This window comes from Actinomycetospora endophytica (assembly GCF_021026375.1).
Classification (GTDB): Bacteria; Actinomycetota; Actinomycetes; order Mycobacteriales; family Pseudonocardiaceae; genus Actinomycetospora; species Actinomycetospora endophytica.
The window spans coordinates 452944-509593 of the sequence record NZ_JAJNDB010000006.1 but is presented as its reverse complement, the minus strand read 5'-3'; the positions used below and the strand labels follow the sequence as shown (position 1 = coordinate 509593).

Here is a 56650-nt window from a genome sequence, read left to right as displayed (position 1 = left end):
GCCAACCCCCGGATCGCGGGTGTGCTCGGCGAGGAGCTCCTCGGCGCGTTCCTGGCCGTGCGGCGGGCCGACGCCGCCTGGGCCCAGGAGAAGGAGACCGAGGAGGTCCTCGCCGCCTGGCGGTGGAAGTACTGATGTGAGTGGATGTGGACGCTCCGACGACCACATCCACTCACATGCGGCGGAGCCGCTCCAGCTCGTCGTCGGACAGGGTCAGCGACACGGCCGGGAGGATCTCGGAGAGCTGGTCGAGCGTCCGGGCGCTCGCGATCGGGGCCGCCACCGTCGGTTGCGCGGCCAACCACGCCAGCGCGACCGCGGCCACCGGCACCCGGTGCGCCGCGGCGATCTCGTCGAGCACCCCGAGCAGCGCCACGCCACGCTCGTCGAGGTAGCCGCGGGCGCCCTCGGCGCGGGCGTTCGCCATCGTGCCGGTCGCCGCGCCGGTGTCGACGTCCCCGCCCTCGGGCCGGTACTTCCCCGTGAGGAAGCCCTTCGCGAGCCCGAAGTACGGGTAGCAGACCAGGCCCTCGCGGTCGACGAGCGCGGCCTGCTCGCCCTCGTACTCCCGCTCGACGAGGTTGTAGTGCGGCTGCACGGCCGCGAAGCGGGTGAGGTCGTGCTTGTCGGCGAGCTCCAGGGCGCTGGCCAGCCGGTCGGCCTCGAAGTTCGACGCCCCGACCGCGCGGACCTTCCCGGCCCGCACGAGCCCGTCGAACGCCTCGAGGTAGTCCTCCTGCGGGGTGTCCGGGTCGTCGCGGTGGGCGTAGTAGAGGTCGATGTGGTCGGTCTGCAGCCGGCGCAGCGAGTCGTCGCACGCCGCGCGGACGTTGTCGGGGCCGAGGCCCTTGCGCTCCGCCCACGACCCGACCTTCGTCGCGATCACCACGTCGTCGCGGCGGCCCCGCCGGGCCAGCCACCGGCCGATCACCGTCTCGGACTCGCCGCCGGAGAGCCCCTCGGCCCGCGCCATGTAGCTGTCCGCGGTGTCGATCATGCGTCCGCCGGCGTCGACGAACGCGTCGAGCAGCGCGAACGAGGTCGACTCGTCGGCGGTCCAGCCGAAGACGTTGCCGCCGAGGCAGAGGCCGGTGGGGAGCGTGGGGGAAGCGGTCATGCTCCACGCGTACCCGACGACGGCGGGGCAGACCCTGCATCTCGGTTGCGGATCTTGGTTACTGCAGCACACCCGTGGCAGCGTCCGCCGCAGTCGATCAGGAGCGGGGAGGCGGCGTGGAGTCCGATCTCGAGGATCTGCTCGCGGACATGGCGACGCTGGGGGAGGCGCCGACGCTGCTGGTCGCCTGCGGCTTCGACGGCGCGCTGTCCCCCGACGGCGACGACCGCGCCGTCCAGCAGTCGTCCGAGGCGCTCAACGTGCTCCTCGCGCTCCCCGGGACGACGGTGGCCGTGGTCTCCCGGCGCCCCGCCGAGGAGATCTCCGAGCTGATGTTCCTCTCCGGCGCCAAGGGCGGGCTGCGGATGTGCGGCCCGGGCGAGCTGCCGGAGCTGCGCCGCGAGATCGGCGGGGTCGCGCTGGTCATCGACGTCGACCCGGAGTCGCTCGCCGGGCTGGGTGCGGACGACGTCGGCGTGCTCGTCGACGACGACGAGGATCCCGAGGACGACGGCCGGCGCCGGGTGACCGACGCCGACGAGGTCATCGAGGTGCTCGAGGAGCTGGTGTCGGCCCGCCGGCACTGAGCCGCGCGTCAGCGCCCGAGCGCCTCCAGCACCGCCGCGTGCACCGCCGGGCGGGCGATGAGCAGGTCCGGGGAGTAGGGGTCGTCCTGCCCGTACGGCATCTCGGTGCCGTCGATCCGGGTGGCGCGCAGCCCCGCCGCCATCGCGACCGCCATCGGCGCGGCGTTGTCCCACTCGTACTGCCCGCCGGAGTGCAGGTAGACGTCGGCCTCGCCGCGCAGGACGGCGAGCGTCTTCACCCCGGCCGCCGAACGCTTCACCAGCCGGACCCGGAACGCCCGCTCGACCGCCAGCAGCTCCGACGGCGGGCGCGAGCGGCTCACCGTCACCGCGAGCTCGCCGCCGGGCCGGACCGGCGAGTCCGGGACCGGCTCGATCGTCGCGGAGTCCACGAGCGCGCCCATCCCGGGCACCGACACCGCCCCGGCCGCCAGCCGCCCGTCGACGACCAGCGCGACGTGCACGCCCCACTCGTCGGTGCCGCGCCCGAAGCCGCTGGACCCGTCGAGGGGGTCGACGATCCAGAGCCGGTGCGCCCCCCGTCGGGTCGCCGGGTCGAGCGAGCCCTCCTCGGAGAGCACCGCGTCGTCGGGACGACGGCGGGCGAGCTCGCGGGTCAGGTAGGCGTGCGCGTCGGCGTCCCCGGCGTACTCCCGGTCGCGGCCCGGCGGGGTCCGGTCCCGCAGGTCGAGCAGCAGCTCGCCGGTCGCAGCGGCGAGCTCCCGGGCGAGGGCGGCGTCCTCGGCCGTCGCGGGGCTGCCGGGGGTCAGGACGTCTGCGGCGCTCACCCCCCGATCTTGGCTCACGACGGCGAGGTCCGCTGGCAGGGTGACGCCGGTCCCGACGACGGGTCAGGGGGTCTCGGCCGCGACCAGGACGCGGGCCAGCTCGTCCAGCACCGCGGACCGGGCCTCGTCGTTCTCGGGGCCGGTGGCCGGCACCTGGTCGAGCAGCAACCGCGCCAGGCTGGCCAGGCTCACCACCTGCGCCGCGAACTCCTCGGGTCCCCCGAGCTCGCCGAGCAGCCCCCCGACGGCGTCGAGGTCTCCGGAGTCCATCGCACGGATGACGGCGACCGACCGCTCGTGGACGATCGCGGGGTCGGGACCGGGCAGCTCGTCGGCGTCGGGGTGCTGGGTCATGGCCGACAGCATCGCAGGCGAGCGCGACGCGCCGGGGGTGATACCCCGGAGCTAGCCGCCCGACCCGGACCGCAGGGCCATCAGCGCCCAGCCGGACAGCCCGGCGATCACCGCGCACACCGCCAGGAGCACGGCGAAGTACCAGGCCCCGGTGGCGATGTACATGACGAGCCAGATGATCCCGGCGACGACGTTGAAGCCCAGCCCGAACTGGTAGCGGCGGCGCTCCTCGGGTCGGACCCGCTCGTTCCGGGCGCCCGGTCCCAGGAAGTCGTCCACCCCGCCACGGTAGCGAGGATGACGACGTCGGCGGCGAGCCCGTGCCCTCTCCGACGACGAGCACATCTCGCCCGGGGCACGGAAGCGTGTCGTGCCGATCACCTGGTCGGTGCGTCCGGATGACGGACGCGCGACTGCTCCGGACGCTCAGAAATGTTCTTTGCGCGGCCACGAATTTCTCGATCTGTCCTGGTCGTCGTTTCTCGTCCGATCGGGAGCACCGCCGACCGTCCGCGTTCGTTCCATATTGGGCGTTGAGTGAAATCCACTGTCACTCGTATGGTGTTGCGCGCACCCCGGTCGGCCGAGCGATCTGACGCAGTGACAGCTGTCGTCCGGGATCGACGCCAACCGTGTGGGGGAGCGCGGAGTGACGACACCGTTACCGAGCGGCAGACGCAGTCCGTCGGTGCCCGACCGGGCCGCGATTGCGGTCGATCCCGGCCTCCGGTGGGACGGCGGCGACCGAATTCGTCCGGGTTAGAGTCTCGTTCTGAGAAAGCGATCGGATTTTCTCAGTGACGACCGCGTTCGACCGGTCGATTCTTCTGCGTGCGCCGAATAGCTCCCCGGTGCATCCCGTCGTGTCTTCTTCTCCTGCGAATCATCAGCGAGGTGCCGGGTTGTCCGACTCCGCCACGATCGACGCGTCCCGGGTCTCGTGGTCCGGTCTGGGGCGTTATCTTCCCCGCGGCAACATGCTCAGCGACGCGGAGTGGCGTCGTCGTCACCATTTCCTGTTGTGGGTGCTCGGCCTGCACATCCCGTTCCTCGCCGTCTTCGGGCTCGCGATGGGGTGGAGCGTGCTCGTCGTCGGTGCCATCGCCGGCTACCTGGCGCTGATCGTGCTCGCGGCGGCGCTCGTGAGGCGGCGGCACCCGGCGTCCTGGCTCGTGACGCTCGGTCTGACCTCGTGCTCGGTCGCGCTCGTCTGCCTGTCCCACGGGGCGATCGAGGCGCACTTCCACTTCTTCGTCATCGTCGGCTTCCTGGCGCTCTACCAGGACTGGTTCCCGTTCCTGTGGAACATCGCCTTCACCGTCGTCAGCCACGGGGTCGGGGCCGCCTTCGCCCCTGACCTGATCTTCGACCACCATGCCGGCCAGACCTATCCGTGGCTGTGGGCGCTCATCCACGGCGTCAGCGTCCTCGCGGCGTGCGTCGGCGTGCTCGTGTTCTGGCGGTTCTCCGAGGACGTCCAGATCCAGCGGACCGAGCTCACCCGCCGTCTCACCGAGGCCGAGCTCAACAAGAAGCAGTTCACGTCGGACCTGCTGCTCAACCTGGCCCGGCGGAACCAGAGCATGTTCGCGCGGCAGCTCGAGATCATCAACGACCTCGAGGACAAGGAGCGCGACCCGGACGTCCTGGGCGACCTGTTCCGTCTCGACCACCTCGCGACCCGGGTGCGGCGCAACGCCGAGAACCTGCTGGTGCTCTCCGGCGAGCAGCCGGCCCGGGTCTGGTCGGAACCGGTGCCCCTGCGCGACGTGGTGCGGGCGGCGATCGCCGAGACCGAGGATCTGGACCGGGTGGTGTTCTCCGTCGACGAGCACCTGGAGATCGTGGGGAGTGCGGTCGCCGACCTGACCCATCTCCTCGCCGAGCTCACCGAGAACGCGGTGCACTTCTCGCCGCCGACGAGCACCGTGACGATGCAGAGCCGCGCCTACGCGTGGGTCTCGGGCTCGCACCTGCTGGTCATCGAGGACACCGGGGTCGGGATGCCCGCCGAGGATCTCGCCGCGGCCAACGAGCTGCTCGCCGAGCCGCAGGACGTCGATCTCTCCGCGTCGCGGCGCCTGGGCTTCCACGTGGTGACGCGCCTGGCGCAGCGCCACGACGTCGAGGTGTCCCTGGCCCCGACGCCGGGATCCGGGGTCACCGCCGTGATCATCCTCCCGCCGGCCCTGTTCGCGTCCTCGATGACGCCGCCCCGGGGCTCGGTCCGACCGGCGCTGCTGAGCGGCGCGCAGTCGGAGAAGGTCAGTGCCCCGAGCGCCGAGACGTTCTCGGCGTCGCGGCTCGGGGAGCCCGCCGAGATGGCGCCGATCACCGTCGGCGTCAACGGACGGCACGGGTGGCCGGGCGCGCCGGACGTCGAGCACGCCGGGCGGCGGGAGGCCGGCCGGACGGCGACCCACGCCTCGGAGGACCGGCGCCTCGTCAGCGCGCCCGGCCTCGTCGGCGCCGGTCCCGTCAGCGCCCTCAGCCCGGTGCCCGCGACCCGGCGGACGGGCAAGGACCGGCACGACCCGGCGTCGGACCCCACCACCGGACCGGTGAGGACCAGTGGGCTGCCGACCCGGACTCCCGGTCGGACCGCGCTGATCCGGCCCAAGGTCGTGCCTCCACCGCCGCTCGGTGGGGATGGCACGACGGCGGCCCGGGACGGCGCGACCGCGGACGCTCCGGCTCCGCGCCGGTCGACCGAGGGCGGCGCCGGGGGACGGCCGACCCTGAAGCGGCGGGTGCCCCAGTCCCACCTCGCCTCCGAGCTCACGAGCCCGGGTGCCGCGCCCAGCGCGAGCGCGCCCCCTGCAGGGTCGAGGCCGGCCGGGCCCGGCCCGGACATGCCCGACACCGGGGCCCTCGACGCGCTCTCCCGGTACCAGGCGAGCCGGCAGCGGGCCCACGCCGAGATCGACGGCACCGACGGTCCGGACGGCGCCGGCAGCCCCGACCACCCCGGCGCCGGCCCCGACGGCGACCCCGCCGGCTCGGACCGCTCCGACCCGAAGGGACCGCAGGAGTGACGCACCCGCAACCGGAGCGCGGACGGCTCGACTGGCTGCTCGCCGACTTCGCGCAGTCGACCGCCGGGGTGATCCACGCCCTGGTCGTCTCGTCCGACGGCCTGCGCCTCGCGGCGTCCCCCGGCATCGACGAGACCCTCGGCGACCAGGTCTCGGCGGCGGTGTCGGGCCTGGTCAGCCTTGCGCGCGGCGCCGCGTCGCTGCTGGGTGCAGCGCCGGTCAACCAGACGATCCTCGAGATGGCCGGGGGCTACCTGTTCGCCACCTCGATCAGTGAGGGATCCGTGCTCGCGGTCCACACCCACCGCACCGTCGACATGGGACTCGTCGGGTACGAGATGACGATGGTGGCCTCGCGGGTCGGTCACGCGCTGACCCCCGGTGGTCGGCCCGACCGGGCCGCACCGACGCGATGACCGTGGACGAGAAGACCGACGGGCGCTCGGACGGCGGGCGGGTCGTTCCCAACTACGCGGTCACCCGGGGCCGCACCCGCTCGGCCGGGCCCGACCTGCCCATCGAGGCCCTGATGACCGCGACCGCGCACGGGCGCGCCGCGCTCGCCGGTCTCGCGCCGGAGTACCGCGCGATCGTCGAGGCCTCGTCCACGCCGCGATCGCTGGCCGAGATCGGGGCCGTCCTGGACGTCCCGGTCGGTGTGGCCCGGGTGCTCGTCAGCGACCTCGTCGAGTCCGAGTACCTCGCGGTCCACCTGCCCCTGGTCGACGCCGACGGCCGCCCCCGCCGAGAACTGTTGGAGAGACTCCTCGATGGACTGCGCGCCCGCTGAGCACGGGTCGGTCGCCCGGCCCGACCGTCAGCAGCTCGTGCCCCTGAAGATCCTGGTCGCCGGCGGCTTCGGCGTCGGCAAGACGACGTTGGTGCACGCCCTCTCGGAGATCCCGCCGCTGTCCACCGAGCAGGAGATGACGAGCCTGTCCGTGGGCGTCGACGACGCCGCGGTCGTGCCCGACAAGGTCACCACCACCGTCGCCATGGACTTCGGGCGGATCACCGTCGACGACGCGATGATCCTCTACCTGTTCGGGACTCCCGGTCAGTCGCGGTTCTGGTTCATGTGGGACGAGCTGGCCCGCGGTGCGGTCGGCGCCCTGGTCCTGGTCGACCTGCGTCGCGAGGACGACTGCTTCGCCGCGATCGACTACTTCGAGAACCGCGGCCTCCCGTTCGTCGTCGCCATCAACGACTTCCCGGGGTCCGGGGACTTCGACGACGAGACGGTGCGCGACGCGCTGGTGCTGCACCCGGACTGCCCGCTCGTCCGGCTCGACGCCCGCCGCGCCGACTCGGCGCTGGGCGGCCTGGTCGCGCTCGTCGAGCACGCCGTCGCGCGGAGCGCGGCGTGACCGGCATGACCGGCATGACCGGCACCGTCCGGACGCCCGGACGGACCGTCGAGCTGACGATCCGGGGCATGACCTGCGCCGCCTGTGCCGCGCGCATCGAGCGCAGGCTCAACCGCCTCGACGGCGTGTCGGCCACGGTCAACTTCGCCACCGAGACCGCGACCGTCGACCCGACCGACGAGACGGCGAGCGTCCCGGTCGACGACCTCGTCGCGACGGTGCGTCAGCTGGGCTACGAGGTCGCGCCCCCGGGCGGGGACACGCGGACGGAGAGCCCCGACCCCCCGGACGACGGCCGCTCCGCCACCATCGCCGGGCTCCGCCGTCGCTTCGTCGTCGCCCTGCTCGTCGGGGTGCCCGTGGCGCACGTCTCGATGGCACTGGCCGTCGAGCCGGCGCTGCGCTTCCCGGGCTGGCAGGCGCTGCTGCTCGTGCTCGCGCTCCCGGTGGCGCTGTGGGCGGCGTGGCCCTTCCACCGCGCCGCGGCGCGGGGCGTCCGGCACGGAACCGTCTCGATGGACACGCTCGTCTCGATCAGCGTCCTCGCCGCCACGGCGTGGTCCTGCTGGGCGCTGGCCCGGCCGGGCGGCCCGCCACCGGCGGGGCGGGGCTGGTGGCAGACGCTCGCCGACCCCGACGGTGCCGTCTACCTCGACGTCGCGATCCTGGTCACGCTGTTCCTGCTCTCCGGACGCCTGTTCGAGGCGACGGCCCGGCGCGACGCGGGCGCCGCGGTACGTCGGCTCCGGGGGCTGCGCCCGGGGCACGCCACGCTGCGGCGCGACGGGCGCGAGGAATCGGTGCCGATCGATGTCGTGCGGGTGCGGGACGTCCTGGTGGTCCGCCCCGGCGAGGCGCTCGCGGCCGACGGGACCGTCCTCGAGGGGTGCAGCTCGCTCGACACGAGCGTCCTGACCGGCGAGTCGGCGCCCGTCGAGATCGGCCCCGGTGACGCGGTCGCGGCCGGGGCGATCCTCGCCGGCGGGCGACTCGTCGTGCAGGTGACGCGGGCTGGTCGCGACACCCACCTCGCCGCGCTGACCGAGCTCGTCGACCGGGCCCAGCTCGCGAAGGCGGCGGCGCAGCGGCTCGCCGACCGGGTCTGCCGCGTCTTCGTGCCCGCGGTGCTCGTGCTGGCGGTGGTCACGGTCGTCGGCTGGCTCGCCGTCGGCGGCACCGTCGAGCACGCCGTCGCGGCAGGTCTGACGGTCCTCGTCATCGCCTGTCCCTGCGCGCTGGGCCTCGCGACCCCGATGGCCCTGATGGTGGCCACCGGGAGGGGCGCGGAGCAGGGGATCTTCCTCAAGGGCCACCGGGCTCTCGAGACCGCGGAGCAGGTCGACGTCGTCGTGCTCGACAAGACCGGCACCGTCACGGACGGCGCGATGGTGGCGGTGGACGCGGTCGCCGCCCCCGGCGTCGAGATCCTCGACGTGGTCCGCTGGGCGGGCGCGATCGAGACGTGCTCCGAGCACCTCCTCGCGGCGCCGCTCGCCGCGCTGGCCAGGGCGGCGGTCGGGGAGCTCCCCGCCGTGTCCGGCTTCCGGAGCCTGTCCGGCCTGGGCGCGGGGGCCGAGGTCGAGGGAACCACCGTCGTCGTCGGGTCGGCCCGGCTCATGACCGGGCTCGATCTCGACGTCGGGGTCGAGGTCGCCGACCGGGTCGCCGGCTGGGAGGCCGCCGGGAGCACGACGGTGCTGGTCGGCCGGGCCGGCACCGTGGTCGGGGCGTTCGCCCTCGCCGACGAGGTCGGCTCCGGTGCGGTGGCGGCGGTGAGCGCGCTGCACGCTCTCGGGCTCCGGACGGTGCTGCTCACCGGCGACCGCGAGATCGTGGCCCGGGCGGTGGCCGAGTGCGTCGGGATCGGGGAGGTGATCGCCGGGGCGACCCCGGCGGAGAAGGCGCGCGCGATCGAGCGGCTGCGCGCGGACGGGGCGTCGGTGGCGATGGTCGGCGACGGTGTGAACGACGCCGCGGCACTCTCCGCCGCCGACCTGGGGCTCGCGATGGGCTCGGGAACGGACGTCGCGGCGGCGGCCGCGGACATGATCCTCGTCCGCGACCGGCTCGACGTGGTTCCCGCGGCGATCGTGCTCGCCCGGGCGACCCGCCGCACCGTGCGCCGCAACCTCGCGTGGGCGTTCGCCTACAACCTCGCCGCGCTGCCGGTGGCCGCTCTCGGACTGCTCAACCCGCTGGTGGCGGGGGCGAGCATGGCGCTGTCGTCGGCGTTCGTCGTGTGGTCGAGCCTGCGGTTGCGCCGCGCCTGAGCAGCGCCTCCGTTGGTGGGGCCGGGGGAGAGGGTCCGACCCCGTCCGCCGTCAGTCCAGGTAGTCGCGCAGCACCTGCGAGCGCGACGGGTGGCGCAGCTTCGACATCGTCTTCGACTCGATCTGGCGGATGCGCTCACGCGTCACGCCGTAGACCTGGCCGATCTCGTCGAGGGTGCGCGGCTGGCCGTCGGTGAGCCCGAAGCGCAGGCGCACGACGCCGGCCTCGCGCTCGGAGAGCGTCGCGAGGACCGACTGCAGCTGGTCCTGCAGCAGCGTGAAGGACACCGCGTCGACCGCCACGACGGCCTCGCTGTCCTCGATGAAGTCACCGAGCTGCGAGTCGCCCTCGTCGCCGATGGTCTGATCGAGGCTGATGGGCTCCCGGGCGTACTGCTGGATCTCCAGCACCTTGTCCGGGGTGATGTCCATTTCCTTGGCCAGCTCCTCCGGGGTGGGCTCGCGGCCCAGGTCCTGGAGCAGCTCACGCTGTATGCGGCCGAGCTTGTTGATGACCTCGACCATGTGCACCGGGATGCGGATGGTGCGCGCCTGGTCGGCCATCGCGCGGGTGATGGCCTGGCGGATCCACCACGTCGCGTAGGTCGAGAACTTGTAGCCCTTCGTGTAGTCGAACTTCTCGACCGCACGGATCAGACCGAGGTTGCCCTCCTGGATGAGGTCCAGGAACGCCATGCCGCGCCCGGTGTAGCGCTTGGCCAGCGAGACGACGAGGCGGAGGTTCGCCTCGAGCAGGTGGGACTTGGCGCGCTCGCCGTCGCGGACGATCCAGCGCAGGTCGCGCCGCATCTGCGTCGCGAGCTCCTGCTGCGCCTCGGCGACCTTGCGCAGCCGCTCCGCCGCGTAGAGGCCGGCCTCGATCCGCTTGGCGAGCTCGACCTCCTCCTCGGCGTTGAGCAGCGCCACCTTGCCGATCTGCTTCAGGTAGGCGCGGACCGAGTCGGCCGAGGCGGTGAGCTCGGCGTCCTTGCGCGCCTGGCGCAGCGCCTCGGACTCCTCCTCGTCCCAGACGAAGTCGCCGGACTTCTTGTCCTCCTCGGTGGGCTCCTCGGTCTCGACGTCGGTCGCCTCGACGACCTCCGCCCCGAGGGCCTCGACCTCGTCGGTCAGGTCCTCGGCGGCCGGCGCGCCCTCCTCGAGCGCGGGCTCGCCCTCGGGACCGTCGAGCTCGACCTCACCCTCGCCGTCGGCGGGGGCGTCGCCCTTGGCCGCCTTCTTGGCGGGGGCCTTCTTCGTGGACTTCGCCGCGGCCGGGCCGGACTTGGCGGCCCGGGACTTGGTCCCGGACTTCGCGCGGGCCGGAGCGGCCGCGGGAGCGTCCGCGTCCTCGGTCACCACGGCGAGCGCTGAGGGCTGCTCTGCCGTGGCGGTGGTGGCGCTACGGCGTGAAGCGGAATCTGCGGCTGCCACGTACGACCTTTCGCGACGAACGACTGCGGGGCGGACACCGGGTCGACGGACCTGGGCCGAGCCATCACGACGGGGCGTGTCGGGACCGGCTGCGGACCCGGATCCGGCGGTGTGCCGCCCTGGGCTGACGACCATTGTAACGACGCCGGGTGACCGCCGCCCGTACCTCGTGTCGACCGGTCGTCGCGCCCCGTCCGTGAAGATCCGGACGCGGACGAATGGCGCCACGAACGTGCAGGTCAGGGGCTTGTGCCCTCCGCCGCGGCCATCGCCGCGCCCACGATCCCGGCCTGGTTCTGCAGCTGCGCGGTGACGATCGGTGTGCGTGCCTCGAGCAGCGGGAGCCACTTGTCCGGTTTCTTGCTCACCCCGCCGCCGAGGACGAACAGGTCGGGCCAGATCAGATCCTCGAGCACCTGCAGGTAGCGGGAGAAGCGCTTGGCCCACTTCCCCCAGCTCAGGTCCTCGCGCTCGCGGGCCGACGCCGAGGCGCGGGTCTCGGCGTCGTGCCCGTCGACCTGCAGGTGGCCGAACTCGGTGGAGGGCAGCAGCACCCCGTCGTCGAACACGGCACTGCCGATGCCGGTGCCGATGGTGAGCATGCACACCACCCCGCGGCGGTCCCGGCCGGCGCCGAAGCGCATCTCGGCCAGCCCGGCCGCGTCGGCGTCGTTGAGCACGTGCACCGGGACCCGTCCGAGGCGTTCACCGAAGAGCGTCAGCGCGTCGGTGCCGGGCCAGCTCGGGTCGATGTTCGCCGCGGTGTGGGCGATGCCGTCCTTGACCACCGACGGCAGCGTGATGCCGACCGGGCCGGTCCACTCGTGGGCCTCGACCACGGCCGCCACCGTGTCCGCCACGGCCTCCGGGGTCGCCGGGTGCGGTGTCTCGATCCGGACCCGTTCGGCGACCGTCGCCCCGGTCGTCGTGTCGACGATGTTCCCCTTGACCCCGGTACCCCCGACGTCCACCCCGAGCCGCCATGCGTCGTTCACTTCGGCCCCCTCTCGCGCTGGTCGGGAATCGTAGTCGCGTGTGGTCCGATGGAACCTGTGAACGATCAGGTGGATGGCCGGGAGCTGGAGAAGATCTCGGTGGAGGTGGCCCGGGAGGCGGCCGAGCTCGCCCTCGCGGTGCGCGACCGCGTGGTCGGCGCCCGCTCGGTGGCCGACCTGCCGACCAAGAGCTCGGCCACCGACGTCGTGACCGCGGGCGACGAGGAGTGCGAGGCCCTGGTCCGCGAGCGCCTCGGCGTCCTGCGCCCCGGGGACGTGGTGCTCGGTGAGGAGGGCGGCGCCGACGCCGAGCCCGAGCCCGGCCAGGTGCGCTGGATCGTCGACCCCATCGACGGGACCGTGAACTACGCCCACGGGCTGCCGTGGTTCGCCGTCTCGCTCGGTGTCGAGGTCGACGGCCGGCCGCTCGCCGGCGCCGTCGTCGAGCCGGTGTCCGGGCGGGTGTGGAGCGCGGCGGCCGGGTGCGGCGCCCAGCTCGACGGCCGGACCCTGCGGGCCTCCGCGCTCGAGCGTCCCGGCCTCGCCGTCGTCTCCACCGGGCTGGCCTACGACCCGGCCCGCCGCCGCCGCCAGGCCGCGCTGCTGGCGCGCATGGCGGGCGAGGTCGGCGACTTCCGGCGCCAGGGCTGCGCGTCGCTGGACCTGTGCTCGGTCGCCGCGGGCTGGGTCGACGGCTACTACGAGCACGGGCTGAACCACTGGGACTGGGCGGCGGGCGCCCTGATCGCCGAGGAGGCGGGCGCGGTGGTGCGCCGGCCGGGCGCGCCCGGGTCGGAGGACCCCGACGGTCTCGGCGCCGAGGCGGTCCTCGCTGCCGCCCCCGGGATCGCGGCCGGCCTGGCCGACCTGCTGCGCGCGCACGGAGTGGCGGAGGTGTAGGTGCGCTGACGCGCTCGTGAGCAGTAATCCGTGTCAGGGCACGGATCAGTGCTCACATGCGCGGAGCGCACCTATGAGGAGGAGCAGTCCACGTCACGCAGCGCGGAGAGCGCGGACGCGTCGGTGCCCGGCACGGGGCCGCCCGTGGAGCTGCCGCGGGTGAGGGCCTTGAGCGCCTCGGTCACGCCCTGGCTGGGGGTGATGTCCCGGAAGTCGCTGCCGAGCGCGAGATCGACCGAGGCGCCCTGGCGGTTGTCGTCGACGAGCTCGGCGCACGGCACCACCAGCGAGAGGGTGCGGGCGGCCGACGCGCCGTCCGGGCCGTAGCGGATCTGCCCGACGCACGAGAGGTCCTGGGCGGGGTAGAGCGGGTCGTTGTCGGGCTGGCCCGCCTCGGGCAGCCCGAGCTCGCCGAGCTCCACCGCCGCGAGCTGCGCCGAGCCGCGCTGCCCGGCGCCGTTGAGCACCCGCACCGAGGCGTTCGCGGGGGCCGCGGCCTGCGTCGAGTCGAGCGCGGAGCGCGACTCGACGGTCCCGCCGCCGGACGCGGGCGCGTTGCACGTCGTCACCGAGGTGGAGGTCGAGTTGACGAACACGACGATCCAGGTCAGGAGGCTGGCGACGGCGAGGACGAGCACCAGCAGGCCCATGGGCAGGAGGTGCCGGCGCCGGTACCCGCCGCCGGCCCGGAAGAGGGAGGCGGCCACGGGGCCCCACCCTAGAGGCGAGGGTGCGCCCGCTCGACGGCGCCGCACCGCGTCGGACACCCGGATCCGGTGCGGATCCGGGCCGGCCCCGGTCCCGGATCGACCGACGAGCCCGACATCACACCTTCGGCCCAACGGATCCATGGGGTAATGCGGTGGCCCGTGGTTTACCCTTCCGCCGCCTCGCGGCGCGGCAGGTGTCAGCACCCGACGTCGATGAGACCCGCGTCACTCGACGGCCCCGGCACAAACCGGTGCCGTCCCGCGTTGTGCAGCCGCACGACAACACCGCACGTACGAGGGTGGGACACACCAATGGCGACCGACTACGACGCCCCGCGCCGCAACGAGTCCGACGAGATCGGAGAGGACTCCCTCGAGGAGCTCAAGGCCCGGCGCAACGAGGCGCAGTCCGCGGCCGTCGACGTCGACGAGACCGACACCGCGGAGAGCTTCGAGCTCCCGGGCGCCGACCTGTCCGGTGAGGAACTGACCGTCCGGGTGCTCCCGAAGCAGGCCGACGAGTTCACCTGCGGGAGCTGCTTCCTGGTTCACCACCGCAGCCGGCTGGCGGAGACCCGCGGCAACGCGTTCATCTGCCGCGACTGCGCGGCCTGACCTCACCGTTCACGGGCCGGCGACCGGCACCGGGCACGGCAGACACCGCACGAACGACATCGCACGAACGACACCGCACGAACGACACGGAAGCACGACAACGACGGGCCCGGCCCGGGGACTCCCGGACCGGGCCTCTCGCGTGCCGGGGCCTGTCGCGTGCCGGGATGGAGCCTGCCGGCTGCCCCTAATGCTCGCCGCGGATCGCCGCGAGCAGCCGGTCGGGACGGCGGGTCGAGACCACCCAGTAGGGCGTGGGGTCGTCCGGGTCGGTGATCTCGAGCCGGACGGCCGGCGCGACCCACGGCCGGAGCAGGACGTGAGCCGCCGGGTCGAGCTGGGGGCCCAGCGCCATCCGCTTGTCCTCGCCGCGCACGACGTCCGTCCGCCCGATGAAGCGCGTGGGGATGTGGGCGGGGCCCGCCCAGAACTCGCGCTCGCCGTCGGGACCCGGCCCGACGCCGACGCGCATCCGCCCGAGCCACCAGAGCACGACGACCGCGAGCGGCATGACGATGACGTACGGGATCCAGAACGGGACGGCAGGCAGCCCCATGTTGGCCTCGACGCCGACGAGCGCCCCCGCGAACAGGCCCGGCGGCCACGCCCACCAGGGCAGGCCGAGACGCTCGAGCCCCGGTGGGGGAGCGGTCGCGGCCGGGGCCGTGGAGGGGCGGGAGCGCGTCACGGGTCCCAGGGTAGGCGGCACGACGCCGTGGCTCACCCGGGGCAAGGGCCCTGCTGACGTGGGCCGGGGCGGGTGGCCCCGCTCAGGTGCGGCGTGATGCCCGGGTAATCTCGCCCACCGTGCTGGAGGTCGACCTGGTCCGCCTGGACCCGGGGCTGCCCGTCCCCGAGCGGGTCCACCCCGACGACGCCGGACTCGATCTGTGCGCCCGCACGGACGTCGAGATCGCGCCGGGCGAGCGGGCCCTCGTCGGGACCGGGGTCGCCGTGGCGGTGCCCACCGGCTACGCCGCGTTCGTGTGCCCCCGGTCCGGGCTGGCCGCCCGCGAGGGCCTCGGCCTGCTCAACGCCCCCGGGACGATCGACGCCGGGTACCGCGGCGAGATCCAGGTCTGCCTGGTCAACCACGACCCTCGGCAGCCCGTCGTCCTGCGGCGCGGCGACCGCGTGGCCCAGCTGGTGATCCAGCGCGTGGAGCTCCCGACGGTGCGCGTCGTGGACGAGCTCCCGGCCTCCGGACGGGGCGCCGGGGGGTTCGGTTCCACCGGAGGATGGAGCCGGACGGGTGATCTCGGCCCGTTGATGTCACGAAATGGTCACGGGCAGGGTATTGAGGAGCCGGCACGCGCGGCCGATGGAGCCGCGGTGGACGATCACGGTCGCGTGCGGCCGGCGGCAGAGGAGCTCTGAGGTGGAGTGGTCGTGACCGATCCGGCACGCGGGAAGCACCGCAAGGGCCGCATCGCGCAGGTGTCGCCGTCGGCGGACCCGGCGGGACGCCAGCACCACCAGCACCGCGGCCCGTGGGACTCCGAGGACGCGCCGCGGGACGGCCGGCTGCGCCTGGACCTCGGGTCCGTGCAGCTGCCGGTGCCGCCGAACGCGAAGCTCGTCTGCGAGCCCGACCCGACCGGCCCGCTGCGCGCGGTGCACGCCATCCTCCCGGAGGGCCGCCTCACGGTGAGCGCGTTCGCCGCGCCGCGCACCGGCGGCCTGTGGACCGAGCTCATCGAGGAACTGGCCGGTCAGCTGCACGCCGAGGGCGCCACGATCCGGCGCGACCGTGGCGAGTGGGGCCGGGAGCTGGTGGCCCGCAACGGTGACGTGGTGGCGCGCGTGGTGGCCGTCGAGGGCCCGCGCTGGCTGCTGCGCGGCGTCGGGACCGGGCCGGCCGAGCACGCCCTCGCGCTGCACGGGATGCTGCGCGAGATGATCCGCGGCACCGTCGTCGCCCGCTCCGAGGACCCGCTGCCGGTCCGCTCGCTGCTGCCCCTCGAGGTGCCCGAGGACGTGCCCGAGATCTTCCGCGACACCCTCTTCCAGTCGCTGCCCACCCGCCCCCGTCAGATCACCTCACAGGACGGTCCCGTCATCCCGATGATGCTGCCGCAGCAGGGGGAATCCGGGACGTCACCCGGGCGTTCTTGACGGGTTAGGCTGAGTTCGGACCCGATGGCGGGTCCGACGGCACCGCGGCGGCCGCGATGTCACTCCAGAGGAGCGGACGATGGGCAAGAGCTCGGGTTTCGTGTCGCGCATGGTCCGCAAGCTCACCTCCGACGTGTCCGAGCTGGACGCCGACGACCTCTCCGCCGAGGCGGAGCGGTCCGGGTGTCATCTCGCGAGCGACTGCGCGGGCTCCGGTGAGGCGATCACGGTGAAGGGCCGGCTGCGCTCGGTCGAGATCTGTCCGCGGGACTCCGTCGCCACGTTGGAGGCGGAGCTCTTCGACGGGACCGACGGTGTCACCCTGGTGTGGATGGGCCGGCGGCGCATCCCCGGCATCGAGCCGGGTCGGACGCTGCGGGCCAGCGGTCGGGTCGCCGTCCGCGACGGCCGCAAGGTCATCTACAACCCGTACTACGAGCTCCAGCGAGCGCCCTGAGGGGAGCACCACCATCCGCCAGCCCGACTTCGGTCAGACCCGGCACCAGGCCGGGGGCGGGCGCCACGCGCGCCCGGACGAGCCGCCGACGGATGCGTTCTCGGCCTCCGACGAGACGAATCCGGCGGGTGCGCGGGCGGTGGGACGACCGGTCGCCCCGCGCCGCGCGCGCCCCGACCCCCCGACGGCGCCGGTGGCCGGCCGGGCCGGCACCGCGCCGGTCCGGGACGGGCGGGTCGGTCGTCACGGGTCAGACGGCGGCAGCGGTGCCGAGGACGAGGCCGACGGGTCCGCCGAGGCCGCCGAGGAGCGGGCCCCGACGCTGCTCGAGCAGATGGGCGGGGTCACCGGGGTGATCTCCTCGGCGGTCCCCGTCATCGTGTTCGTCGTCGTCCAGGCGATCTTCCACGCGCTCGTCGCGTCGATCATCGCGGCGGTGGTCTCGGCGGTCGCGGTGGCGGTCTACCGGCTGGTGCGCGGCGAGAAGCTGCAGCCGGCGTTCTCGGGCCTGTTCGGGGTCGCCGTGTGCGCGTTCATCGCGTGGCGCACCGGGCAGGCCAAGGGCTTCTTCCTGCTCGGGATCTGGACCAGCCTGCTCTACGGCGGGGTGTTCCTGATCTCGATGATCGTGCGCTGGCCGCTCGTCGGGACGCTGTGGCACCTGGTCAACGGCGACGGCCAGGGGTGGCGCCGCTCGGCCTACCTCCGCCGGGGCTACGACATCGCGACCCTCGCCTGGGTCGTCGTCTTCGGGGCCCGGTTCGTGGTGCAGCGCTGGCTCTACGACTCGGCGTACGCCGACACCTGGCTCGGCTGGGTCCGGCTCGCGATGGGCGTGCCGCTCGCGGTGCTCGCCGCCGCGGTGACCGTGTGGGCCATCCGACGGGCGACCGCGGAGGCGAAGGCCGAGGAGGAGGCCGCCCAGGGCGACGCCGCCCCGGCCTGACCGGCCCTCAGTTCCCCGACGCGGGTTCCTCCCGAGGGCAGGCGGCCCGGGCCGCGTCGAGCAGCTCCTTGAGGCCGGGGACGTCCGCCGCCGGCTCCGGCTTCTCGCCCCACACCCCCGAGCGGGACAGGGCGCGCCCGCAGTGCACGAACGACTCCTCGACGTCCACCACCAGCGCCAGCGGCGGTGGGTCCTCCCAGAGCCCGAGGACCTCGGGGTCGCGGACCACCCGGCCCCGCCCGTTGACCCGCAGCGCGTGGGGCACGCCGGGGACCAGGAAGAGCAGGCCCAGCCCCGGCGCGGTGACGACGTTGCGGAGGGTGTCGATCCGCCGGTTGCCGCTGCGCTCGGGCAGCGCGAGGCGCCGGCCGCCGTCGAGGACCCGCACGAAGCCCGCGGGGTCGCCGCGGGGCGAGACGTCGACCCCGCCCGCCGCGTCGCCGGAGCCCACGACGACGAGCGGCGCGGCCGCCAGGAACGTCGCCGCGACCTCGTCGACGTGGTCGGCGACCTTCTCGACGACGAGCGGATGCGGCTCGTCGACGACCTCCCGGAGCGCCGGCTCGTCGGCGAGGTGGTGCCCGCCGTCGACGTACCCGTCGTCGTCGGCCGCCGTGGTGGCCGTGACCAGGTCCGGGCGGACCCGGTGCCGCCCGATCGTGACCACGAGCGGCGTGCCGGACACCGGGTCCTCGACGACCCGGACCGGGGTGCCGAACACCGCCTCGACGGTCCGCTCGGTGACCACCTCGGCGGGGCTGCCGGTGGCGACCACGGCCCCGTCGCGCATCGCGATGAGGTGGTCGGCGTAGCGGGCCGCGAGGTCGAGGTCGTGCAGGACCACGGCGACGGTGGTGCCCTCGCCGAGGTTGCGGTCCACCAGCAGGTCGAGGACCTCCACGGCGTGGGCCATGTCGAGGTAGGTGGTGGGCTCGTCGAGCAGCAGCGTCGGGGTGTCCTGGGCGAGCACCATCGCGATCCACACCCGCTGGCGCTGGCCGCCGGAGAGCTCGTCGACGGACCGGTCGGCGAGCTCGAGCACCCCGGTGGCGGCCATGGCGCGGGCGATCGCGGTCTCGTCGGCCGCCGACCGGCCCCCGAACCAGCCCTGGTGCGGCGACCGGCCGCGTTCGACGAGGTCGGCGACGGTGATGCCCTCGGGCGCCACCGGGGTCTGCGGCAGCACCCCGAGCCGGCGCGCGAGGTCACGGCCGGACAGCTCGCGGACGTCGGAGCCGTCGAGCAGCACCCGCCCGGCCACCGGCCCGAGCAGTCGCCCGAGCCCTCGCAGCAGGGTGGACTTGCCGCAGGCGTTCGGCCCGACGACGGCGGTGATCCTCCCGGTCGGGATGGTGACCGAGAGGTCGTCGACGACCACGCGGTCGTCGTACCGGAGGGTCAGGTCCTCGGCGTTCAGGGTCATGGGGTCTCCTCTCAGCCGAACCGTCGTTGGGATCGCGCCAGCAGCCACAGCAGGTACGGGGCGCCGATCACGCCGGTCACCACGCCGACCGGCAGGGACACCGCGCCGAGCAGGTGACGGGCCACGAGGTCGGCGACGAGGACCAGGGCGGCCCCGGTCAGCGCCGCGTGCGGGAGCGAGCCCCGGCCGGGCCCGGCGAGGCGGGCCGCGACCGGTCCGCTGACCAGCGCCACGAACGAGACGGGGCCGGCCACGGCGACGGCGGCCGCCACGAGCAGCACCGCGAGGGCCAGGATCGTGGTGCGGGCGCGCTCGACCGGCAGCCCGAGCGCCGCGGCCGCGTCGTCGCCGAGCTCGAGGCGGGGCAGCGCGCGGGCCGCGACCAGCGCCGCGGGCACGAGGACGGCGCAGGCGACGAGCAGCGGCACCGTCGAGGTCCAGGTGACGGCGTTCAGGCTGCCGGTGAGCCACAGCAGGGTCTGCTGGGCGGTGGTCAGTGACGCCGAGGTCATCAGCCACGAGATCACCGCGAGCAGCGCCGACGAGACACCGACGCCGATGAGCACGAATCGGACGCCGTGCAGCCCCGCCCCGGCGCGGCCTCGGGAGAGGCTCACGATGAGCACGGTCGAGGCCACGGCGCCGAGCACCGCGGCGCCGGACACGACCGCGCCGGAAGCACCGAACAGGGCGATCGCGACGACCGCGCCCGTGCTCGCCCCGGCGCCGACCCCGACGATGTCCGGGCTGGCCAGGGGGTTGCGCAGCAGCCGCTGGAAGAGCGCGCCCGCGAGACCGAGCGCGGCGCCGACGGCGAGCCCGGCGAGCGCGCGCGGCAACCGGAGCCGGGTCACCACGAACTCGACGCGCGCGGGGCCGGCGCCGACCAGCGAGGACAGCAGGTCGCCGGGAGCGATCGGGTACTCGCCGAGGGAGACGGCGAGCAGGAACGCCAGGAGCGCGATGGCGGACAGCCCGGCCCCGGCGACGAGCCGCCGTCGTCGCGCCGCGGCCCGGACCTGGTGCAGGATCGCCGAACCCGCCGCCGTCGTCGTCGCCTCGTGCAGGGCGGGCTGGGCGGTCATCGGGCGAACCGCTTCCGCCGGACCAGCACGATGAACACCGGGGCGCCGACGATCGCGGCCACGATGCCCACCTGCACCTCGCGGGGTGCGGCGACGACGCGCCCGAGGACGTCCGCCGCCAGCAGCAGCGTCGGGGCGGCGAGCGCGGCCAGCGGCAGCAGCCGGCGGTGGTCCGGCCCCGCGAGCCCGCGCACCAGGTGCGGCACGGTGAGCCCGACGAAGGCGATGGGCCCGGCCGCGGCGGTCGCGGCGCCGGTGAGCACGACGAGGGCCAGGCCGCACACCGACCGGTCCCGCCCGACGCGGCGGCCGAAGGAGCGGGCCACGTCGTCGCCGAGGGCCAGCGCGTTGAGCGTCGGCCCGCACATCAGCGCCAGCGCCAGGCCCGCGGCGACGAACGGGGCCGCCTGGCCCGCGATGCCCAGGTCGCGACCGGCGAGCGATCCGACCTGCCAGAACCGGTAGTCCTCGAAGGCGTCCGGGTCGGTGAGCAGCATCGCGGTGGTGATCGACCCCAGGCCCGCGGTGAGTGCCGCTCCCGCGAGCGCGAGCGTGCCGGGGGAGCTCGCCGAGCGGCCGTTCCCGAGCCGTCCGACCCCGGCGACCCCCGCCACGACGAGCGCCGCCAGCGCCGCCCCCAGGAAGCCGAACCACACGTAGGCGGTGAGGGAGCGGAGGCCGAGCAGCCCGATCGCGAGCACGACCGCCAGTGCCGCGCCGGTGTTCAGCCCGAGAATCCCGGGCTCGGCGATCGGGTTGCGGGTCAGGCCCTGGGCGAGCACCCCGGCCGGGCCGAGCGCGAGTCCGGCGAGCAGCCCGATCACGGTGCGGGGCACCCGGACCTCGGTGACGACGAGGTGGTCGGGGTTCGTCGGGTCCGTCGCCACGAGGGCGTCCCAGACGATGGAGACCGGCAGGGCGCGCGGACCGATCGCGAGGCTGGCGACGACCGCCACCAGCAGCACCGCAGCGAGCACCAGGACCGGGCCGAGCACGGAACCGCGGCGCGCGGGGGCCGGCGCTGGTGGGGCGGTCGTCGTCGTGAGCGTCACGGCGCGCCCAGGCTGCCCGTCATGGCTTCGCCACCGCGGCCGAGATCGGGCCGACCATGCGGTCCAGCGCGTACATCTGGCCGGGCACCGAGGAGCTGGCGAACGCCAGGGACACGTTCTTGTCGTCGAGGACGATCCCGCGGCCGGCCGCGACCGAGGGCACCGTGCCCCACAGCGGGTCGCCGGTGACGTCGGCGGCGTTCCCGCTGATCGCCTGCATGATCGTCACCCGGGCGTCGAGCAGCCCCATCTGCTCGCGCGAGATCGGCACCGAGAAGCTCTGGCTGGGGATGCGCTCGATGGCCGGCGAGTTCACCAGCCCGAGGTCGCGCAGGAACTCCACGCGCCCGGTCCGGCCCACGTAGGCGGCGTACTCGCCGAGGGTGTTCTTGGCGCCCGAGACGACGGTGGCGCCGTTGAGCTGCGGGTTCCGGGCCCGGGCGGTCGCGAACCGGCCGTCCAGATCACCCTGCAGCCGGGCGGCCTCCTGCTGCTTGCCGAGGGCGGCGCCGACCATCCGGAGCTGGTCCTGCCACGACGTCAGGTAGTTCTCCCCGCCGGCGGGGATCTCCACGACCGGCACCCCGAGCTGGGCGAGCTGGTCGTGGCGCTCCTTCGAGCCGGACGAGCGGGTGTCGAGGATGAGGTCGGGCTGCAGCGCCGCCACCTGCTCGAGGTCGACCTCGAGGGTCCCGAGCTTCTGCGGTGGCGTCGTGTACCGCTGGGTGACCCACGGTCCGAGCCCGTCACCGCCGACCGCGAGCCAGTCCGACGCCCCGACCGCCTGCACGCCCAGCGCCAGCGCGGTCTCGGCGTCGCTCCAGCCGAGCGCCACGACCCGGGTCGGGTTCGCCGGGGCCGTCACGTTCCCGAACGCGGTCGAGATCGTCGCGCCGGTGCCGCCGGTGCCGCCGGTGCCGCCGGCCTGCTGGTCGGTCCCGCTGGAGCACCCGGCCAGGAGAGCCAGGGCGGAGAGCACGACGGCGAGCACGACCATGGGCCGCGGGCGCGATATCGACAACTCGACACCTTCCGGACGAAGCGTTTAAGGCTTGGCTAACCTAACGCTTCAACCGTCAAGGTGCTCGGGCGGGGCGGTGTGATGATCGTCGGCGTGGTCCGGGCGTCATCTCATGCGGCGTCGGTCCGGGTTGTGGGCAGTCCGGCGCCGCCGGGGATCGGTCTTTGCCGGGGTCGGTCCAGCGGGGTGGGGTGAACCAGGGGCGGCCGTCGATCATGCGTATTTCCCAGGCACCGTGGTGGACCAGGTGGTGGTGGTACCGGCAGAGCAGGACAAGATTGTCCGGCTCGGTGAGCCCGCCGTCGCTCCAGTGCTGGATGTGGTGAGGATGTGGTGGGCGTGGGTGCGGTTGGGCCGCCGGGTGCAGCCGGGGTGGGCGCAGCCGCGGTCGCGCATGGTCAGCAGACGGCGGAGGGCTTCGGTGACGACGTAGCTGGCGCGGCCGAGTTCGACGGGTTCGGAGCGCGTGCCGAGCACGACCGGGATGATGTTGCCGTCGCAGGCCAGTCGCCGGGCCGTGGCCGGGTCGAGGGCGCGTCCGGAGTCGAGCTGAGCGTGGCCGGTCTGCTCACGCAGCCACTCCAGCGGGATGGTCAGCGCGATCTGGGCGCGAGCCGGGATCGGCAGCACCGAACCTCGCCGTCCCGAGCGCAGCGGCAGTGTCGGCGCCGGCTCGAGCGGCGTGCTGTGGCCCGGCGGCTCGGCCGGCGCTCCGTGATCCGGCGGGTCGGGCGGCGCGTCGGAGTTCGGATCGGCAGCTTCTGACCGCGCGCCAGGATCCGACGGCTCCTCGGTGCCCGGCGGTTTCTCGGAGCCCGGCGGCTCGGTCGATCTCCGCGGCGCGGGGCTGGCGTCGTGCTCGGGCTCGGGCGGTTCCGGGGGTGGTGGTGTGAACAGCCGACGTGGACCGGGTGCAGGGTCGGGGACGGGGCGCAGCCAGCCGTGGCGGCGGGAGGCGTCGCTGTCCTCGTCGCGATGGTCGCGCCAGTCGAGGTCTCGGTAGGCGTCCTCGTCGACGGGGTCGTCACCGAACGGATCCGGGGCGGCGGGATCGTCGGCCGGGTCGGCGATGCCCTCGGGGCCGCGAGCCTGGCCGCACAGGTCGAGCAGGGCCTCGGCGCGGCGCTGGGCCAGGCTGCGCGGGTCGTCCGGCCCGGCCGGGGTCGAGAGCGCGTCGAGGGTCTCGAGCAGCAGCTCCACGTCGGCGACGCCGTGCACCCGGCCGGTGAAGGCGAGGGTGCCGTCGCGCCGGTGGGTGAGCAGCAGCTCGTCGACCGGCTCGGGGTCTTCCTCCGGCGCGGCTCCGTCCTGGTCCAGGGTCGCCAGCAGCTGGTCCACCACCCGCTGCAACCCCGAGGGCGACAGCGAGCGGGCTGCTTCGGCGAGCAGCTCCTCGGCCTCGGCCACCCGCTCCGGGGCGAGCCCGACGATGCGTTCGATCAGGCCGCGGGCCCGGACCAGCACTCGCAGGTGCTCCTCCCCGATCTCCCCGGCCGCCGCGATCGCCGCGGCCCGTGCCAGCCGCGCCGGCAGCGTCTGGCCGCTCAACGCGACCAGGGCCAGGGTGTGCTCGGCGTGCGCCACCAGGTGCTTGGCGTGGGCGGGATCGACCCGCCACAGCTCCTCGAGCAGCCGGCCCACCCCGCGATGGCCGGTGGCCTGCCAGGCCCCGGAACTCGGCGAGTTCCCCCACCGCGACCAACAGCCCATGCTCCGCCTCCCGGGCCGCGGTCATGGCCGCACGGGCCCGGGCGATCACCGCCTCGTCCGCGGCACTCGGAGAACTCATACCAGCAACGCTACAACCCCCTGACCAGCAACAACAGCCGCTGTTCGAACGTATGTTCGACAGCAAACGGATCAGTTGAGGCTGTCGCGTGGATCAACGTCGGCCCTGGCCGGTCACGCCTCGTCGTCGGGCATGCTCCAGGCTGGAGCGTGTCCCACGAGGCGACGTATCAGGCGCTCTTCCTGTAGAGCCGAGGCCCTCAGCTGAGCCGGACGGCGAAAGAACTGACACACCCGCCCCGGACCCGCCACGCTGCCGCCCGTGGACACGACACGCTGGCTGGAAGCGGTCGAACAGGACGGACGCGAACTCGGCCGCCTGTGCGCACGAGCCCCACTACGACAGTCCGCAGCTGCCCCGACTGGACCGGTGCCGACCTGCTCGCCCACGCCGCCGGCTTCTGCCGCACGCTCGACGGGCTCTTCGCCGGACAACGGGACGCGACCGCACCCGCCGTCGTCGTGACCCCCGACGAAGCCCTGACCACCTTCGACGACGACCTCGACCGTCTCCTCGCCCTGCTCGCCAGCACCGACCCGCGCCGACCCGTCCCCAACTGGTCGGCCCTGCCCGACGAGGCCGTCTACTGGGTCCGCCGCGCCGCCCACGAGTTCGCGATCCACCGCTGGGACGCCGCCACCACGCAGGACGACGACCCCGTCCCGGTCCCCGCCGACCTCGCCCGTGACGGCATCGCCGAGTTCTTCGAGGCCTTCGTCGCCACCGCGTTCGCGGCGGGCTACGCCGAACCCGCCGAGGCGACCCTCATCTTCGAGATCACCGACACCGGTGAGGTCAGCCGCCACGACCTGCCCCACCCCGGCCCCGAGACTCACGTCAGCGGCACGACCCCGGAGCTGTTCCTGGCGGTCTGGCGCCGTCGCGACCCGACGTCGTTCCACACCAGCGGCGACCGCACTCCACTGGAGACCTGGCCGCAGATCTGAGCCCTACCGCGTCGGGTCCGGCACCTCCTGCACGGCGTGCACCCGGGCGGTGTCGGCCGGCGTCCACCCGGGCGGCGGGACGATGTCCATCCAGGCGTCCAGGGACTCGGGGCCGTAGTTGTGGCCGTGCCCGAACGGGACGGTCTGCGCGCGGATCATGTCCATCGTGACCTGCCAGAACGTGACCAGCGGGTACCAGTCGACGTTCGGCAGGACGTCCTCGCCGCGAGGCTCGGCGAGCCAGTCGGGACGGGACCACAGCAGCTCCGGGCTCCACCAGACCACCGGGTCGCTGGCGTGCTGCAGGTAGACCACGCGCGGGTCAGGCCACGGCCCCGGCGGAGCAGACGTCAGGTGCGAGCTGACCGAGCCGCCGCCGAAGCGCACCGTCCGGCCGCCCTCGACAACGGGTCGGACCTCCGGGCTGCCCGCGTCGCGGCGCGCGACGAGGCCGTGCCAGAGCGGCGACGAGTTCGGCGGGCCGTTCCAGAGCGCACCGTCGGACCGGGCCCGCACGTCGTCGACGGAAGGGAACGCCGCCTGCGATCCCAGCGACCCGAGCGACTCCCCGAAGGCGACGACCTTCGGGCGCGGCTGCCCCGGGGGCAGTGCGTCGACGGCGGCGCGGACGGCGTCGAACATCGTCGTGCCCGCGTCGCGCACCCGGTCGCCGTCGAGCAGGAACGACAGCCCGCTGGGCAGCAGCGAGTACTGGCTGGTGACGAGCGCCGTGTTCCCACCCCAGGCGAGCTCCAGGGCGTTCATGGCCTCGGCGTCGGCGAACCCGGTCCCGGTGGTGGTGACGACGGCGATGACCGGCCGGGTGAACGCCCCGGTGCGCTGCAGTTCCCCGACCGCGAGCCGCGCCCGCTGTGCCGCGTCCTCCGAGGCGCCGAGCCCGACGTACACCCGGATCGGGTCGACGGCCGGATGTCCGCTCGCCCGCCCCAGATCGGTGGGCGACGGCGTGGAGGTGACGAAGGTGCGCCCGCCCCGACCGAGGCTGTCCCAGCTCACCAGCGACGCCGGCGACCCGGAGCGCAGCGGGTCGGATGGCTGCGTCGCCCCGCCGAAGACGCCCTCGTTCTGGACGGCGAACGCGCGGTCGAGCAGCGAGCGGACCGGGTTGAGCCCGCCGATCCCGGTCAGCGAGATCACGACCGCCGCCACGACGACGACCCCGACGACGCCGAGCAGGCGCCGCGGCCACCGGGGGAGCGCCCGCACGCCCCGCACGAGCAGGAGCAGCACGACGAGGACCCCGAGGGCCACCGGGGCGGCGAGCAGCCAGTCCGTGAGCTGCGGCGCGGGAATGCCGAGCAGTGCCGCCTGCTCGGTCTGCCACCGGAACCCGAGGTACCCCATGACCGCCCAGGCGATGAGGGCCACGACGACGAGCAGGGTCCACGCGGCCCCGTTCAGTCGCCGCCCGGTCCGCCGCGAGAGCGGGCGGATCAGCAGGCCGAGCAGCACCCCGATCAGGTAGCCCGCGGCGAGCATCACCCCGGAGATCAGGCCCTGGAAGAGTCCCGTGCGCGGGATCAGCCCCGGCGTGAGCGCGAGTGTGCCGAGAGCGGTGCCCACGAGCAGGCCGCCCGGGTGCAGCAGCGGACGGCGGCGGGGCGCCGGGGGAGGGGTCGGGTCGGGCAGGGTCGGTCGCAGCACCGGGGCCTCGGGCACGGCCAGAGTCTCGCGCGATCACCGCCGGCCCGCCCGCACGCCCTCTACACGGGCACGCCCTCGAGCACCTCCAGCACCGTCGCGACCACCGTCTCCGGGCTGTCCTCCTGCAGCAGGTGCCCGGCGTCGTCGACCACCCGCAGGTCCGCGCCCGGGATGCGTCCCGCCAGGTCGTACCCCTGCTCGACCGGGATCCACGCGTCCCGCGCGCCCCAGAGGATCGTCACCGGGCAGCGCATCTCGGCGAAGCGGTCCGCGATGGCGTCGGTGTAGCGGTCGTGCATCTGCGCGATCTGCCGGTAGAACGCCGGCTGCCCGGTCTCGCCGAGCCACGGGTCCAGGTAGCGGCGCATCTCGGTCTCGTCGAGGGTGCGGTGGACCCCGCCCGCGACGTAGGCCCGGACGACGGCCTCGTGGACGTAGGGCGGCATCCCGGCGTAGGCGTCCGCGTGCCCGCGCGCGGCCTGGATGAGCTGCGAGCCGGTCGGGCTCAGCGCGACCGGGTCGATCAGCGTCAGGGTGCGGTAGTCGCGACCGTCGAGCAGGTGGGTGCGCAGGGCGGTGGCGCCGCCGAAGTCGTGCGCGACGACGTCGGGCCGGTCCAGCCCCCAGTGGTCCAGCAGTGCCGCGAACAGCTCGTTCTGCACGCCGAGCGAGACGTCCTGACCCGCGTGCTTGTCCGAGGCGCCATAGCCCAGCAGGTCGAACGCGTACACCCGACGACGGCGGGCGAGGTGCGGCGCGATGCGTCGCCACACCACCGAGGAGAACGGCGTGCCGTGGACGAGGACGAGCGGTTCGCCCTTGCCGCAGGCACCCCAGCGCACCTCGTCGCCGCGGAAGGTGAAGGTCTCGGCGAGTTCCATGTCTAACCCCTTTCGCTTATATTAGGGTTAGCTAAAGCGAGGAAAGGTGTCAACCGTGGCGAGGGACTGGGGCGCGGCGGACTTCGTCGGTGGCCACGTGGCGCTCGATGTCACCAACACCGTCGGCGGGTTCCGGCGCGAGCGGGTCGAGCGGATCGCGACGTATGCCGACCTGCTGGCCTGGGCGCGGACGGCCGAGGTGGTCGACGACGAGGAGGCCGGCGCGTTGACGGCGCTCGCCGAGGTCTCTCCGGACAAGGCGGAGGCCGCGCTGCACGACGTCCGGAACTTCCGCGAGGCGCTGCACCGGTGGCTGGCGGCGGCCGTCAGCGAGACCGCGCCCGACGACCCCGACCGGGTGCGGGTGGCGCACGACGTGGCCGAGGCCTTCCGTGACGCCCGGCTCGCCCCGGACCCGACGAGCGGCCCGGCATGGCTGCTCACGGTCGACGACGTCGGGCTCGCGCTCCCCGCCCGGCGTCTCGCGCTGGCCACCGCCGCCCTGCTCGCGAGCGACGACCGACACCGGATCGGGCTCTGCGGCCGCTGCTCCTGGCTCTTCCTCGACCCCTCGCCGTCACGCCGCCGGCGGTGGTGCTCGATGGCGACCTGCGGGAACCGCGCGAAGGCCGCCCGCCATCACGCCCGGTCGTCAGGGTGAGTCGTCGGGGTGAGGCGAGTGACCGGGCCGGCCCCGCTCGACGGCGAACCGCTCCACCCACCGGCGCTGGCCACGCGTCTCGACCGCCCGCCGGTGGTGCACCGCCCGGACCCACGCCACGGCCTCGTCGGGCCCCAGACCGTCGAGCACGGCCAGACAGGCGAGCACCGTCCCGGACCGCCCGATCCCGCCGCCGCACGCGACCTCGACGTCCTCGCCCAGTTCGACGATCCGGTGATGGGTCCCGACGATCGCGTCGGCCGCCTCGGCCGGATGGCGCGGCACGCGGAAATCCGGCCAGACGAGCCAGCGGCGGGGCCAGGTCAGCTCGCCGTCATGACGCCGGGCCGAGCGCGCCGACCCCAGGTAGAGCCCGAACGCCGGAGAAGGCCCCGGCGGCAGTCCACCCCGCAGTCCCCGGCCCCGCACCAGCCCGCCGCCGGGAAGCGTGATCGCCCCCTCCAGCACGGCTCAGATCAGCTCCTGGCCGCCCTCGTCGTGCGTCGTCAGCACCGTGTGGATCTCGCGCTCCACGCCCTCGCCCGCGACGAAGAGCATCTCGTCGCCGCCCTCGAGCGGGTCGTCGGACTGCGGCACGATCACGCGGCCACCGCGCAGGATGGCGACGAGCGCGGCGTCCGCGGGCAGCGGCACCTCACGCACCGGCCGGCCCGCGAGCGGGGTGTCCGGCGGCAGCGTGACCTCGACGAGGTTGGCCTTGCCCTGGCGCAGCGTCAGCAGGCGGACCAGGTCGCCGACCGACACCGCCTCCTCGACCATCGCCGCGAGCATGCGCGGCGTCGACACCGCCACGTCGACACCCCAGGACTCGGTGAACAGCCACTCGTTGCGCGGGTCGTTCACCCGCGCCACCACGCGCCGGACCGCGAACTCGGTCTTCGCGAGCAGCGAGACGACGAGGTTGACCTTGTCGTCGCCGGTGGCGGCGATGACCACGTCGCAGTCCTGCACCTGGGCGTCCTCGAGCGAGGCCACCTCGCACGCGTCGGCGTGCACCCACTCGGCGGCGGGCACCGACTCCGGTTCCACCTCGGCGAGGTCGCGCTCGATGAGCATCACCTCGTGGGAGTTCTCGATGAGCTCGGCGGCGATGGATCGCCCCACGGCGCCCGCCCCGGCGATCGTCACGCGCATCCCGCTACCCCCGCTCCACCGGCGCCGTGAGCGCCGCCTGGGTGACCGTGGCCACCGTCCCGCTGACCGCCGCGGCGTAGACCACGTCGTCGGCCTGGATCACGGTGTCGGGCCGCGTCAGCACCCCGGTGCCGAACCGCACGATGAACGCGACGCGGCTGCCCGTGGCCTCCTCGAGTTCGGTGACCGGGCGTCCCGACCAGTCCTCGTGGAACGGCAGCTGCATGATCGCGACGGTGCCCGACGGGTCGCGCCAGGCGGTGGCGACGCCGTCGGGCAGCAGCATCCGCAGGAAGCGGTCGGTGGTCCACGGGACCGTGGCCACCGTCGGGATGCCGAGCCGCTCGTACACCGCGGCGCGCTTGGCGTCGTAGATCCGGGCCACGACCGTCTCGACGCCGAACGTCTCCCGCGCGACACGCGCGGAGATGATGTTGGAGTTGTCCCCGGACGAGACCGCCGCGAACGCCTGCGCGCGGTGGATGCCCGCCGACGTCAGGACCTCGCGGTCGAAGCCGACGCCGACGACCTCCTGGCCGTGGAAGTCGTTGCCGAGGCGCCGGAACGCCTGGGGGTCGCGATCGACCACGGCCACCTCGTGACCGAGCCGTTCCAGCGACAGGGCCAGGGCCGAGCCCACGCGGCCGCAGCCCATGACGACGATGTGCACGCGTCCTCCCGTCGCAACCGCGGTCCCCGACCGCCCCACGGTCGCCCGATCCCCGACCGACCGGGCTGGGCTCTCGTCCCTCGCCGCGCGCACGGTATCGGGTGCCCTCGGCCATCCGTGCGGCAACGGGTGGTGGCGCCGTGAAGCGGGGCCGCCGGGTCGACCCGAAGGGGGGACAGGGGTCCACGGCCGGTCGCCCTGCCCCCGTCCAGCCCGTTCGGCCTACGCTCTGCGCCGTGCCCAGGCTCGCGACCGCCGCGAAACGCCTCGTGCTCGGACTCCCGTTCCGCAGCGACGAGCTCTCGGGAACCTTGCTGCGCAAACGGATCGCGCTCCCGGTCTTCGCGTCCGATGCGCTCTCCTCGGTGGCGTACGCCCCGCAGGAGGTGCTGATCACCCTGTCGCTGGCGGGGCTCGGGGCCTACGTGTTCTCCCCGTGGATCGGGTTCGCGGTCGTCGTCGTGCTCGCGACGGTGGTGGTGAGCTACCGGCAGAACGTCCACGCCTACCCCTCGGGCGGCGGCGACTACGAGATCGCGACGGTGAACCTGGGTCGCCACGCCGGCCTGACCGTCGCGTCCGCGCTCCTCGTGGACTACACGCTCACCGTCGCGGTGTCGGTCTCCTCGGCGGCGGACAACCTCGGGGCGCTCATCCCGTTCGTCGGGACCCACAAGGTCCTGTTCTGCGTGGCGGCGATCGCGATCCTCACCGCGATCAACCTGCGCGGCGTGCGGGAGTCCGGGGCGGCCTTCGCGATCCCGGTCTACTGCTTCATCGCGAGCCTCGTCGCGATGATCGTCGTCGGGGTCGTGCGGATCGTGGTGAGCGGCGAGCCGCTGGTCGCGCCCAGCGCGAGCATCGGCATCGTCGGCGAGGACCACCAGCTCTCGCAGTTCGCGCTGATGTTCCTGGTCCTGCGCTCGTTCACGCAGGGCTGCGCGGCGCTGACCGGCGTCGAGGCGATCTCCAACGGCGTCCCGGCCTTCCGCAAGCCCAAGTCCCGCAACGCCGCGACGACGCTCGCGATGCTCGGCCTCATCGCGGTGGGCCTGTTCGGCGGCATGCTCGCCCTGGCCCGCGCGACCGGCGTGCACCTGGCGGAGGACCCGGACACCCAGCTGATCGGCGCTCCGCCGGGCTACAAGCAGGAGACGCTGATCGCCCAGCTGGCCCAGACGATCTTCGAGGGCTTCCCGCCCGGGTTCTGGGCCGTGACGATCTTCACAGCCCTGATCCTGGTGCTGGCCGCGAACACCGCCTTCAACGGCTTCCCGGTGCTCGGCTCCATCCTCGCCCAGGACCGCTACCTGCCCCGCCAGCTGCACACCCGCGGCGACCGGCTGGCGTTCTCGAACGGGATCCTGTTCCTGGCGTTCTTCGCCGTGGTGCTCGTCGTCGGGTTCGGCGCCGAGGTCACCTCGCTCATCCCGCTCTACACCGTCGGCGTGTTCGTGTCGTTCACCCTGAGCCAGACCGGGATGGTGCGGCACTGGAACCGGCTGCTGCGCACCGAGACCGGCGACGCCGAGCGGCGTCGCCTGCACCGCGTCCGCGTCGTGTCCGCCTTCGGTGCCGCCATGACCGGCGTCGTGCTGGTCGTGGTGCTCATCACCAAGTTCGCGGTGGGGGCGTGGATCGCGATCGTCGCGGGCGCGCTGGCGTTCGCGCTGATGCTCTCGATCCGCAAGCACTACGACCGCGTGGCCGAGGAGATCGCCGCCCCGGAGGGTGTCCTCGAGGGCGTGCTCCCGAGCCGCAACCACGCCATCGTGCTGGTCTCGACGGTGCACAAGCCGACGCTGCGGGCGGTCGCCTACGCCCGCGCGACCCGGCCCGACGTCCTCGAGGCGGTCACGGTCAACGTCGACGACGCCGACACCCGCAAGGTCGTCTCCGACTGGGAGGCCCGGCAGCTCCCCGTCCCGCTCAAGGTGCTGGAATCGCCCTACCGGGAGATCACCCGGCCGATCCTGCAGTACGTCAAGCGCATCCGGACCGACAACCCGCGCGACGTGGTGACGGTGTTCATCCCGGAGTACGTGCTCGGGCGCTGGTGGGAGCAGGTCCTGCACAACCAGAGCGCGCTGCGGCTCAAGGGCAGGCTGCTGTTCCAGAAGGGTGTGATGGTGGTCAGCGTGCCGTGGCAGCTCGAGTCGTCGGCGCGGCTCGCGGCCCGCAAGCCGCCGGGCGCTCCCGGCTCCGCGCGCCGCGGCTACGAGGCGCTCCCCCCCGGCGCGGGCGGGGCCCACCCCGGGAACGCGCCCTCGGCGACCGGCACCGCGACGCTGCCTGCCGACTCCTCCCGGACGACGGGCGCGACGACGGATCCCGCCGGCCCGGACGGGTCGGCCAGCCGGCCCGGCGCCGATGTCCGATGACGCGGGTACGGCGGGCGTCGTCGGCGCTGCCGGTGGCCCGGTGACCGCGGCGGAACGGGCCACCGACTCCTGGGTCGACCGGATGCTCGACGTCGAGGTCGGCGCGGTCGCCCACGGCGGGCACTGCGTGGCCCGCCACGAGGGCCGCGTGGTGTTCGTGCGGCACGCGCTGCCCGGCGAGCGGGTCCATGCGGTGGTCACCGAGGACAACGGCGGGTCGTTCTGCCGGGCCGACGCGGTGACGGTGCTGCGGGAGGCCCCCGGCCGGGTCGAGCCCGCGTGCCCGTGGGCCGGCCCGGGCGGCTGCGGCGGCTGCGACTTCCAGCACGCCGACCACGACACCCAGCGCGACCTCAAGGCCGCCGTCGTCGCCGAGCAGCTCTCGCACCTGGCCGGGATCGACCGCGAGATCACCTGCGAGGCGCTCCCGGGCGGCCCGCTGGGCTGGCGGACGCGGATGCGGATGGCGGTCACCGACGACGGCCGCCCCGGGCTGCGGGCCCACCGCAGCCACGAGGTGCTGCCGGTCGGCGACTGCCCGATCGCGGTCCCGGGGGCCCTCGCCCCGGTGCTCGCGCAGGACTGGACCCCGACCGCCGAGATCGAGGTGGTGCACGACGGGGCGGGGGAGACCCACGCCGCCGAGCTCCTCGAGGGCGAGCGGCACCCCGGGATCGGGTCCGGGACGGCGCACGAGCACGCCGCCGGCCGGGACTGGGAGCTGCCCGCCCCGGCGTTCTGGCAGGTCCACCCGGGCGCGGCGGACGCGGTGGTCGCGGCGACGCTGGACGGGGTCGGCGACCTGCGGCCCGGCGAGACGGTCTGGGATCTCTACGGCGGCGCCGGGCTGATCGCGGCGGCGCTCGCCGAGCGGGTCGGCCCCGACGGGCTCGTCGTGAACGTGGAGTCCGACCCCGACGCCACCGGTGCCGCCGGCCGCAACCTCGCCGACCTGCCGGCGTGCCGGATCGTCCGGGGACGGGTCGAGAAGGTGCTGGACTCGCTCGTGCGGGTCGGGGCGAGCGAAGCGACGGGGGACCGCGGCAGCCGGCCGCCGGACGTGATCGTCGCCGACCCGCCCCGCAAGGGCCTGGGGCGGACGCTGGCCGGGCGCATCGGGGGCCTCGGGGCGCGGCGGATCGTGCACGTCGCCTGCGACCCGGCGGCGCTGGCCCGCGACGTCGCCGCGCTCGCCGAGACCGGCTACCGGCTCGACGACCTGCGGGTCTTCGACGCGTTCCCGATGACCCACCACGTGGAGTGCGTCGCGACGCTGGTGAGGGAGCCCGACCCGCAGGAAGCCCGGTGAGCTGTCCGACTCCCCCGGACGGCGGGAGCCTGGTCTCGCTCGGCCTCGTCCCGGCCGGGCCGGTGAGCTTTTTGGACGGCGTCGGGCTGGTCGACCACCACTGCCACTCGGTGGTGGCCGCCGACCTGGACCGGCCGGGGTTCGAGGCGCTGCTCACCGAGGGCGCGGGGCCGGCGCCCGGGACCTCGGCGTTCGACTCGTCGCTCGGCTTCTCGGTGCGGCGCTGGTGCGCCCCGGTGCTCGGGCTGCCGCCGCACGCCGCCCCGGACGACTACGTGGCCCGCCGCGCCGAGATCGGGACCGGCCCGGCCTCCCGGGCGCTGATGCGCGCCGCCGGGACGGAGTCGCTGCTGGTCGACCACGGGTTCGCCGCGGAGAGCCTGCTCGGGCTGGACGACCTGCGGGACACGGCGGGCGTGCCGGTCGGCGAGGTGGTGCGCCTCGAGGCGGTGGCCCAGGACGTGGCCGACGCCGGGGTCGACGCCGCCGGCTACGGGGACGCGGTGGTCGCCGAGGTCGCGCGCCGCACCGCCCCGGGGGTCCGCCCGCTCGCCGTCGCGTGCAAGACGGTGCTGGCCTACCGCGCGGGCCTCGACGTCGACCCGCGGCGCCCCGAGCCCGCCGAAGTGGCCGCCGCGGCGGACGCCTGGCTGCCGCGCCGCGCGGCCGAGGGCGCCACCCTGCGGGACCCGGTGCTGCTGCGCCACGGCATCTGGACCGGCCTGGACACCGGGCTGCCGCTGCAGGTCCACACCGGGTTCGGCGACGTCGACGAGGACCTGCACCGCGCCGACCCCGCCCTGCTCACCGGCCTCGCGCGCCTCGTCGAGCCCCTCGGGGTGCCGCTGATGCTGCTGCACACCTACCCGTACCACCGGCAGGCGGCGTGGCTCGCGCAGGTGTTCTCGTGCGTGCACGTCGACGTCAGCCTCGCGGTGCCCCACGTCGGCCCCCGCTCCCGCGACGTGATCGCCGAGATGCTCGAGCTGGCGCCCTTTGCCAAGGTGCTCTACGCCTCGGACGCCTACGGTCTGCCCGAGCTGCACCTGCTGGGCGCGCTGCGGTTCCGGGCCGCGCTCGGCGGCCTGCTCGAGCGGGCGTGCGCGACCGACGAGATCTCTCCCGCCGACGCCGAACGGGTGGCAACCATGATCGCTCGCGAGAACGCCCGCCGGGTCTACGCACGGATGCCGGCGTGACCGACCCGACGGCGCCCGCCACACCCCCGGCCGTGGCGACGGCGCCCCCGGTCCCCGCGGCCCTGACCGCCGCGCTGGAGGCCGAGCTCCCCGCGGCGATCGAGCTCCGGCACGCCCTGCACCGCGAGCCGCGGCTCTCCGGTGACGAGGCCGACTCCCGGGACGCGGTCGCGGACGCGCTCGGGGCGAGCGGAGCGACGGGGGGTGCTGCCGGCTCCCGACTCGAGCCGGTCGCCGACACCGGCGGGATGCTGCGCCTCGGCGGCTCCGGACCCGCCGTCGCCGTCCGCGCCGAGCTGGACGCGCTGCCCGTCGTCGAACAGACCGGCCTCCCCTTCACCGCCACCGGTCCCGTGGCCCACGTCTGCGGCCACGACGTCCACGTGGCCGCGCTGGTGGCGCTGACCCGCGCCGTGGCCGCCACCGACCCCGCGCTGCTGCCCGCGCCGCTCCTGGCCGTCTTCCAGCCCCGCGAGGAGAAGGCGCCGAGCGGCGCGGCCGACGTCGCCGCCGCCACCGCGTTCCGCGCGCACGACCCCGCCGCGGTCCTCGGGGTGCACGTCCAGCCCGAGCTGCCCCGGGGGATCGTCTCGGTCCGCCCGGGCCCGGTGAACGCCTCGGCCGACGAGATCGACATCGTGGTGCACGGCCGCGCCGGGCACGGCGGCTACCCGCACCGCACCCGCGACCCGGTGCTCGCGCTCGCCCAGATCGTCGTGTCGATCCAGCAGGTGGTGTCCCGGCGGGTGAACCCGCTCGAGGCGGGCGTCGTCACCGTCGGACAGATGACGGCGGGCACCGCCCCGAACGTCGTCCCGGCCGAGGCCACCGCCCGCGGCACCGTGCGGGCCCTCGACGCCGACCGCGACGAGATCCTCGCCGCGGTCCGCGACGTCGTCGAGCACACCGCGGCCGCCCACGGCTGCACCGGCGAGATGCACGTGATCCCCAACGAGCCCGCCGTCGTGAACGACGACGGGCTGGCGGCCGCCGTCGCGGCGTTCCTCGGCAGGCGACGCCGGGGTGAACAGGCCCCGAACGCGACGGGTCTCACGCTCGACACCCTGTTCCGGTCCTGTGGCGCGGACGACTTCTCGCACTACGGCGACGGTCCCTCGGGCCTACCGTCCGCCATGCTCTTCGTCGGCACCGCCGATCCGGGCGCCGCGCCCGGCACGGCGCCCGGTCTGCACCACCCGGCGTTCTCGCCCGACGACGCGATGGTCGGCGAGGTCGCCCGTGCCCTGCTCGCCGCCGTCGTCGCCGCCGGCCACCACCTCGCCGTCCCACCTCGACCCCAGGAGTCCCGGTGACCGAGATCCGTCACTTCAGCAGTGCCTTCCTGCGCGACCCGCTGCACGTCGCGGCGCTCTTCCCCAGCTTCCCGCCGCTGTGCCGGCAGGCGATCGCCCCGCTGCCCGAGACCGGCGACCCGGTCGTCGTCGACCTCGGGGCGGGCACCGGCTCGGTGACCGACGAGGTCCAGAACCGGCTGCAGGGCCGCGGCCGCCACATCGCGATCGAGTTCGACGAGGGGATGGCCGCGGTGCTGCGCGAGCGTCACCCGGAGGTCGAGGTGATCTGCGACGACGCCGACGCGGCCGTGGAGAAGCTGTTGGCCGAGGGCGTCCGCGCGGACCTGTCGGTGTCCGGGCTGCCCTGGCTCGCCACCGCCCCGAAGGAGCGCTCGATCTTCCCGCTGCTCGCCCGGCTGGCGGCTCCCGGCGGCGCGGTGACCCAGCTCGCCCACGCCTGGATCCGCTTCTTCCCGACGGCCAAGCAGGTGCAGCGCAACCTGGAGGCCAACTTCGAGGAGGTGGTGGTCAGCCGCACGGTGTGGCTGAACGCCCCGCCCGCCGTCGTCTACGTGGCCCGCCGTCCCCGGACCGTGTAGTCGCCCGCCTCGTCATCGTCTGACTCGTCACCGGCGGGCGCAACGGGCCTGCAGGTCCCCGGGTACTCCGTAGACTGGCCGCGGCCCGCGCGCCGGGCCGATCCGGGACCCGTGAGAGATGAGGCGAGGAGCAGTGAGCCTGCTGCAGCGCGTCCACACCCCGGCCGACCTGCGGGCGCTCGCCGCCGGTGAGGTCGACTCCCTGGCCGCGGAGATCCGCGGTTTCCTGGTGGACAAGGTGTGCCGCACCGGGGGACACCTCGGGCCCAACCTCGGCGTCGTCGAGCTGACGCTCGCGCTGCACCGGGTCTTCGACTCCCCGCGCGACGCGCTGGTGTTCGACACCGGCCACCAGAGCTACGTCCACAAGATCGTCACGGGGCGCTCCGGCGCGTTCGACGGCCTGCGCCAGGGCGGCGGGCTCTCCGGCTACCCGAGCCGCACCGAGAGCGAGCACGACCACGTCGAGAACTCGCACGCCTCCACCGCGCTGTCCTGGGCCGACGGGCTGGCCAAGGCCGACGCGCTGCTCGGGCGGGACCGCTCGGTGGTCGCGGTCGTCGGCGACGGCGCCCTCACCGGCGGCATGTGCTGGGAGGCCCTGAACAACATCGCCGGCTCCGACCGGCCCGTGGTCATCGTCGTCAACGACAACGGCCGCTCCTACGCCCCGACCACCGGCGGGCTCTCCGAGCGGCTGTCGTCGCTGCGGCTCGCGCCGCGCTACGAGGAGGTCCTCGAGCAGGGCAAGCGCGCGCTGCAGAAGCTGCCGGTCGTCGGCGGGACGCTGTACTCGGCGATGCACGCCGCGAAGGCCGGGGTGAAGGACGCGTTCACCCCGCAGGCGCTGTTCTCCGACCTCGGCATCAAGTACGTCGGGCCGGTCGACGGGCACGACGTCGAGGCGCTGGAGACCGCGCTGACGGCCGCCCGGGACTTCGGCGCGCCGGTGATCGTGCACGCCGTCACCTACAAGGGACGCGGCTTCCCCTCGGCCGAGCAGGACCAGGCCGAGCAGATGCACTCGGTCGGCGTGCTGGACCCGGACACCGGGCTGCCGGTCGGGCCGAAGCCGCGCGAGTGGACGGCGGTGTTCACCGAGTCGATGCTCGAGATCGGCGGTGAGCGCCCGGACGTCGTCGCGATCACCGCCGCGATGCCGGGCCCGACCGGCCTGTCGGCGTTCGGCGAGGCCTACCCGGAGCGGCTGTTCGACGTCGGGATCGCCGAGGCACACGCCATGACCTCGGCGGCCGGCCTCGCGCACGGCGGCATGCACCCGGTGGTCGCGGTCTACTCCACGTTCCTCAACCGCGCGTTCGACCAGCTGCTGATGGACGTCGCGCTGCACCGCGAGCCGGTCACGGTGGTGCTGGACCGCGCCGGTGTGACGGGATCCGACGGCGCCAGCCACAACGGCATGTGGGACCTCTCGGTCATGGGCATCGTCCCCGGCCTGCGGGTCGCGGCCCCGCGCGACGCGGTCACCCTGCGCGAGGAGCTGCGGGAGGCGGTCGGGATCTCCGACGGGCCGACCGCCCTGCGCTGGTCCAAGGGCGCCGTGCCCGGTGAGGTGCCCGCGCTGCGCCGGCTGGGGCCGGGCCGGGTGAGCGCGACCGGCGGTCCGGGCGCGGTGGACGTGCTCGCCGAGCCGGGCCGGCTCTCCCGCGCCGCCCCGCGACCCACCGCCGTCGAGCGCCTCGACGAGCCCGAGACGCCGGACATCCCCGACGTGCTGCTCGTCGCCGTCGGTGCGTTCGGCCAGCTCGGCGTCGAGGCCGCCGACCGGCTCACCGCGCAGGGCATCGGGGTCACGGTGGTCGACCCGCGCTGGCTGCAGCCGGTGCCGGAGGTCCTCGACGAGCTCGCGGCCGCGCACCGGCTGGTCGTCACCGTCGAGGACGGCGGGCGCCACGGCGGGTTCGGGGCCGCGCTGGCCGACCACCTCGTCGAGGCCGGCATCGACGTCCCGGTGCGGCGCATCGCGCTCGACCAGCGGTTCCTGAACCACGACAGCCGCGGCGCGATCCTCACCGCGGCGGGTCTCACCGACCAGGACGTGGCCCGCCGGATCACCGAGTGGGTCTCCGGCCGGTCCGGCGAGTCGGTCGCGGCCATCCCGTCGCTGCCGCGGGTCGCGGGCGACGGGGGCCGCTGACGGCTCAGGCTTGGTCCGGCGCCGTTCCGGCGCCGGGCATCACGCCGACCAGCATCATCAGGGTGTCGGTGAGCTCGGCGATCGCCCGCTCCAGGCGCTGACCCTCGAGGCCCGCGAACCACACGGCCGACTGGCTCATCGACGCGTGCATGCACCGCAGCGCGGCGTCGACCCCGGTCACCGTGAAGTCGCCGGCGGCGACGCCCTCGTCGATGAGCTCGCGGAAGAGCCGGTCGTGGCGCTGGCGTAGCTCCTTGATCACCGCGCGCTGCTGCTCCGGCCAGTCCTGCGGGACCAGGAACATCCGCAGCCCCGCGGGGTAGTCGCGGACGGCGATGCTGATGTGCTCGCCGATCAGGCCCCGCAGCCGGTCGTGCACCGGGCCGTCCAGGCCGGCCAGCAGCTCCTCCAGACGCGCCGTCCACCGGTTCCCGAGCGTCTCGACGGCCGAGATCCCCAGCTGGTCCTTGCTCGGGAAGTAGTAGTAGAGCGATCCCTTGGTGACGTCGAGCCGCTCGGCCACGTCCTCGAGGCTGACGGCGTCGTAGCCGCGCTCGCCGAACAGCTCGGCCGCGGTCGTGAGGATCTCCTGGATGCGGCGGTCCCGCTTGCGCTGCACCCGGCTCACCGGGGCCTCGTCCGCCGCCTCGTCCACTCGTGTCGTCGCCACGCCGCACCTCCTCGCCGCCCAGGCTAGGGCACCTGTCTCTGACCCAGGGTACGAGAAACTACTTCAAGGTCATAACTTGACCTGAGAGTCAAAGTTTGTCACCGTCGTCAACGACAGCGATCCGAGCTGGAGGTTCTTTCCACCATGAGCGACTACGAGGACGTGTCCTACGAGGTCGAGGGCAGCACCGCGGTCATCACCATCGAGCGCCCGGAGCGCTACAACGCCTTCCGGGGACGGACCGTCGAGGAGCTGATCCGCGCCTTCCGCACCGCCTGGGCCGACCGTTCGGTGCAGGCCGTGGTGCTCACCGGTGCGGGCGAGAAGGCGTTCTGCACCGGCGGGGACGTCAAGCAGCGCGCCGAGACCGGCGACTACGGGCCGACCGAGAGCGGCATGTTCGAGATCGGCAACCTGCACAAGCTCATCCGCGACATCCCCAAGCCCGTGATCGCCGCGGTCAACGGCGTGGCGGTCGGCGGCGGCCACGTCCTGCACGTGCTCTGCGACCTGTCGATCGCGTCCGAGAACGCCCGCTTCGGCCAGGCCGGCCCCAAGGTCGGGTCGTTCGACGCCGGGTTCGGCTCGGCCTTCCTCGCCCGCGTCGTCGGCGAGAAGCGGGCCCGCGAGATGTGGTACCTCTGCCGGCTCTACGACGCCGGGACCGCCGAACGCTGGGGCCTGGTCAACGCGGTCGTGCCCGCCGCCGAGCTGCTCACCGAGGCCAAGGCGTGGGCCGCGGAGATCGGGCAGAAGAGCCCGACCGCGATCCGCTTCCTCAAGCAGTCGTTCAACGCCGACACCGACCACCAGGCCGGCCTGAGCAACCTGGCGATGTCCGCTCTCGACCTGTTCACCGCCTCACCCGAGGGGCTCGAGGGCGCCACGGCGTTCGCCGAGAAGCGCACGCCGGACTTCGCGTCCCACGTCGTCGGCCACTGACCCGCTGACCTGCTGACGGCTGGGAGGCCCGCGATGCACTTCGACCTGACCGACACCCAGCGCGAGTACCGCGATCTCGCCCGCGCCGTCGCGACCGAGCAGCTCCTGCCCGGCTACCGGGCGCGCGAGCACGCCGGCCGGATCGAGCCCGGGCTGCGGCGGGAGATCGGTCGGCGGGGTCTGATCGCCCCGGAGCTGCCGGTCGAGCTCGGCGGCCGTGGTCTCGACCGGCTGACCGCCGGCCTGATCACCGAGGAGATCGGGCGGGGCGACATCAACGTCGCCTACCTGCAGGTCGTGGGCTCCCTGGTCGGGCAGCTCCTCGCCGGCAACGCCCGGCCCGACGTCGCGCAGGAGTGGGTCCCGAGGATCTGCTCCGGCGACGGGATCGTGGGCATCGGCCTGACCGAGCCCCACGCCGGTTCCGACGCGGGCATGCCGCGGCTCACCGCGGTCCGCGACGGGGACTCCTACGTGCTCGACGGGGTCAAGTCGCTGTCGTTCGCGAACGACGCCGAGGCCGTCGTCGTGTTCGCGCGGACCGGGGACGACCCGGGCCGGGGCAGGGACATCAGCGCACTGCTGGCCCCGCTGGACCTGCCCGGCGTCACCCGCGAGCCGTACGCGGACATGGGGACCCGGGCCGTCGGTCGCGGCGCCGCGCACTTCGAGGGCGTCCGGGTGCCCGCCGAGTACCTCCTGGGCGAGGAGGGCCGCGGGTTCACCCAGGTCATGCACGGCTTCGACTTCAGTCGCGCCCTGATCGGGCTGCAGTGCCTCGGGGCCGCCCAGCAGACCGTCGACGAGACCTGGGCGTACGTGGGCGAGCGCCACGCCTTCGACCGGCCGCTGTCGGTGAACCAGGGCGTGTCCTTCCCGCTCGCCGAGGCCGACACCCTGCTGACCGCGGCGCGGCTGCTCTGCCGGGAGACGCTGTGGCTCAAGGACGCCGGGCTCCCGCACACCTCCCAGGCCGCGATGGCCAAATGGTGGGCGCCGAAGACCGCCCACGACGTCATCAACCAGTGCCTGCTGCTGCACGGCCAGTACGGCTACCGCACCGAGCTGCCGATCGAGCAGCGGATGCGCGACGTGCTCGGGCTGCAGATCGGCGACGGCACCGCCCAGATCATGAAGCTGGTGATCGCCCGCCGACGCCTCGGCCGCGAGCTCGCGCCCTGAGTCCGGCCGCCGCACGCCATCCACGAGACCACGAGAGAGGACACCCCATGGGAAAGCTCGCCGAGAAGATCGCGATCGTGACCGGCGCCGGCCAGGGCATCGGCCGGGGCATCGCCGAGAAGCTCGCCGCCGAGGGCGCCACCGTCGTCGTCACGGACGTCAACGAGGCGACCGCGAAGGAGACCGCCGACGCGCTCGGTGGGGGAGCGGTGGGCCTGCACGCCGACGTGACCTCCCGCGAGTCGGTCGACGCGATGGTGGCCCAGGTGCACCGGGACCACGGGCGCATCGACGTCCTGGTCAACAACGCCGGCTGGGACGTGGCCGGCCCGTTCGTCGACTCCGACCCCGCCGACTGGGACAAGGTCATCGCGATCAACCTGTACGGCGTCCTGAACACCTGCCGGGCCGTGCTGCCGCTGATGGCCGAGCGCGGTGCCGGGTCCGTGGTCAACCTCGGGTCCGACGCGGGCCGGGTGGGCTCCTCCGGCGAGGCCGTCTACTCCGCGGCCAAGGGCGGGGTCATCGCCTTCACCAAGACCATCGCGCGCGAGATGGCCCGCAAGCACGTCAACGCCAACTGCGTGTGCCCGGGGCCGACCGACACCGCCCTGTTCGCCTCGATGGGCGGGGACGACCCGAAGCTGCGGGAGTCGCTGACGAGGGCGATCCCGTTCCGCCGGCTGGCCGACCCGTCGGACCTGGCCAACGCCGTCGCCTTCCTCGCCTCGGACGAGGCCGCCTACATCACCGGCCAGACCGTCAGCGTCAGCGGCGGCCTCACCATGAGCTGACCCGGTACCGCGATGCGGACCGGTCGGCGGACAAGGACGTCGCCATGAGCTTCGAGACCACCCTCACCCCGGAACAGATCGAGCGGTTCACCGCCGAGGGCCACTGGACCGGGCAGGTCATCACCGACTTCCTCGACGAGGTCGCCGCCGCCCACCCCGACCGGACCGCCGCGATCGACGCGCGCGGCCGGATCAGCTACGGCGAGCTCAAGGCCCGCTCCGACCGGGCGGCCGCCGGGCTCCTCGAGCTCGGGGTCGGACCGGGCGACGTCGTGTCGTTCCAGCTGCCGAACTGGATCGAGTTCCTCGTCGTGCACTACGCGGTCACCCGGATCGGCGCGGTCAACAACCCGCTCATCCCCATCTACCGCGACCGCGAGGTCGGCTTCATGGTCGGCATGGCCGCGTCGAAGGTCCTGATCGTCCCGCAGTCCTTCCGGGGCCACGACTACCCGGCGATGGTCGGCCGGCTGCGCGGTGAGTGGCCGGCGCTCGAGCACCTGCTCGTCGTCGACGGTCCCTCCGACGGGACCCAGACCGGGTGGGACGACTTCATGGCCACCGACTGGGAGAGCCGCCGCCCCGCCGCCGAGCTCGCGGCGCTGCGCCCGGACCCGGACGACGTCACCCTGCTGATCTTCACGTCGGGGACCACGGGTGAGCCGAAGGGGGTCATGCACACCCACAACACCCTCGTCGCGGCCAACGCGCCGCTGTCCGCCCGGCTCGGGGTCGACGCCGGGGACGTCATCCACATGGCCTCGACGTTCGCGCACCTCACCGGCTTCCTCTACGGGGTCCGGCTCCCGGTGCAGGTCGGCGGCGCGACGGCGGTCTACCAGGACGTCTGGCGGCCCGAGGAGTTCGTGGAGCTCGTCGCGGCCCACCGCATCACCTACACCTCGGCCGCCACCCCGTTCCTCCACGACACCCTCGCGGCACCGAACCTGGCCGGGCACGACATGTCCTCGCTGGTCCGGTTCTGCTGCATGGGCGCCCCGATCCCACGCTCGATCGTGCGGGACGCCCGCACGAAGCTGCCGGACCTCGTGGTGCTCGGCGGATGGGGCCAGAGCGAGGACGCCCTGGTCACCCTCGGCATCCCCGGCGACCCCGAGGAGAAGATCGTCGAGCGCGACGGCTACCCGTGGCCGGGCATGCGCATCCGGGTCGTCGACCCGCTGGGCGACGAGCTCCCGGCCGGCGAACAGGGCCGGCTGCAGGTGGCGGGCCCGTTCCTGTTCGTCGGCTACCTCGAGCGCCTCGAGATGACCCGGGACGCGTTCGACGGCGAGTGGTTCGACACCGGCGACGTCGCCGAGATCGACGACGACGGCTACCTGAACATCACCGGCCGGACCAAGGACGTGATCATCCGCGGCGGCGAGAACCTCCCGGTCGCCTACGTCGAGGACGTCCTCTACCAGCACCCGGCCGTCGCGGCGGTGGCCCTCGTCGGGATCCCCGACCCGCGGCTGCAGGAGCGGGCCTGCGCCGTGATCGTGCCCGAGTCCGGCGCCCCGGTGACGGGCCTGGCCGACGTGCAGGCCTTCCTCGCCGGGCAGGGCGTCGCCAAGCAGTACTGGCCCGAGCGCGTCGAGATCGTCGACGAGCTGCCCCGTACCCCCAGCGGGAAGATCCAGAAGTTCGTGCTGCGCGAGCAGCTCTCCGAGGAGTCCGCATGAGCACCCCGACCCTCGCCGGTCCGACGCCTGCCACCGGCCTCGCCCACGACTACCTCGACATCGACAGCCTCCTCACCCCCGACGAGATCGCCCTGCGCGCCCGGGTCCGCGGGTTCGTCGACGAGCGCATCCGGCCGCACGTCGCCGAGTGGTTCGAGGCGGCGCACTTCCCGCGCGAGCTCGTCACCGAGATGGGCTCGCTCGGGCTGCTCGGGATGCACCTGCACGGGTATGGCTGCGCCGGCCGCAGCGCCGTCGACTACGGCCTGGCCGCTCTCGAGCTCGAGGCGGGCGACTCCGGGATCCGCACCTTCGTCAGCGTCCAGGGCTCGCTCGCGATGAGCGCGATCCACCGGTTCGGCAGCGACGAGCACAAGCAGCACTGGCTCCCCGGGATGGCCACGGGCGAGCTGATCGGCTGCTTCGGGCTCACCGAGCCCGGCGCCGGCAGCGACCCCGGCTCGATGACCACGCACGCGGTGCGGGACGGGGACGGGCCCCAGGCGGACTGGGTGCTCACCGGTGCCAAGCGCTGGATCGGGCTGGCCTCGATCGCCGACGTCGCCGTCATCTGGGCCCGGACCGCCCACGGCATCCGCGGGTTCGTCGTCCCCACCGACACCCCGGGCTTCTCCGCCACCCCCATCACCGCGAAGCTGTCCATGCGGACCTCCATCCAGTGCGACATCGCCCTGGACGGCGTGCGCCTGCCCGCCGACGCGGTGCTGCCCGACGTCACCGGCCTCACCGGCCCGTTCTCCTGTCTGAACGAAGCCCGCTACGGGATCCTGTGGGGAGCGCTCGGGGCCGCCCGCGACGCCTACGAGACCGCCCTGGCCTACGCGCTGGAGCGCCGGCAGTTCGCCGAGCCGATCGCGGCGTTCCAGCTCACCCAGCAGAAGCTGGTCGACATGGCCCTCGAGATCCAGAAGGGGCAGCTCGTGGCCCTGCAGACCGGGCGGCTCAAGGACGCCGGCCGGCTGCGCCCCGAGCAGATCTCGTTCGGCAAGCTCAACAACGTCCGCGAGGCCATCGCCGTCTGCCACCAGGCGCGCACCGTGCTCGGCGGCAACGGGATCACCGGGGAGTACTCGCCGCTGCGCCACGCCAACAACCTCGAGAGCGTGCGCACCTACGAGGGCACCGACGAGATCCACACCCTGATCATGGGCCGCGCGCTCACGGGCATCCCCTCGTTCCAGGCGCGCCGCTGAAACCCCCGGCCGATCGAGCAGATCCGCCCAGCTGATTCTCAGCGTCCCTTCAGCCCGGGGGTGGCATCGTGAGGGTGTGCGGATTCTGATCGTGGAGGACGAGCAGGCCCTGGCCGATGCGCTGGCGCGCGGCCTGCGTCGTGAGGGCATGGCGGTCGATGTCGCCTACGACGGTGACTCCGGCTCCGAGAAGGCCTCGGTGACCCGTTACGACGTCGTGGTCCTCGACCGCGACCTGCCGGGTCGCTCCGGGGACGACCTGTGCGCCGAGATGGCGGGCGGCGTCACCCGGGTCATCATGCTGACGGCGAGCGGCACGCTGCGCGACAAGGTCGCCGGCCTCGCGCTCGGCGCGGACGACTACCTCGCCAAGCCGTTCGACTTCCCGGAACTCGTCGCGCGCATCCGGGCCCTCGGCCGGCGCGCCACCCCGGCCACGCCGCCGGTGCTCGAGGCCGCGGGCGTCGTGCTCGACCCGTCGAAGCGCACCGTCGTGCGCGACGGCGGGGTCGTCGACCTGACCCGCAAGGAGTTCGGCGTCCTCGAGGTGCTGCTCGCCGCCGGCGGCGCGGTGGTCTCCTCGGAGGAGCTGCTCGAGCGGGTGTGGGACGAGAACGCCGACCCCTTCACGACGACCGTGCGGGTCACCGTCATGACCCTGCGCAAGAAGCTCGGCGAGCCCGGGATCATCGACACCGTCGTGGGGTCGGGCTACCGGGTGCGCACCGACACGCACGTCACGGTCTAGCCGGTCCGGCCCGGCCCCGGCACCCCGAGCATCTGCCGCGCCTCGGCGCTGCTCGCGGGTCGGCGGCCGAGGTCGGACAGCAGGGCGAGCGCGCCGTCGAGCAGCTCGGCGTTACCGGGCGTCCGGGTGCCGTCCGCGAAGTCCTCGAGCCCGACCCGCACGTGCCCGCCCCGCTCCAGGGCGAGCCGCGCCAGCCCGCACCCGACGACGTCGCCGCCCAGCACCGCCACCGACCACGGCAGCCCGCTGGGTTCCAGCAGCTCCAGGTACGCCTCGAGCGCGCGCTCGGTGGGCGGCAGCCCGAACTCCAGCGATCCGCCGAAGTAGAGCTTCACGAGCGCGCCCGGCGGCACCCGCCCGTGCCGGTGCAGCGTGAGCGCGGTGCGCAGGAAGCCGGGCTCGAAGATCGAGATGCTGGGTGCGGCCCGGTGCTCCGCCGAGCGCGCGAACATGTACTCGGTGTCGGTGTAGCTGTTCTGGTACGGCTCGGGCGCAGCGGCGTCGGGGACGGTCCCGTCGCTCGTGAGGCCCACGTTCACCGAGCCCGGGTCGACGAGCGACATCCCGCCGAGCCCGCGCCGGGCCAGTTCCTCTACGTGGGCCCACCGGCGCTCGACGGGGATCCCGCGGGCCCCGGCGGCCATCGTCGGGTAGAGCAGCGCGTCCGGGCGGGCGGCGACGACGGGCTCCCAGGCGGCGAGGTAGGGCTCGACCGCGTGCACCCCGTCGGCGGTGAACATGGGCTCGTCGTTGTGGTTGTGCACGATCGCGGCCCCGCCGTCGAGACAGGTCAGGGCGTCCCGGGTGATCTCCTCGGGTGTCCGGGGCACGTGCGGGTTCCGCTCGCGCCCGGTGGCACCGTTGAGGGCCACCTCGAGGATGACCGGGTCCGCGTCGACCGTCATGGGCCCGAGCATGCCGGACGCCCGCGATGATCACCCGATCGGCGGATGGGTGTCCGAGAACCGTGACCTGAGGATCTCCGGCTGCGTTAACGCCACGTATTCGGACGATCGCGCTCGGTAGGCGATCGCCCGGCGCTCCCCCCAGAGAGGAACCTCCCATGGCCATGATGAAGAAGGCCGTCCTGGCGGCCGCGCTGGTCAGCTCCGGCCTCGTCTCCACCACCGGCATGGCGCTCGCCGGCACCGAGCACGGCGGCGACGACGCGGGCTCCGGCGCCACGGTCCAGAAGGGCGTCGTGAACTCCAGCGACTTCGCCCCGAACACCACGGGCGACGCCTGTGGCAACGACGTCCCGGTCAACGTCCTGGGCGTGCAGGTGCCGGTGCAGGACAACGCCGCGGGCGTGCCGGTCGGCTCGAAGGCCGGCGAGGGCAACGGCGCCGCGAACGCCAAGAAGTGCTCGAACCCGATCCACGCGATCAACTGACGAGCGCGCCGCGCCTCCGGGCCCGGTCCTGCGCCTCCTGGGTGCGGGACCGGGCCCGAGGTGTCTGTCGGGCCGGTCGCCGTGGCGAACGGGCCCGAGGGAAGGGAACGACGATGGCCGGGCGCGACGAGATCACGGCGCTCTTCGCCCGGGCACTCGACGGCGACGAGCACGCCGAGCTCGAGCTCGGACGCCGCTGGCTCGACCACGGCGACACCACGGCCGAGCGCGCGGCCCACGCCCTCGCCGCGGCCGCCCTCGCCGAGCTGGAGCGCGACCCGGTCTATCGCGCCTGGACCGACGGCTGCCCGCTCTCCGGCCGGGTCGCCGCCTGGGCCCGCCGCGAGGCCGCACCCGTCCCGGCCACCGGGCTCACGCGGGGGCGGCGCCGGCCGACGTAGGCTCGCACACCGTGTTCCGTCGTGCCGACCGCGCGCCCGAGGGGGGCAGGAGCCCCGCCCCGGCGGAGGCCCGCGCCCCGGCCGGGACCCGCGCGCGGCGCCGGCGCGGTCCCGGGCTCCGGGTGCGCCTCACCCTGCTCGCGACCGGTCTCGTCGCGGCGGTCAGCGCCGTCCTGCTGTGGCTCGGCTGGATGCTCGTCGGCGAGGTGGCGGCCTCGCTGCCGACGCTGCCGCCGCAGACACCGGTGCTCGTCGACGGCGTCGCGGTGCCGGCCGGTGAGATCGCCGCCGCGCTCGGGCACAGCGCGCGGACCGAGGTCCTGCAGGTCGGCTCGGTCGCGTTCGCGCTGGTCGTGGCGGCGGCCGCGATGGTGTCCTGGGTCCTGACGGGCCACGTGCTGCGCCCGGTGCACGACGTCACCGCCACCGCCCGCCGGCTCTCCGCGGAGTCGCTCGACGAGCGCATCGACCTCGAGGGGCCCCGCGACGAGGTCGCCGAGCTGGCCGACACCTTCGACGAGATGCTCGACCGCCTCCAGGCCGCCTTCGACGCCCAGCAGCGCTTCGTCGCGAACGCCAGCCACGAGCTGCGGACCCCGCTGGCGGTCCTGCGCACCGAGATCGACGTGACCCTCTCCGACCCGGACGCCGACGTCGCCGAGCTGCGCCGGATGGCCGGGGTGCTGCGCGACGCCACCCGCCGGGCCGAGGGCCTCGTCGAGGGACTCCTGCTGCTCGCCCGCACCGAGGCCGCCGACCACCGCTCCGAGGACGGCGACGAGCCGGTGGACCTCGACCTCGCAGCCCGCGGGGCGCTGGACGCGGTCCGCGCCGAGGTGGAGGGGCGGCGGCTCCGCGTCGACGTCGGACACCCCGTGGACCGGGCCGACGGCGGGGAGAGCGGCGACGGCGCGGCGGCGGCGACCGCCGTCGTCGTCGGGGACGCGGCCCTGCTCGAGCGGGTCGTCGGGAACCTCGTCGAGAACGCGGTGCGGCACAACGTCGAGGGTGGCTGGCTCGCGGTGACCACCCGACGGGTCGCCGGCGGCGGCCACCCGAGGGTCGAGCTGGTCGTCGAGTCGTCGGGACCGGAGCTCGACCCGGCGCGGGTGCCCGACCTGTTCGAACCCTTCCGTCGCGGCGCCGACCGCGTCGGTTCGGGTTCCGGGCTCGGGCTGTCGATCGTGCGGGCGGTCGTGCGCTCGCACGGCGGCACGGTCGCCGCCGAGCCGGTGGCCGGCGGCGGGCTGTCGGTCCGGGTGCTGCTGCCCGCCGCGCCGGAGGATCAGGTGTCGGGGTCGCTGAACACCGGGGTGACGGTCCCGACCTGACCGGGTCCCGGGGTGCGGGGGCCGGCGGGCGGCCGGTCCGAGGCTCCCGAACTGTCGGTGCGCCGGCGTCGGCGGGGTGTCCGGGTGCGCCCGCCGGAGCCCTCACCGGGTCCGGTCCCCGCGGCGTCGTCGGTGTCGGGGGCGGACGCGGGTGCCACGGCCCGCAGCGCCTCGACGAGCCCCGGGACGGCCAGCCCGCGCTGCCAGGCGCGGGCGCCGCCGGTGCTCAGTGCGGCGTCGACGGTGTCCGGGTCGATCTGCTCGGGCGGGCTCCAGCACAGCCGCCGCACGAGGTCGGGCTGCAGGAGGTTCTCGACCGGGGTGTCCCACTGCTCGGACAGCGCCGCGAGGTGGGCGCGCGCGGCGGTGAGGCGTGCGGCGGCGTCCGGGTCCTTGTCGGCCCACCGGTTGACCGGGGGCGGCCCGTCGCCGGCGGGAGAGGACTCGGGGAGCTCCCCGGGGGGCAGCGTGGCGCCGGTGTGGACGGCGCGCCACCAGCGGTCGGCGAGGCGACGCTGGGCGCGGCCGCGGAACACCGGGAGGTTCGAGAGGGCATCTTTGTCGGCCGGCTCACGCAGCGCGGCGTCGACGATCGCCGCGTCGGGCAGCAGCCGGCCCGGGGCGACGTCGCGGGAGGCGGCGAGCTGGTCGCGGGACTCCCACAGCGAGCGCACGACGGCGAGCTGGCGGGGCTTGCGGACCTTGTGCAGGCCCGACGTGCGGCGCCAGGGCTCGGCGCGCTTCGGCGGCGGCCCGGCGGTGCGGACGGCCTCGAACTCCTCGGCCGCCCAGCGCGTCTTGCCCTGCTCGAGGAGGTCGGTGGCGAGCAGCTCGCGCATCTGCACGAGGAGCTCGACGTCGAGGGCGGCGTAGACGAGCCAGTCGGCGGGCAGCGGCCGCGTCGACCAGTCGGCCGCGCCGTAGCCCTTGCGCAGCCGGACCCCGAGCAGCCGCTCGGCGAGCGGACCGAGGCCCACCCGCGGATAGCCGGCCAGCCGCCCCGCGAGCTCGGTGTCGAACAGCGAGTCCGGGTGCATGCCGACCTCGGCGAGGCAGGGCAGGTCCTGGGAGGCGGCGTGCAGCACCCACTCGACGCCCTGCAGCGCCTCCCCGAGCTCGCGGAGGTCGCCGTCGAGGGCGATGGGGTCGACGAGGGCCGAGCCGGCACCCTCCCGGCGCAGCTGCACCAGGTAGGCCCGGGCGGAGTAGCGGAAACCCGAGGCCCGCTCGGCGTCCAGGGCGACGGGTCCGGTGCCGGCGGCCATGGCCTCGGCCAGCGAGGTCAGGGCCGCGCGATCGGTCACCAGATCCGGCACGCCCTCGGCGGGAGCCAGGAGGTCGGTGACGTCGTCCGGATCGGACTCGGTGTCACCGACCTCCCGGCCTCCGGCCGTCCCGGCGGTGCCGGGGTCGGGGTGCGCGCTCAGCGGATGACGCCGGCCCGCATGGCCAGCGCGACCATCTGGGCGCGGTCTCCCGTGCCGAGCTTGCGACCGATGCGCGAGAGGTGGCTCTTGACCGTGAGGGCCGAGAGGCTCAACGCATCACCGATCTCCTTGTTGGAGCGCCCGTCGGCGACCAGCTGGAGCACCTCCACCTCACGGGCCGAGAGCTCCCGCGGGGTGTTGTCGGTCGCCGGGACCCGGGTGCCCGCCGCGAGGAGCGGCGCCACCGAGGGGTCGGCGTAGAGGCCGCCCTCGAGCACGCGCCGCACGCCGTCGGTGACGATGCCGGGTGAGGCGGACTTCAGCAGGTACGCCTGGGCGCCCGCCTGGAACGCCGCCCGGACGGCCGACGGGTCGTCCGACGCCGCCAGCACCACCACACGGTTCCAGCCCTGGGCGCGCAGCTCCGCGATCAGATCGAGGCCGCTGCCGTCCGGCAGGCCCAGATCGAGGATCGCGAGGTCGCACGGCCCGGAGGCCAGCGCTCGTGTCCGTGCCTCGGAGATCGAGGCCGCCTCGTGGACGGTGCCCGCGCCCATCGAGGAAAGTCGCTGCGCGATCGCCTCGCGCAACAGCGGGTGGTCGTCGACCACCAGCACGGAGAACATCTCTTCCCGCGGATGCGGAACCATCGCCGGTGGCAACAGCCCGCTCGCGACGCCTCGTAGAGCCATCCCTGGGCCCACGGTAGCCACGTCAACTACCTCCCTGGAGTCGGTCTTGCCCCCCGACGGGACGCACCGGGAACCCTCGGTGTCCGACCGCGCCGCCGAACGGCCGAGGAAGTGCGTCGCGGGAGAACATATCCCCCCTGGCGAGTTAACGAGAGCATTAGGGCCAACTTCGCTCGGTGGAGTTTCGTCCGTTGCGGCTGGGCGGTCACTCCTTGGTGTTCTTCACGAACGCTCTGTCGTCGTCTCGTGACACTCTGTGTAAGCAGTGTGACGCTGAGTGCTCGATAAGGCCGTTCACCGTAGTGCCGCTGCTACCTTTGATCCAACGTGAGCTTCACATCGGCCGCAGCGCCCCGACGACGTTCGGCGGCGTGATCGTGACCCCTTCGCTGCGGGACGTTCACCCGCGTTGGCGAAGCGCAGATGCAACCGCAGATGCGGACAACGCGGTGCCGTGGCCTGCGAAAATGCTCCGATCGGCACCAGTGGTACCGGGAAATGGCCGTTCGCAGAAGTGCCGTTAGACGTTCAACGTCGAGACGTCGAGAACCGTCTGTCTCTGTCCGGGCACAATCCGACGCGGCGGGACCGCGGGGACCGGGAATCAGCTCGGTCGGCGGGCCGCGAGGCTCGCCACACCCACCGGGGGGAGCCCGGCCGCGGTCGCCAGCACCGTCGTGAACGCGCCGCCGTGCTCGGTGAGGTCGACGACCCCGGCCTCGAGGACCGGCGTCCACGACGCCCGCAGCTCCAGGTCGGTGACGTGGGCCGGCCCGGAGATGTCGCCGAATCGCACCGACGAGGTCTGGGTGACGGTGCCACCGACCGCCGTCGCCGTGGCCGCGCTCTCCTCCAGCGCGCCGGTCAGCCAGGACCAGGCGACCTCGGGCAGCAGCGGGTCGTTCGCGTGCTCCGGGTCGAGCTCGGCGCGCACGAAGGTGACCAGCCGCAGGGTGCCGTCCCAGGCCTCCTGGCCGTCGGGGTCGTGCAGCAGCACCAGGCGGCCGGTGACCAGGACCTCGGGCTCGACGTCGGGGTCGCCCGTCACCGGGCTCGCGGAGACGACCTCGGCGCTCCACGCGGCCGACCACGGCGCGAGGCGCTGCGGCGGGCGCATGTCGCGCAGCTCGATCTCCGGGCGGGGGCGCAGAGCAGCAAGCGACTCCACGGCCCGTCGGAACGTCTCGGGGGCGGTCGCTGTAGCTGTCACCTCGCGGAGCGTAGGTGGCGGGCGCCACCGGCGGGAGTACCGACGCGCCGGGGCCGCCACGCCGTGCGACGGGGCCTCCGGTGGCCCGCCGGCGGCGACCGGGGGGCTGGCACACTGGACGCCACCATGAGTGCGCCGACGACGAGCACGGCCGCCGGGTCGGGCGGCCCGACGGGTCCGGCGAACCGCCGCGCCCTGCCCGGTTCCGCCTTCCTCGCCGCGGCGCGTGGCCAGACCCCCGCCCAGGTGCCCGTCTGGTTCATGCGCCAGGCCGGCCGGTCGCTGCCGGAGTACCGCGAGCTGCGCCAGGGGACCGGGATGCTCGAGTCCTGCCTGACCCCGGACCTGGCCTGCGAGATCACGCTGCAGCCGGTCCGCCGCTACGGGACGGACGCGGCGATCCTGTTCTCCGACATCGTCGTGCCCCTCAAGGTGGCGGGTGTCGGCGTGGACATCGTCGCCGGCACCGGCCCCGTCATCGACACGCCGGTGCGCACCGACGCCGACGTCGCCGCCCTGCCCCGGCTGGAGCCCGAGGGCGTCGCGCCGGTCGCCGAGGCGGTCGGGCTGCTGGTGCGCGAGCTCGGGGACACCCCGCTGATCGGGTTCGCGGGCGCGCCGTTCACGCTCGCCTCCTACCTCGTCGAGGGCGGTCCGAGCCGCAACCACGAGCGCACCAAGGCGCTCATGCACGCCGAGCCCGCCACCTGGCACACGCTGCTCGACCACCTCGCGGACCTCACGCTGACCTTCCTGCGCGCGCAGGTGGACGCCGGGGTCGACGCGGTCCAGCTGTTCGACTCCTGGGCCGGCGCGCTCTCCGAGCGCGACTACCGCGAGCTCGTCATGCCGCACTCGGCGAAGGTCCTCGCGGGCCTGGCCGACGCCGGGGTCCCGCGGGTCCATTTCGGGGTCGGCACCGGTGAGCTGCTCACGGCCATGGGCGAGGCGGGCGCGGACGTCGTCGGGGTCGACTGGCGGGTGCCGCTCGACGAGGCCACCCGCCGCATCGGGCCCGGGCACGCGGTCCAGGGCAACCTCGACCCGGCCGTGCTGTTCGCCGGCCCCGACGTGGTCGAGCGCGAGGTCCGTCGCATCGTCGACGAGGGCCGCGCGGCGCCCGGCCACATCATGAACCTCGGGCACGGCGTGCTGCCCGAGACCGATCCCGACGCGCTCGCCCGCGTCGTCGACCTGGTCCACACGCTCCCGGTCCGGTGAGCGGGCCGGGGGAGCGGTCGCCCCGGGTCGTCGTGGTCGGCGGCGGGGTCAGCGGACTCGCCGCGGCGCACCGCCTGCGGACCCTGCTCGGCGACGCCGCGTCGATCACCGTGCTGGAGTCCGCCCGGGTGCTCGGCGGGAAGCTCGCCGCGGTCGACCTCGGCGGGCTGCGCGTGGACGTCGGCGCCGAGGCCTTCCTGGCCCGTCGCCCGGAAGCGGCCGCGCGGCTGACCGAGCTGGGACTCGCGGACGAGATCGTGCACCCGTCCGCGGCGTCCTCGGCGATCCGCGCCGGCGGGGCCACCCACGCCATGCCGCGGCGCACCGTCATGGGCGTGCCAACCGACCCGCCCGCCGTCGCCGACCTGCTCTCACCGGCCGGCCGCGCGGCGCTCGAGGCCGAGGACGCGATGGGGCCGCTCGACTGGGAGGGGGACGACTCCGTCGGCGGCCTCGTGCGGGCCCGGTTCGGCGACGAGGTGGCCGACCGGCTCGTCGACCCGCTGCTCGGCGGCGTCTACTCCGGACGCGCCGACTCCCTCGGCGTCCGGGCCACCGTGCCCGCGCTCGCCGACGCGCTCGACCGCGGCGCGCCCTCGCTGCGCGCGGCCGCCGCTGCCGCGTTGCCCGCGGCTCCTGTGGAGGGCACCGCGCCGGCGCCGGTGTTCGGCACCCTGCGCACCGGGCTCGCCGACCTGCCGCCGGCGCTCGCCGTCGCCGCCCGCGCCCAGGTGCGGCTGGCCCGCACGGTCACCGGGCTGGCGCGGACGGACGACGGCTGGCGCCTGACGGTCTCCGGGCCGGCGGGGGAGGAGGCGTGCGACGCGGACGCGGTGGTGCTCGCGGTGCCCGCCCCCGGCCTGCGTCGGCTGCTCGACGACGTCGCTCCCGCGGCCTCCCGGGCCGCCGCCGGCATCGAGCTGGCCTCCAGTGCCGTCGTCGCGCTCGCCGTCCCGCCCGGCACCGACCTCGGGGAGCGCTCCGGCGTGCTCGTCGGCTCGGGGGAGCGCCGCCCGGACGGCACGCCCTGGACGATCAAGGCCGTGACGGTGTCCTCGGTGAAGTGGCCGCACCTGGTCGGCGACTCGGCGGTGGTGCTGCGCGCGTCGGTCGGCCGGTTCGGGGACACCGGGGTGCTGCAGCGGGACGACGACGACCTGGTCGCCGCGGTCCGGTCCGACCTCGCGGCGCTGATCGGGCTGGACGTCGAGCCGGTCGAGACGGTGGTCGCGCGCTGGGGCGGGGGGCTGCCGCAGTACGGCGTGGGGCACGGCGAGCGCGTGGCCGACCTCGAGCGGGCGGTGGCCGCGGTGCCGGGGCTCGCGGTGGCGGGGGCCGCGCTGCACGGGGTCGGGGTGCCGGCCTGCCTGGCGACCGGGGACGCGGCGGCCGAGCGGGTGGCGGCCTCCCTGGCCGGTCTTTCCGGTAATTCCGAGCGAAGGGCCCCTTCGGTCGGATAGATCGGCCGTGGGCGCCCCCGGCCGGAATCCTGGTGTGCCCTGGGCGGGAGCCCTCCCGCCGACACGTTCGTGTGAATCCCGGGTGTCACTCCCGCCCGGACGAATCGGGCACGGTTGTCCGACAGTGACCCGGCGTCGACGAGGTCGTCCGTGGGCCGCGCCGGCCCGTCCGGACGTGTCGACGACCGTGGCACGATGGGGTCGTGGCCAGGCTGAACTACGACGAGCTGAACTCGACGATCCGCTACGCCATGTGGTCGGTGTTCCGCACCGACCAGGCGCGGCTCCCGGAGGACCGTCGTGCGGCGGCGGACGAGCTCACCGCCGTCGTCGACGAGCAGGAGGCGAAGAACGTCGTCGTGCGCGGCGTCTACGACCTCGCGGGCATGCGGGCCGACGCGGACTGGCTGGTCTGGACCCACGCGCCGGACGTCGAGGCCCTGCAGTCGACGTACACGGCGCTGCGGCGCACGGCGCTCGGGCGGGCCTCGGAGCCCGTGTGGTCGAGCACGGCGCTGCACCGGCCGGCCGAGTTCAACAAGAGCCACGTCCCGGCGTTCATCGCGGGCGAGGAGCCGAAGGGCTACCTCTGCCTCTACCCGTTCGTCCGCTCGCTCGACTGGTACCTGCTCCCCGACGAGGAGCGCCGCCAGATGCTGGCCGACCACGGCAAGGCCGCCCGCGGGTACGCGGACGTCCGTGCGAACACCGTTCCCGCGTTCGCCCTCGGCGACTACGAGTGGATCCTCGCGTTCGAGGCCGACGAGCTCGACCGCATCGTCGACCTGATGCGCGATCTGCGCGCCACCGAGGCCCGCCGCCACGTCCGCGAGGAGGTCCCGTTCTTCACGGGACCGCGCGTGGAGCCGGGCGCGCTGCTGGCCCTCTCGGCGTGACGACGCTGCGTCCCGGGACCCGCGCCGTCGTCACCGGCGGCAGCCGCGGCATCGGCCGCGCCGAGGCGCTCGCGCTCGCGGACGCGGGCGCGCGGGTCGTCGTCGGGTACGGCCGCAACGCGGAGGCCGCCGACGCCGTCGTCGCCGAGATCGCCGCCACGGGCGGGGAGGCGCACGCCGTCCGGGCCGACATGGCCGACCCGGACGCCGTCGTCGCGCTCATGGACCGGGCGGCCGGGCTCCTCGGCGGGATCGACGTCCTGGTCAGCAACGCCGGGATCGAGCACTTCGGCGCACTCGGGACGGTCACGGCCGACGACTTCGACGCCACGTTCGCCGTCAACACCCGCGGGCAGTTCCTCGCGGCCCAGGCGGCGCAGGCCCACATGGGCGAGGGCGGGCGGATC

At 74.4% G+C, this 56650-nt stretch carries 56 protein-coding genes and 2 pseudogenes (2 of these 58 running past the window's edge); 34 read left to right on the top strand and 24 right to left on the bottom strand.

Annotated elements, in window-relative coordinates:
- Positions 1-135, top strand: the 3' end of a protein-coding gene (locus tag LQ327_RS26165; RefSeq protein ID WP_230738729.1) for a type I glutamate--ammonia ligase. 1248 nt of this gene lie to the left of the window's left edge; the window shows 135 of its 1383 coding nt (coding positions 1249-1383); the start codon falls outside the window, past its left edge; it ends in the stop codon at positions 133-135.
- Positions 136-172: 37 nt separating this feature from the next.
- Here LQ327_RS26165 and LQ327_RS26160 read toward each other — a convergent pair whose 3' ends face one another.
- On the bottom strand, positions 173-1117 hold the full coding sequence (locus LQ327_RS26160) for an aldo/keto reductase (RefSeq protein ID WP_230738728.1): 945 nt from the start codon (positions 1115-1117) through the stop codon (positions 173-175).
- A 116-nt stretch (positions 1118-1233) separates the two neighbouring features.
- On the opposite strand from LQ327_RS26160, the gene LQ327_RS26155 reads away from it, so the two are divergent.
- On the top strand, positions 1234-1704 hold the full coding sequence (locus tag LQ327_RS26155; protein WP_230738727.1) for an HAD family hydrolase: 471 nt from the start codon (positions 1234-1236) through the stop codon (positions 1702-1704).
- A gap of 8 nt (positions 1705-1712) precedes the next feature.
- On the opposite strand, the gene LQ327_RS26150 is transcribed toward LQ327_RS26155, so the two are convergent.
- The 3 genes from LQ327_RS26150 to LQ327_RS26140 form a co-directional block, all read right to left on the bottom strand.
- Entirely contained in the window at positions 1713-2492 is a 780-nt protein-coding gene (locus tag LQ327_RS26150; protein WP_230738726.1) for an inositol monophosphatase family protein, read from the bottom strand.
- 63 nt (positions 2493-2555) lie between these two features.
- Positions 2556-2846, bottom strand: a complete 291-nt coding sequence (locus LQ327_RS26145) for a hypothetical protein (protein ID WP_230738725.1) — start codon at positions 2844-2846, stop codon at positions 2556-2558.
- A 51-nt stretch (positions 2847-2897) separates the two neighbouring features.
- A complete protein-coding gene (locus LQ327_RS26140; RefSeq protein ID WP_230738724.1) occupies positions 2898-3125 on the bottom strand; it encodes a hypothetical protein in 228 nt (75 codons plus the stop codon).
- A gap of 698 nt (positions 3126-3823) precedes the next feature.
- Between LQ327_RS26140 and LQ327_RS26135 the strand changes: the two genes are divergently transcribed.
- The 5 genes from LQ327_RS26135 to LQ327_RS26115 are packed head-to-tail and all read left to right on the top strand — an operon-like array spanning position 3824 to position 9518.
- Positions 3824-5881 carry a sensor histidine kinase gene (locus LQ327_RS26135; protein WP_230738723.1) on the top strand — a complete coding sequence of 686 codons (2058 nt, stop codon included), beginning with the start codon at positions 3824-3826 and terminating at the stop codon, positions 5879-5881.
- Positions 5878-6297, top strand: a complete 420-nt coding sequence (locus tag LQ327_RS26130) for a roadblock/LC7 domain-containing protein (protein WP_230738722.1) — start codon at positions 5878-5880, stop codon at positions 6295-6297. The genes LQ327_RS26135 and LQ327_RS26130 overlap by 4 nt, the downstream gene beginning before the upstream one ends.
- 2 nt (positions 6298-6299) lie before the next feature.
- Positions 6300-6671: a DUF742 domain-containing protein gene (locus LQ327_RS26125; protein ID WP_230738721.1), complete on the top strand. Its 372-nt coding sequence runs from the start codon at positions 6300-6302 to the stop codon at positions 6669-6671.
- Complete coding sequence (locus tag LQ327_RS26120) at positions 6652-7248, top strand: GTP-binding protein (protein ID WP_372460752.1); 597 nt, start codon at positions 6652-6654, stop codon at positions 7246-7248. The genes LQ327_RS26125 and LQ327_RS26120 overlap by 20 nt, the downstream gene beginning before the upstream one ends.
- A gap of 5 nt (positions 7249-7253) precedes the next feature.
- A complete protein-coding gene (locus tag LQ327_RS26115) occupies positions 7254-9518 on the top strand; it encodes a heavy metal translocating P-type ATPase (RefSeq protein ID WP_230738777.1) in 2265 nt (754 codons plus the stop codon).
- A gap of 51 nt (positions 9519-9569) precedes the next feature.
- Here LQ327_RS26115 and LQ327_RS26110 read toward each other — a convergent pair whose 3' ends face one another.
- Positions 9570-10949 carry an RNA polymerase sigma factor gene (locus LQ327_RS26110; protein ID WP_230738719.1) on the bottom strand — a complete coding sequence of 460 codons (1380 nt, stop codon included), beginning with the start codon at positions 10947-10949 and terminating at the stop codon, positions 9570-9572.
- 239 nt (positions 10950-11188) lie between these two features.
- Positions 11189-11944, bottom strand: coding sequence for a polyphosphate--glucose phosphotransferase (gene ppgK / locus LQ327_RS26105; RefSeq protein ID WP_230738718.1), 756 nt, complete (start codon positions 11942-11944; stop codon positions 11189-11191).
- Between the two features lie 57 nt (positions 11945-12001).
- Here ppgK and LQ327_RS26100 point away from each other — a divergent pair, with 57 nt between their 5' ends.
- Positions 12002-12844, top strand: coding sequence for an inositol monophosphatase family protein (locus LQ327_RS26100; RefSeq protein WP_230738717.1), 843 nt, complete (start codon positions 12002-12004; stop codon positions 12842-12844).
- A 71-nt stretch (positions 12845-12915) separates the two neighbouring features.
- Here LQ327_RS26100 and cei read toward each other — a convergent pair whose 3' ends face one another.
- On the bottom strand, positions 12916-13551 hold the full coding sequence (gene cei / locus LQ327_RS26095; RefSeq protein ID WP_230738716.1) for an envelope integrity protein Cei: 636 nt from the start codon (positions 13549-13551) through the stop codon (positions 12916-12918).
- 315 nt (positions 13552-13866) lie between these two features.
- Here cei and LQ327_RS26090 point away from each other — a divergent pair, with 315 nt between their 5' ends.
- On the top strand, positions 13867-14169 hold the full coding sequence (locus LQ327_RS26090) for a DUF4193 domain-containing protein (protein WP_179793927.1): 303 nt from the start codon (positions 13867-13869) through the stop codon (positions 14167-14169).
- Positions 14170-14356: 187 nt separating this feature from the next.
- Here LQ327_RS26090 and LQ327_RS26085 read toward each other — a convergent pair whose 3' ends face one another.
- Positions 14357-14857, bottom strand: a complete 501-nt coding sequence (locus tag LQ327_RS26085; protein WP_230738715.1) for a DUF3093 domain-containing protein — start codon at positions 14855-14857, stop codon at positions 14357-14359.
- A gap of 122 nt (positions 14858-14979) precedes the next feature.
- Between LQ327_RS26085 and dut the strand changes: the two are divergent.
- The 4 genes and pseudogenes from dut to LQ327_RS26065 all read left to right on the top strand — a co-directional run.
- Positions 14980-15432, top strand: a pseudogene (gene dut / locus LQ327_RS26080) (dUTP diphosphatase); the annotation flags it as partial.
- 126 nt (positions 15433-15558) lie between these two features.
- A complete protein-coding gene (locus LQ327_RS26075) occupies positions 15559-16284 on the top strand; it encodes a DUF3710 domain-containing protein (RefSeq protein WP_230738714.1) in 726 nt (241 codons plus the stop codon).
- A 79-nt stretch (positions 16285-16363) separates the two neighbouring features.
- A complete protein-coding gene (locus LQ327_RS26070) occupies positions 16364-16741 on the top strand; it encodes an OB-fold nucleic acid binding domain-containing protein (protein WP_230738713.1) in 378 nt (125 codons plus the stop codon).
- Positions 16742-16880: 139 nt separating this feature from the next.
- Positions 16881-17687: a DUF3159 domain-containing protein gene (locus tag LQ327_RS26065; RefSeq protein ID WP_230738712.1), complete on the top strand. Its 807-nt coding sequence runs from the start codon at positions 16881-16883 to the stop codon at positions 17685-17687.
- A 7-nt stretch (positions 17688-17694) separates the two neighbouring features.
- Here LQ327_RS26065 and LQ327_RS35025 read toward each other — a convergent pair whose 3' ends face one another.
- Genes LQ327_RS35025 through LQ327_RS26035 form a run of 6 tightly spaced genes read right to left on the bottom strand, consistent with a single transcriptional unit; the run spans position 17695 to position 23978 of the window.
- Complete coding sequence (locus tag LQ327_RS35025) at positions 17695-19110, bottom strand: MSMEG_1061 family FMN-dependent PPOX-type flavoprotein (protein WP_308286378.1); 1416 nt, start codon at positions 19108-19110, stop codon at positions 17695-17697.
- A gap of 11 nt (positions 19111-19121) precedes the next feature.
- On the bottom strand, positions 19122-20195 hold the full coding sequence (locus LQ327_RS26050; RefSeq protein ID WP_230738711.1) for a FecCD family ABC transporter permease: 1074 nt from the start codon (positions 20193-20195) through the stop codon (positions 19122-19124).
- Positions 20192-21247: a FecCD family ABC transporter permease gene (locus LQ327_RS26045; protein ID WP_230738710.1), complete on the bottom strand. Its 1056-nt coding sequence runs from the start codon at positions 21245-21247 to the stop codon at positions 20192-20194. The genes LQ327_RS26050 and LQ327_RS26045 overlap by 4 nt, the downstream gene beginning before the upstream one ends.
- Positions 21248-21266: 19 nt before the next feature.
- Positions 21267-22268, bottom strand: a complete 1002-nt coding sequence (locus tag LQ327_RS26040; protein WP_230738709.1) for an ABC transporter substrate-binding protein — start codon at positions 22266-22268, stop codon at positions 21267-21269.
- 55 nt (positions 22269-22323) lie between these two features.
- Positions 22324-22587, bottom strand: coding sequence for an HNH endonuclease signature motif containing protein (locus tag LQ327_RS35330; protein WP_372460757.1), 264 nt, complete (start codon positions 22585-22587; stop codon positions 22324-22326).
- The gene (locus LQ327_RS26035) at positions 22482-23978 is read right to left on the bottom strand and encodes a DUF222 domain-containing protein (RefSeq protein ID WP_230738708.1); all 1497 of its coding nucleotides are present in this window, start codon (positions 23976-23978) and stop codon (positions 22482-22484) included. The genes LQ327_RS35330 and LQ327_RS26035 overlap by 106 nt, the downstream gene beginning before the upstream one ends.
- Before the next feature lie 399 nt (positions 23979-24377).
- On the opposite strand from LQ327_RS26035, the gene LQ327_RS26030 reads away from it, so the two are divergent.
- A complete protein-coding gene (locus LQ327_RS26030; RefSeq protein ID WP_230738707.1) occupies positions 24378-25004 on the top strand; it encodes a maleylpyruvate isomerase family mycothiol-dependent enzyme in 627 nt (208 codons plus the stop codon).
- A gap of 3 nt (positions 25005-25007) precedes the next feature.
- Here LQ327_RS26030 and LQ327_RS26025 read toward each other — a convergent pair whose 3' ends face one another.
- Together LQ327_RS26025 and LQ327_RS26020 are read right to left on the bottom strand one after the other, a co-directional pair.
- On the bottom strand, positions 25008-26684 hold the full coding sequence (locus LQ327_RS26025) for an alpha/beta hydrolase (RefSeq protein ID WP_230738706.1): 1677 nt from the start codon (positions 26682-26684) through the stop codon (positions 25008-25010).
- Positions 26685-26728: 44 nt separating this feature from the next.
- Complete coding sequence (locus tag LQ327_RS26020) at positions 26729-27550, bottom strand: alpha/beta fold hydrolase (RefSeq protein WP_230738705.1); 822 nt, start codon at positions 27548-27550, stop codon at positions 26729-26731.
- Between the two features lie 55 nt (positions 27551-27605).
- Between LQ327_RS26020 and LQ327_RS26015 the strand changes: the two genes are divergently transcribed.
- The gene (locus LQ327_RS26015) at positions 27606-28211 is read left to right on the top strand and encodes a CGNR zinc finger domain-containing protein (protein WP_230738704.1); all 606 of its coding nucleotides are present in this window, start codon (positions 27606-27608) and stop codon (positions 28209-28211) included.
- Here LQ327_RS26015 and LQ327_RS26010 read toward each other — a convergent pair.
- From LQ327_RS26010 to LQ327_RS26000, 3 genes are read right to left on the bottom strand one after another with little or no spacing between them, the layout of a single operon-like run.
- On the bottom strand, positions 28203-28679 hold the full coding sequence (locus LQ327_RS26010; protein ID WP_230738703.1) for a protein-tyrosine phosphatase family protein: 477 nt from the start codon (positions 28677-28679) through the stop codon (positions 28203-28205). The two genes, LQ327_RS26015 and LQ327_RS26010, sit on opposite strands and share 9 nt — an antisense overlap.
- Positions 28680-28682: 3 nt before the next feature.
- Positions 28683-29366, bottom strand: coding sequence for a potassium channel family protein (locus LQ327_RS26005; RefSeq protein WP_230738702.1), 684 nt, complete (start codon positions 29364-29366; stop codon positions 28683-28685).
- A 4-nt stretch (positions 29367-29370) separates the two neighbouring features.
- Positions 29371-30036, bottom strand: a complete 666-nt coding sequence (locus LQ327_RS26000) for a potassium channel family protein (RefSeq protein ID WP_230738701.1) — start codon at positions 30034-30036, stop codon at positions 29371-29373.
- A 236-nt stretch (positions 30037-30272) separates the two neighbouring features.
- Here LQ327_RS26000 and LQ327_RS25995 point away from each other — a divergent pair, with 236 nt between their 5' ends.
- The 6 genes from LQ327_RS25995 (at position 30273) to dxs (ending at position 38977) form a co-directional block, all read left to right on the top strand.
- Positions 30273-32417, top strand: a complete 2145-nt coding sequence (locus tag LQ327_RS25995; protein ID WP_230738700.1) for an APC family permease — start codon at positions 30273-30275, stop codon at positions 32415-32417.
- An 82-nt stretch (positions 32418-32499) separates the two neighbouring features.
- Positions 32500-33726 (top strand): class I SAM-dependent RNA methyltransferase, encoded by a 1227-nt coding sequence (locus LQ327_RS25990; RefSeq protein ID WP_230738774.1) that lies wholly within the window; start codon positions 32500-32502, stop codon positions 33724-33726.
- On the top strand, positions 33723-34925 hold the full coding sequence (locus tag LQ327_RS25985) for an amidohydrolase family protein (protein WP_230738699.1): 1203 nt from the start codon (positions 33723-33725) through the stop codon (positions 34923-34925). Before LQ327_RS25990 ends, LQ327_RS25985 begins: the two co-directional genes overlap by 4 nt.
- Positions 34922-36238, top strand: a complete 1317-nt coding sequence (locus LQ327_RS25980; RefSeq protein ID WP_308286377.1) for a M20 metallopeptidase family protein — start codon at positions 34922-34924, stop codon at positions 36236-36238. Before LQ327_RS25985 ends, LQ327_RS25980 begins: the two co-directional genes overlap by 4 nt.
- Positions 36235-36819: a class I SAM-dependent methyltransferase gene (locus LQ327_RS25975; protein ID WP_230738698.1), complete on the top strand. Its 585-nt coding sequence runs from the start codon at positions 36235-36237 to the stop codon at positions 36817-36819. The genes LQ327_RS25980 and LQ327_RS25975 overlap by 4 nt, the downstream gene beginning before the upstream one ends.
- Before the next feature lie 133 nt (positions 36820-36952).
- Positions 36953-38977 carry a 1-deoxy-D-xylulose-5-phosphate synthase gene (dxs, locus tag LQ327_RS25970; RefSeq protein ID WP_230738697.1) on the top strand — a complete coding sequence of 675 codons (2025 nt, stop codon included), beginning with the start codon at positions 36953-36955 and terminating at the stop codon, positions 38975-38977.
- Positions 38978-38981: 4 nt separating this feature from the next.
- On the opposite strand, the gene LQ327_RS35020 is transcribed toward dxs, so the two are convergent.
- Positions 38982-39647 carry a TetR/AcrR family transcriptional regulator gene (locus LQ327_RS35020; RefSeq protein WP_230738696.1) on the bottom strand — a complete coding sequence of 222 codons (666 nt, stop codon included), beginning with the start codon at positions 39645-39647 and terminating at the stop codon, positions 38982-38984.
- Positions 39648-39791: 144 nt separating this feature from the next.
- Here LQ327_RS35020 and LQ327_RS25960 point away from each other — a divergent pair, with 144 nt between their 5' ends.
- The 6 genes from LQ327_RS25960 to LQ327_RS25935 all read left to right on the top strand — a co-directional run bounded on the left by LQ327_RS25960 (position 39792) and on the right by LQ327_RS25935 (position 46212).
- Positions 39792-40589, top strand: a complete 798-nt coding sequence (locus tag LQ327_RS25960; RefSeq protein ID WP_230738695.1) for an enoyl-CoA hydratase-related protein — start codon at positions 39792-39794, stop codon at positions 40587-40589.
- 33 nt (positions 40590-40622) lie between these two features.
- Positions 40623-41771: an acyl-CoA dehydrogenase family protein gene (locus LQ327_RS25955; protein ID WP_230738694.1), complete on the top strand. Its 1149-nt coding sequence runs from the start codon at positions 40623-40625 to the stop codon at positions 41769-41771.
- 47 nt (positions 41772-41818) lie between these two features.
- The gene (locus LQ327_RS25950) at positions 41819-42565 is read left to right on the top strand and encodes an SDR family NAD(P)-dependent oxidoreductase (protein WP_230738693.1); all 747 of its coding nucleotides are present in this window, start codon (positions 41819-41821) and stop codon (positions 42563-42565) included.
- 44 nt (positions 42566-42609) lie between these two features.
- Positions 42610-44250: an AMP-binding protein gene (locus LQ327_RS25945; RefSeq protein WP_230738692.1), complete on the top strand. Its 1641-nt coding sequence runs from the start codon at positions 42610-42612 to the stop codon at positions 44248-44250.
- Positions 44247-45464, top strand: a complete 1218-nt coding sequence (locus tag LQ327_RS25940; protein WP_230738691.1) for an acyl-CoA dehydrogenase family protein — start codon at positions 44247-44249, stop codon at positions 45462-45464. Before LQ327_RS25945 ends, LQ327_RS25940 begins: the two co-directional genes overlap by 4 nt.
- A gap of 76 nt (positions 45465-45540) precedes the next feature.
- A complete protein-coding gene (locus LQ327_RS25935) occupies positions 45541-46212 on the top strand; it encodes a response regulator transcription factor (RefSeq protein WP_230738690.1) in 672 nt (223 codons plus the stop codon).
- On the opposite strand, the gene LQ327_RS25930 is transcribed toward LQ327_RS25935, so the two are convergent.
- Positions 46209-47117: a beta-keto acid cleavage family enzyme gene (locus LQ327_RS25930; RefSeq protein ID WP_230738689.1), complete on the bottom strand. Its 909-nt coding sequence runs from the start codon at positions 47115-47117 to the stop codon at positions 46209-46211. The genes LQ327_RS25935 and LQ327_RS25930 overlap by 4 nt on opposite strands.
- A 158-nt stretch (positions 47118-47275) precedes the next feature.
- Between LQ327_RS25930 and LQ327_RS25925 the strand changes: the two genes are divergently transcribed.
- From LQ327_RS25925 to LQ327_RS25915, 3 genes are all read left to right on the top strand, one after another.
- The gene (locus LQ327_RS25925; protein ID WP_230738688.1) at positions 47276-47605 is read left to right on the top strand and encodes a hypothetical protein; all 330 of its coding nucleotides are present in this window, start codon (positions 47276-47278) and stop codon (positions 47603-47605) included.
- A gap of 113 nt (positions 47606-47718) precedes the next feature.
- A complete protein-coding gene (locus LQ327_RS25920) occupies positions 47719-48006 on the top strand; it encodes a hypothetical protein (RefSeq protein ID WP_230738687.1) in 288 nt (95 codons plus the stop codon).
- 122 nt (positions 48007-48128) lie between these two features.
- Entirely contained in the window at positions 48129-49337 is a 1209-nt protein-coding gene (locus tag LQ327_RS25915) for a sensor histidine kinase (protein WP_308286383.1), read from the top strand.
- 152 nt (positions 49338-49489) lie between these two features.
- Here LQ327_RS25915 and LQ327_RS25910 read toward each other — a convergent pair.
- The 3 genes and pseudogenes from LQ327_RS25910 to LQ327_RS25900 all read right to left on the bottom strand — a co-directional run.
- A pseudogene (locus LQ327_RS25910) lies at positions 49490-50671 on the bottom strand (ribonuclease D); the annotation flags it as partial.
- Positions 50672-50760: 89 nt separating this feature from the next.
- Positions 50761-51477 (bottom strand): response regulator, encoded by a 717-nt coding sequence (locus LQ327_RS25905; RefSeq protein WP_372460751.1) that lies wholly within the window; start codon positions 51475-51477, stop codon positions 50761-50763.
- Positions 51478-52060: 583 nt separating this feature from the next.
- Positions 52061-52666 (bottom strand): DUF3000 domain-containing protein, encoded by a 606-nt coding sequence (locus LQ327_RS25900; RefSeq protein WP_230738685.1) that lies wholly within the window; start codon positions 52664-52666, stop codon positions 52061-52063.
- Between the two features lie 126 nt (positions 52667-52792).
- Between LQ327_RS25900 and hemE the strand changes: the two genes are divergently transcribed.
- The 4 genes from hemE to LQ327_RS25880 form a co-directional block, all read left to right on the top strand.
- The gene (hemE, locus tag LQ327_RS25895) at positions 52793-53887 is read left to right on the top strand and encodes a uroporphyrinogen decarboxylase (protein WP_230738684.1); all 1095 of its coding nucleotides are present in this window, start codon (positions 52793-52795) and stop codon (positions 53885-53887) included.
- On the top strand, positions 53884-55347 hold the full coding sequence (gene hemG / locus LQ327_RS25890; protein ID WP_230738683.1) for a protoporphyrinogen oxidase: 1464 nt from the start codon (positions 53884-53886) through the stop codon (positions 55345-55347). The genes hemE and hemG overlap by 4 nt, the downstream gene beginning before the upstream one ends.
- A gap of 203 nt (positions 55348-55550) precedes the next feature.
- Positions 55551-56243 (top strand): hydrogen peroxide-dependent heme synthase, encoded by a 693-nt coding sequence (hemQ, locus tag LQ327_RS25885; protein ID WP_230738682.1) that lies wholly within the window; start codon positions 55551-55553, stop codon positions 56241-56243.
- Positions 56240-56650, top strand: partial view of an SDR family oxidoreductase gene (locus LQ327_RS25880; RefSeq protein WP_230738681.1) — the 5' portion only. The gene runs 330 nt beyond the window's last position; only the first 411 of its 741 coding nucleotides appear in the window; the start codon lies at positions 56240-56242; its stop codon lies beyond the right edge, outside the window. The genes hemQ and LQ327_RS25880 overlap by 4 nt, the downstream gene beginning before the upstream one ends.

Coding starts and splice junctions, on each gene's coding strand:
- LQ327_RS26160 (WP_230738728.1), bottom strand. CDS start 1,117: ATGACCGCTTCCCCCACGCTCCCCACCGGCCTCTGCCTCGGCGGCAAC.
- LQ327_RS26145 (WP_230738725.1), bottom strand. CDS start 2,846: ATGACCCAGCACCCCGACGCCGACGAGCTGCCCGGTCCCGACCCCGCG.
- LQ327_RS26135 (WP_230738723.1), top strand. CDS start 3,824: ATGCTCAGCGACGCGGAGTGGCGTCGTCGTCACCATTTCCTGTTGTGG.
- LQ327_RS26120 (WP_372460752.1), top strand. CDS start 6,652: ATGGACTGCGCGCCCGCTGAGCACGGGTCGGTCGCCCGGCCCGACCGT.
- LQ327_RS26115 (WP_230738777.1), top strand. CDS start 7,254: ATGACCGGCATGACCGGCACCGTCCGGACGCCCGGACGGACCGTCGAG.
- LQ327_RS26090 (WP_179793927.1), top strand. CDS start 13,867: ATGGCGACCGACTACGACGCCCCGCGCCGCAACGAGTCCGACGAGATC.
- LQ327_RS26070 (WP_230738713.1), top strand. CDS start 16,364: ATGGGCAAGAGCTCGGGTTTCGTGTCGCGCATGGTCCGCAAGCTCACC.
- LQ327_RS35025 (WP_308286378.1), bottom strand. CDS start 19,110: ATGACCCTGAACGCCGAGGACCTGACCCTCCGGTACGACGACCGCGTG.
- LQ327_RS26050 (WP_230738711.1), bottom strand. CDS start 20,195: ATGACCGCCCAGCCCGCCCTGCACGAGGCGACGACGACGGCGGCGGGT.
- LQ327_RS26035 (WP_230738708.1), bottom strand. CDS start 23,978: ATGGGCTGTTGGTCGCGGTGGGGGAACTCGCCGAGTTCCGGGGCCTGG.
- LQ327_RS26020 (WP_230738705.1), bottom strand. CDS start 27,550: ATGGAACTCGCCGAGACCTTCACCTTCCGCGGCGACGAGGTGCGCTGG.
- LQ327_RS26005 (WP_230738702.1), bottom strand. CDS start 29,366: ATGCGCGTGACGATCGCCGGGGCGGGCGCCGTGGGGCGATCCATCGCC.
- LQ327_RS25990 (WP_230738774.1), top strand. CDS start 32,500: ATGCTCGACGTCGAGGTCGGCGCGGTCGCCCACGGCGGGCACTGCGTG.
- LQ327_RS25960 (WP_230738695.1), top strand. CDS start 39,792: ATGAGCGACTACGAGGACGTGTCCTACGAGGTCGAGGGCAGCACCGCG.
- LQ327_RS25955 (WP_230738694.1), top strand. CDS start 40,623: ATGCACTTCGACCTGACCGACACCCAGCGCGAGTACCGCGATCTCGCC.
- LQ327_RS25950 (WP_230738693.1), top strand. CDS start 41,819: ATGGGAAAGCTCGCCGAGAAGATCGCGATCGTGACCGGCGCCGGCCAG.
- LQ327_RS25945 (WP_230738692.1), top strand. CDS start 42,610: ATGAGCTTCGAGACCACCCTCACCCCGGAACAGATCGAGCGGTTCACC.
- LQ327_RS25940 (WP_230738691.1), top strand. CDS start 44,247: ATGAGCACCCCGACCCTCGCCGGTCCGACGCCTGCCACCGGCCTCGCC.
- LQ327_RS25930 (WP_230738689.1), bottom strand. CDS start 47,117: ATGACGGTCGACGCGGACCCGGTCATCCTCGAGGTGGCCCTCAACGGT.
- LQ327_RS25925 (WP_230738688.1), top strand. CDS start 47,276: ATGGCCATGATGAAGAAGGCCGTCCTGGCGGCCGCGCTGGTCAGCTCC.
- LQ327_RS25920 (WP_230738687.1), top strand. CDS start 47,719: ATGGCCGGGCGCGACGAGATCACGGCGCTCTTCGCCCGGGCACTCGAC.
- hemE (WP_230738684.1), top strand. CDS start 52,793: ATGAGTGCGCCGACGACGAGCACGGCCGCCGGGTCGGGCGGCCCGACG.